This is a genomic window from Flavobacterium sp. 1 (assembly GCF_002797935.1).
GTDB lineage: Bacteria > Bacteroidota > Bacteroidia > Flavobacteriales > Flavobacteriaceae > Flavobacterium.
Map to the genome: position 1 here is coordinate 346,029 of NZ_PGER01000001.1, position 57,671 is coordinate 403,699.

General features: G+C 32.3%; 50 protein-coding genes and 1 CRISPR repeat array (2 of these 51 cut by a window edge). Of the genes, 19 read left to right on the plus strand and 31 right to left on the minus strand.

Going from position 1 to position 57,671, the window contains the following annotated elements:
- From CLU83_RS01590 to CLU83_RS01625, 7 genes are all read right to left on the minus strand, one after another.
- Positions 1-29, minus strand: the 5' end (the start) of a protein-coding gene (locus CLU83_RS01590) for a COX15/CtaA family protein (RefSeq protein WP_100429996.1). It extends 991 nt beyond the left edge of the window; the window shows 29 of its 1,020 coding nt (coding positions 1-29); the start codon lies at positions 27-29; the stop codon falls past the left edge of the window.
- A 285-nt stretch (positions 30-314) separates the two neighbouring features.
- On the minus strand, positions 315-596 hold the full coding sequence (locus tag CLU83_RS01600) for a hypothetical protein (RefSeq protein ID WP_100429998.1): 282 nt from the start codon (positions 594-596) through the stop codon (positions 315-317).
- 57 nt (positions 597-653) lie between these two features.
- Positions 654-2,069: a CCA tRNA nucleotidyltransferase gene (locus CLU83_RS01605; protein ID WP_100429999.1), complete on the minus strand. Its 1,416-nt coding sequence runs from the start codon at positions 2,067-2,069 to the stop codon at positions 654-656.
- Positions 2,070-2,134: 65 nt separating this feature from the next.
- Positions 2,135-2,701, minus strand: coding sequence for an L-threonylcarbamoyladenylate synthase (locus CLU83_RS01610; RefSeq protein ID WP_100430000.1), 567 nt, complete (start codon positions 2,699-2,701; stop codon positions 2,135-2,137).
- A 188-nt stretch (positions 2,702-2,889) separates the two neighbouring features.
- Positions 2,890-4,476, minus strand: a complete 1,587-nt coding sequence (locus CLU83_RS01615; protein WP_100430001.1) for a capsule assembly Wzi family protein — start codon at positions 4,474-4,476, stop codon at positions 2,890-2,892.
- A gap of 340 nt (positions 4,477-4,816) precedes the next feature.
- Positions 4,817-5,587, minus strand: coding sequence for a hypothetical protein (locus CLU83_RS01620; protein WP_100430002.1), 771 nt, complete (start codon positions 5,585-5,587; stop codon positions 4,817-4,819).
- Between the two features lie 247 nt (positions 5,588-5,834).
- Positions 5,835-6,746, minus strand: coding sequence for a glycosyltransferase family 2 protein (locus CLU83_RS01625; RefSeq protein ID WP_100430003.1), 912 nt, complete (start codon positions 6,744-6,746; stop codon positions 5,835-5,837).
- 50 nt (positions 6,747-6,796) lie between these two features.
- Between CLU83_RS01625 and CLU83_RS01630 the strand changes: the two genes are divergently transcribed.
- Complete coding sequence (locus tag CLU83_RS01630) at positions 6,797-7,660, plus strand: hypothetical protein (RefSeq protein WP_100430004.1); 864 nt, start codon at positions 6,797-6,799, stop codon at positions 7,658-7,660.
- 251 nt (positions 7,661-7,911) lie between these two features.
- Here the strand turns inward: CLU83_RS01630 and CLU83_RS01635 are convergent, their stop codons facing one another.
- The gene (locus CLU83_RS01635; RefSeq protein ID WP_100430005.1) at positions 7,912-8,982 is read right to left on the minus strand and encodes a glycosyltransferase family 1 protein; all 1,071 of its coding nucleotides are present in this window, start codon (positions 8,980-8,982) and stop codon (positions 7,912-7,914) included.
- Between the two features lie 86 nt (positions 8,983-9,068).
- Here CLU83_RS01635 and CLU83_RS01640 point away from each other — a divergent pair, with 86 nt between their 5' ends.
- A complete protein-coding gene (locus tag CLU83_RS01640) occupies positions 9,069-9,830 on the plus strand; it encodes a Kdo domain containing protein (RefSeq protein ID WP_100433573.1) in 762 nt (253 codons plus the stop codon).
- A 105-nt stretch (positions 9,831-9,935) separates the two neighbouring features.
- Here the strand turns inward: CLU83_RS01640 and CLU83_RS01645 are convergent, their stop codons facing one another.
- From CLU83_RS01645 to CLU83_RS01655, 3 genes are all read right to left on the minus strand, one after another.
- Entirely contained in the window at positions 9,936-10,607 is a 672-nt protein-coding gene (locus CLU83_RS01645; RefSeq protein ID WP_369828745.1) for a glycosyltransferase family 2 protein, read from the minus strand.
- Positions 10,608-10,716: 109 nt separating this feature from the next.
- Entirely contained in the window at positions 10,717-11,580 is an 864-nt protein-coding gene (locus tag CLU83_RS01650) for a glycosyltransferase family 2 protein (protein ID WP_100430006.1), read from the minus strand.
- Between the two features lie 121 nt (positions 11,581-11,701).
- Positions 11,702-12,769, minus strand: coding sequence for a glycosyltransferase family 9 protein (locus CLU83_RS01655; RefSeq protein WP_100430007.1), 1,068 nt, complete (start codon positions 12,767-12,769; stop codon positions 11,702-11,704).
- Between the two features lie 92 nt (positions 12,770-12,861).
- On the opposite strand from CLU83_RS01655, the gene CLU83_RS01660 reads away from it, so the two are divergent.
- The 3 genes from CLU83_RS01660 (at position 12,862) to CLU83_RS01670 (ending at position 15,409) form a co-directional block, all read left to right on the plus strand.
- Entirely contained in the window at positions 12,862-13,554 is a 693-nt protein-coding gene (locus CLU83_RS01660) for a polysaccharide deacetylase family protein (RefSeq protein ID WP_232726930.1), read from the plus strand.
- A gap of 9 nt (positions 13,555-13,563) precedes the next feature.
- Entirely contained in the window at positions 13,564-14,316 is a 753-nt protein-coding gene (locus tag CLU83_RS01665) for a glycosyltransferase family 2 protein (protein WP_100430009.1), read from the plus strand.
- A gap of 340 nt (positions 14,317-14,656) precedes the next feature.
- Positions 14,657-15,409: a glycosyltransferase family 2 protein gene (locus CLU83_RS01670; RefSeq protein WP_100430010.1), complete on the plus strand. Its 753-nt coding sequence runs from the start codon at positions 14,657-14,659 to the stop codon at positions 15,407-15,409.
- A gap of 116 nt (positions 15,410-15,525) precedes the next feature.
- Here the strand turns inward: CLU83_RS01670 and CLU83_RS01675 are convergent, their stop codons facing one another.
- Positions 15,526-16,341, minus strand: a complete 816-nt coding sequence (locus CLU83_RS01675) for a 2,3,4,5-tetrahydropyridine-2,6-dicarboxylate N-succinyltransferase (protein ID WP_100433574.1) — start codon at positions 16,339-16,341, stop codon at positions 15,526-15,528.
- A gap of 218 nt (positions 16,342-16,559) precedes the next feature.
- Between CLU83_RS01675 and ruvX the strand changes: the two genes are divergently transcribed.
- Positions 16,560-16,970 carry a Holliday junction resolvase RuvX gene (gene ruvX / locus CLU83_RS01680; RefSeq protein WP_100430011.1) on the plus strand — a complete coding sequence of 137 codons (411 nt, stop codon included), beginning with the start codon at positions 16,560-16,562 and terminating at the stop codon, positions 16,968-16,970.
- Positions 16,971-17,080: 110 nt separating this feature from the next.
- Complete coding sequence (locus CLU83_RS01685) at positions 17,081-18,577, plus strand: malate:quinone oxidoreductase (protein ID WP_100430012.1); 1,497 nt, start codon at positions 17,081-17,083, stop codon at positions 18,575-18,577.
- 73 nt (positions 18,578-18,650) lie between these two features.
- Here CLU83_RS01685 and CLU83_RS01690 read toward each other — a convergent pair whose 3' ends face one another.
- Entirely contained in the window at positions 18,651-20,864 is a 2,214-nt protein-coding gene (locus CLU83_RS01690) for an FUSC family membrane protein (protein ID WP_100430013.1), read from the minus strand.
- Positions 20,865-21,064: 200 nt separating this feature from the next.
- On the opposite strand from CLU83_RS01690, the gene def reads away from it, so the two are divergent.
- From def to mazG, 3 genes are all read left to right on the plus strand, one after another.
- The gene (def, locus tag CLU83_RS01695) at positions 21,065-21,652 is read left to right on the plus strand and encodes a peptide deformylase (protein ID WP_100430014.1); all 588 of its coding nucleotides are present in this window, start codon (positions 21,065-21,067) and stop codon (positions 21,650-21,652) included.
- Positions 21,653-21,724: 72 nt separating this feature from the next.
- The gene (locus tag CLU83_RS01700; protein WP_100430015.1) at positions 21,725-22,210 is read left to right on the plus strand and encodes a DUF5606 domain-containing protein; all 486 of its coding nucleotides are present in this window, start codon (positions 21,725-21,727) and stop codon (positions 22,208-22,210) included.
- Positions 22,211-22,340: 130 nt separating this feature from the next.
- Positions 22,341-23,114, plus strand: coding sequence for a nucleoside triphosphate pyrophosphohydrolase (mazG, locus tag CLU83_RS01705; RefSeq protein WP_100430016.1), 774 nt, complete (start codon positions 22,341-22,343; stop codon positions 23,112-23,114).
- A gap of 51 nt (positions 23,115-23,165) precedes the next feature.
- Here the strand turns inward: mazG and CLU83_RS01710 are convergent, their stop codons facing one another.
- Positions 23,166-23,846: a Crp/Fnr family transcriptional regulator gene (locus CLU83_RS01710; RefSeq protein WP_100430017.1), complete on the minus strand. Its 681-nt coding sequence runs from the start codon at positions 23,844-23,846 to the stop codon at positions 23,166-23,168.
- A gap of 108 nt (positions 23,847-23,954) precedes the next feature.
- On the opposite strand from CLU83_RS01710, the gene CLU83_RS01715 reads away from it, so the two are divergent.
- The 8 genes from CLU83_RS01715 (at position 23,955) to CLU83_RS01750 (ending at position 32,844) form a co-directional block, all read left to right on the plus strand.
- The gene (locus CLU83_RS01715; RefSeq protein ID WP_100430018.1) at positions 23,955-26,333 is read left to right on the plus strand and encodes a heavy metal translocating P-type ATPase metal-binding domain-containing protein; all 2,379 of its coding nucleotides are present in this window, start codon (positions 23,955-23,957) and stop codon (positions 26,331-26,333) included.
- Positions 26,334-26,464: 131 nt separating this feature from the next.
- Positions 26,465-26,644, plus strand: coding sequence for a cbb3-type cytochrome oxidase assembly protein CcoS (ccoS, locus tag CLU83_RS01720; RefSeq protein WP_100430019.1), 180 nt, complete (start codon positions 26,465-26,467; stop codon positions 26,642-26,644).
- Between the two features lie 53 nt (positions 26,645-26,697).
- Positions 26,698-28,875: a cytochrome-c oxidase, cbb3-type subunit I gene (gene ccoN / locus CLU83_RS01725; RefSeq protein WP_100430020.1), complete on the plus strand. Its 2,178-nt coding sequence runs from the start codon at positions 26,698-26,700 to the stop codon at positions 28,873-28,875.
- Between the two features lie 15 nt (positions 28,876-28,890).
- The gene (locus tag CLU83_RS01730; RefSeq protein ID WP_035640388.1) at positions 28,891-29,058 is read left to right on the plus strand and encodes a CcoQ/FixQ family Cbb3-type cytochrome c oxidase assembly chaperone; all 168 of its coding nucleotides are present in this window, start codon (positions 28,891-28,893) and stop codon (positions 29,056-29,058) included.
- 28 nt (positions 29,059-29,086) lie between these two features.
- Positions 29,087-30,016: a cbb3-type cytochrome c oxidase N-terminal domain-containing protein gene (locus CLU83_RS01735; protein WP_100430021.1), complete on the plus strand. Its 930-nt coding sequence runs from the start codon at positions 29,087-29,089 to the stop codon at positions 30,014-30,016.
- Between the two features lie 80 nt (positions 30,017-30,096).
- A complete protein-coding gene (gene ccoG, locus CLU83_RS01740; RefSeq protein ID WP_100430022.1) occupies positions 30,097-31,515 on the plus strand; it encodes a cytochrome c oxidase accessory protein CcoG in 1,419 nt (472 codons plus the stop codon).
- Between the two features lie 53 nt (positions 31,516-31,568).
- Entirely contained in the window at positions 31,569-32,024 is a 456-nt protein-coding gene (locus tag CLU83_RS01745) for a FixH family protein (RefSeq protein ID WP_100430023.1), read from the plus strand.
- A gap of 118 nt (positions 32,025-32,142) precedes the next feature.
- On the plus strand, positions 32,143-32,844 hold the full coding sequence (locus CLU83_RS01750) for a sulfite exporter TauE/SafE family protein (protein WP_100430024.1): 702 nt from the start codon (positions 32,143-32,145) through the stop codon (positions 32,842-32,844).
- A 306-nt stretch (positions 32,845-33,150) separates the two neighbouring features.
- Here the strand turns inward: CLU83_RS01750 and hemN are convergent, their stop codons facing one another.
- From hemN to CLU83_RS01805, 11 genes are all read right to left on the minus strand, one after another.
- A complete protein-coding gene (hemN, locus tag CLU83_RS01755; RefSeq protein WP_100430025.1) occupies positions 33,151-34,515 on the minus strand; it encodes an oxygen-independent coproporphyrinogen III oxidase in 1,365 nt (454 codons plus the stop codon).
- 526 nt (positions 34,516-35,041) lie between these two features.
- On the minus strand, positions 35,042-37,054 hold the full coding sequence (locus tag CLU83_RS01760; RefSeq protein WP_100430026.1) for a DUF349 domain-containing protein: 2,013 nt from the start codon (positions 37,052-37,054) through the stop codon (positions 35,042-35,044).
- 171 nt (positions 37,055-37,225) lie between these two features.
- Positions 37,226-38,332: a CRISPR direct-repeat array (repeat unit 46 nt; unit sequence GTTGTGAATTGCTTTCAAAATTGTATTTTAGCTTATAATTCCCAAC).
- 118 nt (positions 38,333-38,450) lie between these two features.
- Entirely contained in the window at positions 38,451-38,798 is a 348-nt protein-coding gene (gene cas2, locus CLU83_RS01765; RefSeq protein ID WP_100430027.1) for a CRISPR-associated endonuclease Cas2, read from the minus strand.
- Entirely contained in the window at positions 38,791-39,687 is an 897-nt protein-coding gene (gene cas1, locus CLU83_RS01770) for a type II CRISPR-associated endonuclease Cas1 (protein ID WP_100430028.1), read from the minus strand. The genes cas2 and cas1 overlap by 8 nt, the downstream gene beginning before the upstream one ends.
- 245 nt (positions 39,688-39,932) lie before the next feature.
- Complete coding sequence (tnpA, locus tag CLU83_RS01775) at positions 39,933-40,364, minus strand: IS200/IS605 family transposase (protein WP_100430029.1); 432 nt, start codon at positions 40,362-40,364, stop codon at positions 39,933-39,935.
- Between the two features lie 181 nt (positions 40,365-40,545).
- The gene (locus CLU83_RS01780; RefSeq protein WP_100430030.1) at positions 40,546-41,406 is read right to left on the minus strand and encodes an HIRAN domain-containing protein; all 861 of its coding nucleotides are present in this window, start codon (positions 41,404-41,406) and stop codon (positions 40,546-40,548) included.
- 169 nt (positions 41,407-41,575) lie between these two features.
- Positions 41,576-46,174: a type II CRISPR RNA-guided endonuclease Cas9 gene (cas9, locus tag CLU83_RS01785; protein WP_100430031.1), complete on the minus strand. Its 4,599-nt coding sequence runs from the start codon at positions 46,172-46,174 to the stop codon at positions 41,576-41,578.
- Between the two features lie 604 nt (positions 46,175-46,778).
- A complete protein-coding gene (locus CLU83_RS01790) occupies positions 46,779-47,528 on the minus strand; it encodes a shikimate dehydrogenase (protein WP_100430032.1) in 750 nt (249 codons plus the stop codon).
- Positions 47,528-48,925 (minus strand): tetratricopeptide repeat protein, encoded by a 1,398-nt coding sequence (locus CLU83_RS01795; RefSeq protein ID WP_100430033.1) that lies wholly within the window; start codon positions 48,923-48,925, stop codon positions 47,528-47,530. The genes CLU83_RS01790 and CLU83_RS01795 overlap by 1 nt, the downstream gene beginning before the upstream one ends.
- A gap of 166 nt (positions 48,926-49,091) precedes the next feature.
- Positions 49,092-50,273 (minus strand): aspartate aminotransferase family protein, encoded by a 1,182-nt coding sequence (locus CLU83_RS01800; protein WP_100430034.1) that lies wholly within the window; start codon positions 50,271-50,273, stop codon positions 49,092-49,094.
- A gap of 75 nt (positions 50,274-50,348) precedes the next feature.
- On the minus strand, positions 50,349-51,980 hold the full coding sequence (locus tag CLU83_RS01805) for an OstA-like protein (protein WP_100430035.1): 1,632 nt from the start codon (positions 51,978-51,980) through the stop codon (positions 50,349-50,351).
- Between the two features lie 287 nt (positions 51,981-52,267).
- Here CLU83_RS01805 and CLU83_RS01810 point away from each other — a divergent pair, with 287 nt between their 5' ends.
- Positions 52,268-54,136, plus strand: a complete 1,869-nt coding sequence (locus tag CLU83_RS01810; RefSeq protein WP_100430036.1) for an alpha-amylase family glycosyl hydrolase — start codon at positions 52,268-52,270, stop codon at positions 54,134-54,136.
- 58 nt (positions 54,137-54,194) lie between these two features.
- Here CLU83_RS01810 and CLU83_RS01815 read toward each other — a convergent pair whose 3' ends face one another.
- From CLU83_RS01815 to ftsH, 6 genes are all read right to left on the minus strand, one after another.
- Positions 54,195-54,899 (minus strand): superoxide dismutase, encoded by a 705-nt coding sequence (locus CLU83_RS01815; RefSeq protein WP_232726931.1) that lies wholly within the window; start codon positions 54,897-54,899, stop codon positions 54,195-54,197.
- Between the two features lie 85 nt (positions 54,900-54,984).
- The gene (locus tag CLU83_RS01820) at positions 54,985-55,251 is read right to left on the minus strand and encodes an acyl-CoA-binding protein (RefSeq protein WP_100430038.1); all 267 of its coding nucleotides are present in this window, start codon (positions 55,249-55,251) and stop codon (positions 54,985-54,987) included.
- Positions 55,251-55,904, minus strand: coding sequence for a phosphatidylserine decarboxylase family protein (locus CLU83_RS01825; protein ID WP_100430039.1), 654 nt, complete (start codon positions 55,902-55,904; stop codon positions 55,251-55,253). Before CLU83_RS01825 ends, CLU83_RS01820 begins: the two co-directional genes overlap by 1 nt.
- On the minus strand, positions 55,894-56,745 hold the full coding sequence (locus CLU83_RS01830) for a phosphatidate cytidylyltransferase (RefSeq protein ID WP_100430040.1): 852 nt from the start codon (positions 56,743-56,745) through the stop codon (positions 55,894-55,896). Before CLU83_RS01830 ends, CLU83_RS01825 begins: the two co-directional genes overlap by 11 nt.
- A 1-nt stretch (position 56,746) precedes the next feature.
- The gene (locus CLU83_RS01835) at positions 56,747-57,349 is read right to left on the minus strand and encodes an LUD domain-containing protein (RefSeq protein WP_100430041.1); all 603 of its coding nucleotides are present in this window, start codon (positions 57,347-57,349) and stop codon (positions 56,747-56,749) included.
- A 108-nt stretch (positions 57,350-57,457) separates the two neighbouring features.
- A protein-coding gene (gene ftsH, locus CLU83_RS01840) for an ATP-dependent zinc metalloprotease FtsH (protein WP_100430042.1) crosses the window boundary here: on the minus strand, positions 57,458-57,671 show its final stretch. 1,709 nt of this gene lie beyond the right edge of the window; only the last 214 of its 1,923 coding nucleotides appear in the window; its start codon lies beyond the right edge, outside the window — the gene reads right to left on this strand; its stop codon occupies positions 57,458-57,460.

A 57,671-nucleotide genomic window follows, 5' to 3' on the forward strand; every position in this document is an offset into this window, starting at 1 on the left:
CAGATAATTACGGATTTGTTATTTTTCATTTTATTTAATTGGGAAATTTTGGGGATTTTGTCTGGTGTCCCAGATGTCTAGGACAAAAATATGAGTGTCAGAAACTGAGTAAATAATTTCAAAATGACTAGAGATTTTCAGTCTTATATTTTGATTCTTGGATTTTATTGAACTTTCAGGAAACGTTATAAGTTGTTGCAATGATTCTTGGAATAAAACATTAAATTTTTCACTATAACTTTTAGATTTATTTCTTTTGTTCCAATATAAAAAAATGGAAGTTCTAGATTCTCGGGCAAAGCTTGTCCAAACTATTATTCTTGTTCTTCGAACCATTTTTCTATTTCAATTTGAGCCTCTTCATCGGAAATATATTCGCCATTTTCAACTTGTTTTAAAGCAATGTCAATTCTTTTTTGTTGCCATTCGTTAAAAACGTAAATTTTTTCAGAATCTACTTTTTCATACGTTGAAGTTGGTTCATGAACTGATGATTCGATAGAGTTTGTAATTTCTTCAATTCTATCTAAAAGAAAACGATCATCAATTGCAATAATTTGCGCTATCAATTTTAATTTTAAATCGGAAGTACTCATAAGTTTCTAATTTTAGTAAAATTAAATAAAATCTTTAAAGATAATTCTAAACGCTAGTTAAACTTTCTTCAATCCCAACTTCTCTGCTCTTTTCATCATAAACTCATAAGCAGAATCATAATCATTGGCAATTTCTCCTTCAAGTATTGCTTCTTTAATGGCTTCTTTTAGCATTCCGATTTCGCGTGAAGGCTTTAGGTCGAAAATTTCCATAATTTCTTCGCCAGAAATGGGTGGTTGGAAATTACGGACGTGGTCGCGTTCTTCGACTTCCACAATTTTCTTGCGGACAATTTCAAAATTGCTGTGGTATTTCCTGAATTTATTCGGGTTTTTGGTTGTGATATCGGCTTCACAGAGCGTCATTAAATTCTCAACATCTTCACCAGCATCAAAAACCAAACGTCGTACCGCCGAGTCGGTTACAATATCCTGTGCCAAAACAATTGGACGGGAACTCATAATAACCATTTTTTGGACAAATTTCATTTTGTGGTTCAATGGCATATGCAAGCGTTCAAATATCTTTTTTGCCATTTTTCCGCCAAGAAATTCGTGTCCGTGAAAAGTCCAGCCTTGTTTTTTGTTGAAGCGTTTCGTTGGTGCTTTTCCAATATCATGTAGTAAAGCCGACCAGCGCAGCCAAACATCGTCTGTGTTTGGGCAAATGTTATCGACAACCTCAAGAGTGTGGTAAAAGTTGTTTTTGTGGGTGTGTCCTTCTATTTCTTCAACCTGATTTAAAGCTGTTAACTCAGGAAGGATAATATCCAAAAGCCCTGTTTTAAACAATAATAAAAATCCAACGGAAGGTTTGTCTGTTGAAAGGATTTTATTCAATTCTTCGACAATACGTTCACCGGAAATGATTTTGATGCGCTCAGCATTTTTGGTTATGGAGTCCAATGAATTTTGGTCAATTTCAAACCCCAATTGAGTGGCAAACCGAATCCCCCTAAGCATACGCAATGGATCATCTGAAAAAGTGATGTCCGGATCTAGAGGCGTTTTTATGATTTTGTTTTCCAAGTCGGAAATACCATTGAATGGATCTGAAAGAACGCCGAAAGTATTTGGGTTTAGTGACAAAGCCAAGGCATTTATCGTAAAATCGCGTCTGTTTTGGTCGTCTTCCAATGTCCCATCTTCTACAATTGGATTTCTGCTGTCGAGATTATAGGATTCTTTTCGAGCACCAACAAATTCAATTTCGGTTTCCTCAAAACGCAGCATTGCGGTGCCATAGGTTTTGAAAACCTGTACTTTTGGTTTTTTAGGAAGCAAATCAGATACTTTTAATGCTAATTCGATTCCGCTCCCAACGGCGACAACATCTATATCTTTCTTGAAATCTCTTTTTAAAAGTAAATCACGCACAAAACCACCAATTACATAACTTTCGACATTAAGTTCTTGGGATGCTTCCGAAATGACTTCGAATATTTTATTATTTAAGGCTTCTTTGTAGTTCATTATTTTTGTTTAGAGTTTAAAGTTTAAAGTTATTTAACTGAAAACTGAAAACTGAATACTGCAAACTATTTGCGAATCACTTTTACCTGGGAATCATTAGTCAGTTTAATAATTGTGGACGGTTTTCCGGCAATTTTATCGCGATGCAAATTTACAACATAGTCAACGCCTTTTATAATTTCGGGACTAATTTCTTTAAAACTTTTTGGAGCAGGTTGGCCTGAAATATTTGCAGAAGTAGAGACCAATGGTTTTTTCATGCGTTCCATCAATTTAAAACAAAAAGGCTCTTTGACAAGGCGAATACCCAAAGTATTATCGGGTGCAATAATATTTGGAGCCACATTTCGAGGTTTGTCTAGAACTAATGTTGTAGGATTTTCGGAAAAATCCATAATTTGCCAAGCAACTTCTGGTATTTCCTTGAAAACATTGTAGATCATTTTTTCACCATTCATCAGGCAAATCATACTTTGAGTTTCAGCTCTTTGTTTGAGTTTGTATATTTTGGCAACAGCTTCAGGATTGGTAGCATCACAGCCAATTCCCCAAACGGTATCAGTAGGGTAGAGTATGATTCCGCCTTCTTTTATGACTTCAAATGCGTTGTGTACTTCTTGATTGATGTCCATTTTGTTTTAATTTAATTGTCTTTTTCCTCTTGTTTTATCAATAGTTTGGTTTATAGTGTTTTAAATTTTTCTTTAATGATTTTTAGCCATTATAAGTGCATAAAGCAACAGATAATTTCATATTGTTAAAGAGGCTATTGAAAAATAAACTAACTTAAAGTGGTTAAAATATCAAAGAGTTTTGTCTTTTATAATTGATATTGTAATGAAACTTGGAATTGCATGTTTATTTTATTGTCATGAAATTGATACTGAAAGTGTCTCATTTGGGCAAAGTTGAGTTTTGCTTGAACTCCTAAATTGCCAAATTTTCGATAAGCATAAGTATTTAATCTTAAATCGACCCATTTGTGGTCGTAATCTGTATAAGCATCATAATAAAAGTCCATATTATGAGCATAACGTTCTAGTTGTATTCCCCATACTTTGTCTTTTTCCCAAACACTAAAATCTAAAGTTTGTAAGTTGCTTCCAGGTCCAATTCCTGCTCCTAAAACTTGACTTTGATTGGTATATCCATGAAGTATAATACTATGTATATACCAAGCACCTGCGGGTCTTACAATGCGATCGGCGCTCTGTTCCAAATGGGTTGTTTCAAAATTTACTTTTAAATACTTGTTTTTATATTTGTTAAGCATAAATATTTTGTTGAAACCGAAAAGATTGGCTCTGGAATGCTCTGGGGAATCAAATAAGTCCCAAATATTTGAGGAATGGTCGTTCCAGCCGCTTTCACCATAAAATTCGAACTTGGATTCTTTCATTGCCCATCTAAAAAAGAGAGAAGCTACTTGATCTCTGCTTTTAGCATCTTCTCCACTTAAATTATTTTTCTGAAACGGAGTGAAAATTGGCATATAATCAGAAAAACCGCTTCCCATATCATCGCGATATACCTGTAAAGCACGGTTCAATCCTACAAAAAGCCCGGGAACCCATTTAGGGTGATAGTTTATCGAAATACCGTTGATGTAGCGCCAATCATTAGATTTTGGTATTTCATAATCTACACCATCAATTATGAACTGCGATTTTGGACTGGTTAAACCCGAACTTTCCAGTTTTCCTGAGATGATTTGACCTTCAAAGCTTCCTATTATGGTTTCTACAGGTTTTCTAGTATTCAAGGTGAAATGTAAAAACCCTGGTGCAGTATTACTCATGATTAATGAGTTCCTAACTCCAGGTCCCCACCATAAGTTCTCAGTAGATAAACCAATAGAAAATTTGTTTATGTTAACCTTAATATTACTTTGTCCCCAGTTTAATTTACTATAGTGGTTTTCTCCAAAAGGAGCTGGCAAATCAGTATAATTTAAATAATAGGCATTCAATAATCGAGTTGCATTTGATTCCGTTAAGGGGAAAATTTCATAATTAGGATTTGAAGCATATACATATTCTGGTTTTAATTGTACACTCAAGATCCCATATTGAGCATATAAACCAGTAGTTAGAAGAGTTTGATATCCTTTGGCAGGAATCATGGCACCATCATTCCAATCATAAGGAGAAAAAGTATTGTATTGTTGGATTAAAGTAATTGGAAGTGCTTTTATATTTAGCTTTTCAGTTGATTTTGTTTGCGTAGAGTCAATTAAATCTAATGCTAAAGGCCTTAAAGTAAAGGAAATTAAAGGGTTTCCATTGCCTAGTAGTTGTTCGTTTCTTCCTCTTTGTTCTATTAAATCAATAGATCCTACAGGGATGTTTTGCGAAAATAAGTTGTTGCTAATTAATAAGAAAATTAAAATTCGAAATTGTATGTTCATATATCGGTATTTGTTTACAAGGGGGGTATTCTATTGTTTAAAAACACAAAGGTAATTTTTATATTTTATTTCTTGACTAAAACTAAACAGTATACGTTTTGTGAATGTTGTAATGCCTTTAAATTCAAATTTAAAAGCGCAAGATGTTTTTTAATAAAATCACATTGAATTGAGGAGAATATTTGTATAAGTAATCCAAATTAAACCTTTTGTAAGTTTTGTGTGATTAATTGTTGCATTAAATCTAATGTTTTATTTTTAACTCATTAAGTAGGTAAAATCATCAGTCTAATATTACTAATTAAGATGAATGTGATTATACTTTTAATTTTTTTAAAGGTTAAGGGATACTAATTGGGGTATTTCCTTCAATTTCTAGAATGTATTTCAGCCAATTTGTAAAGCTATATTTGTTTTTTATAGCAGGATTTATATTGTTATAATTAGACCTAAGAAAAGTATCAATATAATTATAATCGCAATTTTCATTTAAAATAAGGATGTTTTTATCGTTATAAAAATCGTAGTTTTTAACAGTTGAATTTGTTGTAATTAGCTTTTTATTGTAGCCAAGAGCTTCAAAGGGTCTAAGTGACAATCCAGAATGTACCGTATTTTGACTAAGGTCAATAATGCATTTACAATTAGCAACCATTTCTAGGTTTTCATAATAACTAAGCCTTTTTTTTGCAAAGGTTATATAAGGATATTTTTTTAGTTCTTTTTTAGGGGAACAGCCTAAAATTATATTTAATTTATACCCTTTTGCAAAAAGTTTTTCACAAATAGAGATTAATTTCTTCATTCGGTTATCGTATGAACCAATGTAATAGATATCATATTCTGGAGATTTGTTTTGAAATAATGATTCATAACAATCAAAATAGAAATTTGTAGCTGGATAAGTTTTGTCCTTTTGATATAAATCATTTTTGTCAAAGACATAAAATTTGTCAAAAAGTGGGATTAATGGAATTGCCTCTCTAAATCTCGAAAGTCCGTCCCATTGATAGGCATAATTATTAGGAGTTAATTTGATTATTTCTTTGATTAGTATTCGGTCAAAAATATCTGGTCGAATAGTAAGACTGTAATCAGCATTAGTTAGCACTGATGTTTTTTTTGAAAGAGTATCAAAATTAAATTTCCTATGAAGTTCTTTCTTATATTGTTTGTCTTTGATTATATTTTTTCTAAATAAGTTTATAATGAGGTCTTTTATATTTTTATATTTGAATTTTTCAGTTAAAGTTATAATTTGAGTAAAAAAGCCAAGGTGTTTTAAATTGTCTTCAATGCAAGAATATATTTTAACATCTGGAGTTATTGCTAAAATAATTTTTTGTTTTGAAATGGTTTCATATTTTTTGTTTATGGCGCATAGAAAGTGCTAGACTTTCCTGCATTTTTAAAAGTTTTAAGAATATAGATCTATTTTTCTTTTTAAAAGGAGCTTTCAGCATATACGAAAGAATTAAAAAATATTTGATAACTATATATTTTAAAAAGCCAAAATTTTTTCTTGTAACATATAAATATGAAATAAGATGCTCAATTTTTAGGTTTATGTTAAAAGAAGAACTTTTCCCTTCTAAATGAATGTACTTTAAATTAGGTAAGAAATAGGTTTTGTATCCTTTTTTTAGTAATCTATAACAAACATCAGTTTCTTCGTAATACAAAAAAGTATTGGGATCAAAGCCTCCTATTGAATGAAATGCTTCTGCTCTAAAAAACATAAAACTCCCTATAATGAAATCAACAACAATGGGAGCATTGTATTTTTTCAACATTGAAGGTTTTTTTGGCTGGGTAAAAGCAAGGAATTTTTTTCCAAATAATTTATAACGAATTCCTTCGAAAGGCCTAAATGAAGTAGTTTCTTTTCCTTGTTCGTTTATTATTTGAAGTCCACAGACTCCCGCATTTTGATTTTCTTCCATAAAAGAAATTAGGGATTCAAATACAGCTTCAACAAACAAAACATCACTATTTATGAAAGCATAATAGTCACCTTTAGCATATTGGAACCCCAACATATTACCTGCGGCAAAACCTAGATTAATTTTACTTTGAATGAAAGTTACATTGTCAATGTTTTTTAAATTATTAATGAGATGTTCTACTTCTTCTTCTTTTGAAGCATTGTCAACAACAATAATTTCTGTACTTTTACTCTCTTCAAAAGCATTAATTGATGAAATGCAATTAAGAGTTAGAGAAGAAGTATTGTAATTTATTATAATTATCGAAATATGTTTTTTTTTCATAGCTGTAAAATTACATTTTTTTAAAGAGGTATTATAAATTAAACTTAAAAATGAAAAAGATACAAGTAGGTTTTTTATTGTCTTATGATTATCTGAAACTTAAAAAGTCTATTCCTCCGGTTTATAAGGGAGCAGATGAAATTTTTATTGCAATAGACAAAGAATATCGTACATGGTCTGGACAAAATTTTGAAGTTGATGAAACTTTTTTTGAATGGATTAAAGAAATTGATGTGGATAATAAAATTAGATTATATAGAGACGATTTCTATATTTCCGAATTATCCGCAATTGAAAATGATACTCGTGAACGCCATCTTCTATCACTTAAAATGGGTATTGGTAATTGGTTAATCCAAGTTGATGCGGATGAGATTTTCATTGATTTTGAAAAATTCATCAAGGAATTGAGGAAGAGAGATAATTATCTTAAAAATCCTGAAAAAACTCCAATTCAAATAGCTGGTTTTCTAGTTCATTTGTATAAATATACTGAAAATGGTATTTTATATGTGAATGCTCCTCATAAATTTATGTTAGCTACTAATTATCCTAATTATAAATGCGCGAGACAAACGAAACAACGAGTTATTTATACTAATACAATATTACTTCACGAAACCCTTTGTAGAACAGAAGATGAATTACGATTTAAAATCGAAAATTGGGGGCATAATGTAGAGGTAAATAGCACCTTTTTAGAAAAATGGATTTCAGTTAATGAAGATAATTATAAGGAATATGAGAATTTTTATTATATAGAACCTGAAAGATGGAAAAAACTAGGTTTTTTAAAATTTAAAGAAGATAAAGAATTGTTGCAAATGGTTGAGAGTAATAAAGACCTTAATATTTCAAGGTCTTATCTTTTTTTTAAGAATTTTGGACAATGGATTAATTCTTTTTTTAAATGATTATCATTGATTAATATGTTTTAGGCTACTGACTTTTGGTATTCTGACATTGTATTTTTTGTAAGGCATTTTTTTGTACTGATTTGAAATATGCAATGATAGAAATCAAATATGAATCTTTTAAAATCTATCTTTCATTATCTCATTATTATATGCATAATTAGAGTTGTTGAAATACCAATATTGGGTCAATGAACTCAAACTTTATTTTTTTTAAGGACTGTGAATATTTTAGGCGAAGAACCTATTTTTTAATAAATACACTTATTATATACATCTAAATATTCTCCGGCCGCTTTTTTCCAATCAAAAAACAAGGCTCTTTCAATTAATTTTTGCTCATAAATTAGCTTGTTGTTTTCATGATTATTTAAACCTTCAAAAACAATTTCTTTCATATAATCAGGATCAAAATTTTTCCAATAATTTGCAACTTCTCCACCAATTTCTGGCAATGATGTTTTATCTGATAAAAAAACGGGTTTCCCAAAACGCATCGCTTCAATTGGGGGTAACCCAAATCCTTCTCTAATTGATGGGAAAAGAAATGCTTCACAGTTTTTTATATAAAATTGTTTACCTTCATTGCTTACCTTTCCAGTTAAAAATACTTGATTTTCTAAGCCATTGTCTCTGATTAATTTTTTTATGACCTGTCCGTATTCTTTATCATTATTACCTGACATAATTAAATTATAATCTTTAATTAATTTCATCATTTCAATAATTGAAGTGTAATTTTTTCTTTCAATGAAGTCTCCAATAGTATAGAAAAAAGGCTTGTTGATTGGGGTATTGGAGATGTAAGATGAAGTATTTAATAAATTAGAAATTGGATTTCCGTTATAAATAATGTGCTCAGGTACATTTGGCACTTGGAAATAATTATGAGTTTGTTTTTTTGCAAATTCTGAAATGTAAGTTATTGCTGTAGCTCTTTTAAGTTTTTCAATAAAATTTTGATTTCGGATATGATTCATGTTGGAAGAGATTTCTTCAAAAAAATTGACATCATGAATAGTTAAAAGATATTTAGTGTCAAATCGTGGTTCTATTTTTGAATTTTGATTGACAGAATGCCATAAGTCAAATTTATTAAAAGGCCTGAGGTTTTTATATCTATGAAACCCAAAATATTTGTGATACTCGAATTTTTCGCCAAATTCAGATTTTAAAAGACTTGGTTTGTTTGAATTAAGATGAAGCTCTAAATTGTCAAACGAGTGTTGGTGCAAGCCTTTAATCAATTCATAATTAAATGTTCCTAATCCAGAAGCTCTATTTTGAATATTATGGGTTTCGAGGAATATTGTTTTTTTCATATAATTGCTACAAATTTGAGTAAATGTATAGCTTAAATTGGAAAGACAAAAAGCAATACGTACTTTTGTTAAAAAATATTCTATTGATGAACCTACATATTAATTCCCAATTTGAGAACTTTCAATCGAATTTGTCAAACTTTATTGTGAATTTCAAATCAACCGGCACACTCTTTGGTGATGGCAAAAGAAATGTCATCAAATTATTTGAATTAAATGATAAAACAATAAATATCAAATCCTTCAAGATTCCCAATTTGATTAATAAGATAGTCTATAAGTATTTTAGAAAATCGAAAGCCAGACGATCGTTTGAGTATGCAACCCTTTTATTGGAAAAAGGGATCGGAACGCCAGAACCTATTGCTTATCTCGAAAATTACAATTGGATTGGTTTGAAAGATAGTTATTATGCCAGTGAGCATCTTCAATGTGATTTGACTTATAGAGAGCTGGTTGAAATACCAGATTATCGAGATCATGAGAATATCTTAAGACAATTTACCCAATTTTCATACCTCCTGCATCAAAAAGGAATTGAATTCAAGGATCATTCTCCAGGGAACACATTAATTAAAAAAAGGAACCAAGTGCAATATGATTTCTTTTTGGTTGATTTGAATAGAATGGAATTCCACAAAGCAATGCCTTTTGAATTGCGAATGAAGAACCTTTGCCGATTGACACCCGTAAAGGAAATGGTAGTGGTAATGAGTAATGAATATGCCAAATTATCTGGAGAATCGGAGGGACTGATATTCGAAACGCTTTGGAAATACACTTCAGATTTTCAAGAGAAATATTGGAGAAAGAAAAGGTTGAAAAAGAAACTTAAGTTTTGGAAGTAAGATTTTGGTTTTGCCTCCAAAGTTTTTTTAATTCTCGGTATCTCACAGTAATGCAATAGGCATTGAGATAGCAAATAATGATACCTTTTTTGCCGTCAAGAAAACCTAATCGGATGATGTAATTATAAAAAAGTTATAGGAAGGATGAAAAAGTTGATGTAAAAAGGTGGTTTTTGTTTTTTTAATAAACTTTTCTTCGGCTTTAAATTTGGCATAAAAAATAATTTTTTCTTTATATTCATTATAACTAGAGAACGAATAATGAATGAGCTTGTTTTTTAAAAAACCGATTTCACCATTTACTATTAGCTTTTCATGAACGAGCCTTCTTTTGTCATATCTAGCAAATTTTTTATCGAAAAGGCGGAATATTTTATCGGTTTGATTACCGCTATATTTTAAAATCGAATTCTCGAACATAAAGGTCCTTTCAAAAAAATAGGCAGAATAGTGTGGGGTATTTTGCAATGTATCGATGATTTCTTGCTTTAATTCAGGAGTTAATCGTTCATCTGCATCAAGAAATAATACCCAATCATTTTTTGCCTGTTCAATAGCAAAATTTCGTTGTGTCGAGAAGTTTTCAAATTTGTTTTGAAGGAACTTTACTTTAGAGAATGATTTTGAAATATCCTCAGTTCTATCAGTACTTAAAGAATCTACAATTACTATTTCATCAGCAAAATCAAGATCCGGTAAAAGGGCATTGATGTGCTCTTCCTCGTTTAAAGTAATGATTAATACAGATAATTTTTTAACGGGACTATTTGCTGTCATTTTACTTTTGGATAGTTTATGGATCTTGGACTTAACCAAGTTTGTTTTTTTATGGCGCTAAAATAATAGAAACAAAGATTTTTAAGGATGTATCTATTTGTTTTTAGTTTTAAATTAAAAACAAAAATAAGCTTAAAAACGACAAAATGATTTTTTCAGTAAGGATACCAATTATTAGAAAAGAATGTGAAATATTTCTATTAAAACCATTAAAATGATTACTTATATATACGTGATTGGAGATTATAACTTCAGTTTTGGTAATACATTCAGTTTTGAAATTAATTCTTGATGCTCCCCCATGTTCATGAAAAATTGTTGCATTTCGGGTTACTGCAATTTTACCTTTCTTTTGTGATATTCTTTTGCAAATGTCAACATCTTCAAAGTATAGCCAATAATCTTCATTCCACCCATTTACTTTTTCAAACCAATCTCTGCTTATAAAGATAGAAGTACCAGTAACCCAATCAGGGTAAAATAAGTCGTCTTTGGTGTTGAATTTTTTATTTAATTTTTCCGAAAATAATTTTCTGTAAAAAAAACGAGCAATTCCAAAAAGCCTAATAAACGAAGGGAAAAGTTTTTTTTGATTGAAAAATCGATTTTTTTTGTCGATTTGCAAACACGATAAAATCCCTATTTCTGTGTGTGTTTTGTAAGTTTCGTGTAAGGTATTTACGGTCTCAAGAGAAATGGTTGTGTCAGCATTCAGAAAGAGCATGTAATTCCCTTTAGCGTTTTTTGCGCCTAAGTTACAACCATTAGAAAAACCAGTATTGGCCTCATTTTTGATAAAAATAAAGTTTTGATATTTATTTTTGAAAATTTCAAATTCTCCATCATCCGAAAAATTATCAACTATTATAACTTCAAATGTCAATTTTTGGGCAACTATTTTAGAAATAGAATCCAAACAAACTCTCAATGATTTCCAACTACGGTAATTAACTATGATTATTGAAACATCCATTAAAAAGATAAAATTATTTTGTTAGATTTGAGATTAAGAAGTAATACAAAAAAATAAAAAAAAACGTAACTATTTGATTTAAATTGTTTTAAAAATAAAATTCAATTTAATTTCATTTGTTTTAAATGTTTTTTGTCATAAAGAACTTAATCTTGTCTTTAAATAATTCTGGAGTAAATTCTCGGTATAAAGAAGAGTAGTTTTTCTTTATTTCATCATGGTGTAGATTCGCAATTAATTCAGGTTTAAAATCGTTAATATGGACAGATATGTTTCTTAATCCGTCCTCAAAAGTAGCCCAAATTTTCTTTTCTACAAAAGGAGAGAAAATTGTAAAGGAAGGTTTATTTAATGCTTTTGCCATGTTAATTGCTCCTCCATCATTTCCTATAATTACATCACATCGATTCATTATGGCAATGAATGATCTTAAATCGCTGCCTAATAAATCAAAATGTATTTTTTCTTGAGTGTTTTTTGAGCAGGAATTGTATATTTTCTTGGCATCTTCAATTTGATTTTCAAAATAATTGAAAAGTATCGTTACATTTTCATGAGCCGCAACGTATTCAACTACTTTCGCCATATATTCTAGGGGATATGTTTTGTTTTGCTCACTTCCCAATAAGCTAATCATAATGACTTTTTCGTTTTTGTCTATTTTATGTTGTTCAAAAAGAATGATTGTATCCTCATTTTCTTTGGAGTTTACAAATAATTTTGGAAACGGATCTAGCGTGCTTTTATCTAGGTTTAGTGGTTCCAATAATAAAAGTCGATTCTCAATTGCAAGACCATAATTGGTGTCTTTTGTATTGTCAAAACGTTTTAAATTATGGGTATAAAATATACTGGAGTACCATTTATGATACGCTATTTTTGTATTGGCTCCACTAAATAAGGTAATTAGATTTGTTTCTAATTTGTTGTAAACATCAATTACAACATCGTATTTTTTTGCTCTAATTTCAAAAATAAATTTAAATAATGAAAAATAGGATTTTCTAATTTTATGAGGTAAAACAATTATATTATCAATGTTTGGGTTTCCAATTAGTACATCAACACTATTCGTATAACACATGAAATCTATTGTAGCATTAGGGTGTTTTTTTTTTAAGTTGTTGCAGATAATTGTACTAATCAATACGTCTCCAACTCTTTTTTGTTGAATTACTAAAAACTTCATTATAGATAGGGTTAATTACTGAAAAAAAATTACTTTTGAGGATTCAACAAAACTACAAAAAAAATACCTAAATGTCTAAGTTGCCCATTTTAATGTACCATAATGTTGTTGAAGATGAAGCAAAGTCTTTAGATTTAAGTATTTCCATATCTAAGTTAGAATCACATTTTAAATTCTTGCACGAGAATAATTATACAACATTTCATTTTAAGGATTTAGAAAATTTAAAAGGAGTGCCCAAAAAAAGTGTCATTCTTACTTTTGATGATGTTACCGAATGTCAGCTCCTATATGCAGTGCCTTTACTTGAAAAATACCAATTAAAGGCTTCATTTTTCATACCTTTTTCTTTTGTTGGAAATTTTGACTATTGGATTGAAGGAAAAGAAAAGATAATGAGTGTAGAACAATTAAAGAAATTAGATAGTAATCTTATAGAATTAGGATATCATTCGTTTGAGCATAGAAGATATGGGTCATTGTCTAAAGAGGAACTGGAAGTTGATTTTGTAAAGTGCAATGCTTTTATTAAAGAGAATCAATTAGATATAGAGCCAATTTTAGCGTATCCCTTTGGAAATTATCCAAAATCGAATAATGAGTTTGCTGTTTTTGAAAAAATAATGCAAGAAAATGATATAAAATATGGTTTGCGAATAGGGAATAGAGTGAATAATTTTCCGTTTAAAAATGATTATTTAGTAAAACGAATAGACATAAAAGGAGAAGACAATTTATTTAGGTTTAGATTAAAATTGAAAATAGGAAAGCTTAAATTATTTTAAAATATATTTATGAAAATTAGTGGATTAGTAATAACCTATAACGAAGAAAAGCATATAGAAAAATGCATAGATGCTCTTTTTAGAGTGTGCGATGAAGTAATCGTTATCGATTCACTAAGTTCTGATAATACAATAAAAATTGCCGAAGAAAAAGGTGTTAAAGTTATTTCGCAGCCTTTTTTGGGAGATGGTCCCCAGCGGATTTTTGGACTTCCTTATTGTAAAAATGATTGGATTTTAAATCTTGATGCCGATGAGATTTTAGCTCCTGATGCTGAAGAATTTATTTTGTCTGGTAAATACAAAAATCAAGATTTTGATGCATATGCTTTTAGCTTATATAATTATATGGGTGATAAATTAATTGATTTTTCGGGCTGGTATCCTGACAGAACAGTTCGTTTTTTTAATAAAAAAACCGCTTCACCTTCAAAAGATAGGGTTCATCAAAAAGTGACAGGACTCAAGAAAACGAATGTAAATGTTCATATCAATCATTACGCTTGGGAGAATTTGGATCAATTAATTCTTAAAAAAAATTTATATACTACTTGGCATTCTCAACAACTTTTTAACCAAGGGAAAAGAGTAAGTAGTTTTAAACCATTTATTAATGGTTTGGTTAGTTTTATAAGATGCTATTTTTTTAAAAAAGGGATTTTGAATGGGATTGATGGAATTACAATAGCATCTATTCAAAGTTTTTTCACATATATGAAATATTCCAAACTAATTAAAATTCAGAAACAAAATAAGAAATAAGTTTTATTGGTCACGATTTTAATAAGGAATTTTAAATATAAAATCCAAATCTCAATTGTTTAAGATTTGGATTTTTTTATTTTGGTGACGATAGTAATGTCATGTTATTTCAACTAGGTTGTTAAAATTTTACTAAATCAAACATGCAGCATTAAACTAAAAAAGAGAACTGGAGTCTAAATAGTATGATTTTTATTTTAGTACTTAGCTAGAGATGTCAAGTCGAAGATGAGTTGTTACTGCTCAGGAGTATTAATTAGCAGTAATTTTGATTGTGTGAAATAGAAAGATAGTTTTTCAGTTTTAAAATATATATTAACAATAGAAAATAAACAGTATAATGGCAATAAGCGGTTTAATTATTACTTTTAATGAGGAAAAAATGATAGGGAAGTGTATTGATGCGCTTTTTAGAGTTTGTGATGAAGTAATTATAGTAGATTCTTTGAGTAAAGATAGAACAGTTGAGATAGCTAAAGCGAAAGGAGCAATTGTAATTGAACAACCTTTTTTAGGCGATGGTCCCCAACGTACTCATGGTTTGCCTTTTTGTAAAAACGACTGGATTCTTAATTTGGATGCGGATGAGTTTTTGGATGCTGATGCAGAGGATTTTATTGTAAAAGAGAAATTTTTAAAAGGAGATTATGATGCTTTTAGTTTTAGAGTAAAAAATTTTTTGGGTGATAAATTAATTGATTTTGCAGGTTGGTATCCAGATCATAAAGTACGTTTTTTTAATAAAAAGTCAGCAAACCCATCTGGTTCAAAAGTACATCAAACTATAATTGCCACCAATGAAAAGAAAATTGCCGTTCATATACTTCATTATGGCTGGGACTCGTTGGAACAAATTATTTCCAAAAAAAATCAATATTCAAGTTGGCATGCGCAACAACTTTTTGATCAAGGCGTAAGGATATCAGGGTATAAGCCAATTCTAAATGGAACGGTTGCATTTGTGCGTTGTTATTTTTTCAAAAAAGGTTTCTTGAATGGACTGGACGGATTGACTATTTCGATGATTCAAGGTTTCTTCTCTTATATGAAGTATGCCAAATTACTTAAAATTCAAAATCAAAATAAGAAATAGGTCTTCAGTTTTTATAGGTTTATATATAAAAGAGTTTTAAATAAAAATTCCAAACTCCAATCGGTTCTCCAATTGGAGTTTGGAATTTTTTATTTTTTTTGAATTTAATATAGGAATTAAACCGCTACATCATACTCGCGTAAAGCATTATTTAATGACGTTTTCAAATCAGTTGATGGTTTACGTGTTCCAATAATCAAGGCGCAAGGAACTTGGAATTCACCAGCTGCAAACTTTTTAGTATAGCTTCCAGGAATTACTACTGAACGAGCAGGAACAAAACCTTTCATCTCCACAGGAGTTTCTCCAGTAACATCAATAATTTTAGTAGAAGCAGTCAAACACACATTAGCTCCAAGAACAGCTTCTTTACCAACGTGAACGCCTTCAACTACAATACATCTTGATCCAACAAATACACCGTCTTCAATAATTACTGGTGCAGCCTGAAGAGGTTCTAAAACACCACCAATTCCAACTCCACCGCTTAAGTGTACGTCTTTACCAATTTGAGCACAACTGCCAACAGTTGCCCATGTGTCAACCATTGTTCCTGCATCAACATAAGCACCAATGTTTACATAACTTGGCATCATGATAACACCGCTGGAAATATATGCGCCATAACGAGCAGATGCTCCTGGAACTACACGAACTCCTTTTGCTGCATAATCTCTTTTTAGCAGCATTTTGTCATTGTACTCGAAGATTCCAGCTTCTAATGTTTCCATTTTTTGAATTGGGAAATACATTACAACAGCTTTCTTAACCCATTCGTTTACTTGCCATCCGTCACCTTTTGGTTCGGCAACGCGTAATTTTCCTGAATCAAGTAATTCTATAACTTCTCTGATTGCATCAGTAGTTTTTGTTTCTTGCAACAAAGCTCTGTTTTCCCAAGCTTGTTCTATAATTGATTGTAATTCGTTCATTTTTGTAGAATTTTTTGGCAAAGATAAATGGTTATTTTTTTGAAAACAACCTAGTTTATACAAACTAACATATTTGCTTCTTTTGTTCAATAAATGTTTTTAATTTTTAGGGTATTTTTAATCTTTTTGATAAAAACAAAATTTCCAAAGATGCCAACATTTTTTAAGGTTATCAATTGTTTTTTTCTTGCGTATATTTGTGAAATAATCGAAAATAAATGCCAAGAATACTCTCCATAGATTACGGACAAAAACGAACAGGAATAGCTGTTACCGATGAACTGCAGATTATTGCATCAGGCTTGACTACCATTCCTTCTGCAACTGCAATAGATTTTTTAGCAGCTTATTTTGCGAAAGAAAAAGTGGAGGCAGTGCTTATTGGCGAACCCAAACAGATGAATGGCGAACCTTCCGAGAGCGCTTCAATAATCAAAGGATTTGTAACGCATTTTACCAATCATTTTCCAGATATGAAAGTCATTCGGGTTGATGAGCGTTTTACTTCCAAAATGGCTTTTCAAACCATGATTGACAGCGGACTCAATAAAAGACAGCGCCAAAATAAAGCACTTATCGATGAAATTTCGGCAACGATTATGCTTCAGGATTATTTGAATCGGAAGTAGTATGATTAATTTAACAAACCGTTATGTTTTTTGAACGTTATGTAACTGAAAAATAATTTTTTTTTGTGATTTTTAGAGCTAATTTTGCAACTTCTTAAAAAAACACAAAAATGTCCGATACAACAATACGATCCAATTCAGATGTAGTTTTAATTGGTGCAGGAATTATGAGTGCTACTCTAGGTTTAATTTTAAAAGAATTACAACCTGATTTAAAGATTGATATTTACGAAAGATTAGATGTTGCTGCCGCAGAAAGTTCAGATGCTTGGAATAATGCAGGAACTGGACATTCGGCTTTTTGTGAACTTAATTATACTCCCGAAAGTGCTGACGGAACAATAAATCCAAATAAAGCAATTAGTATTGCCGAACAATTTGAAGTTTCCAGACAATTTTGGGCTTATTTAGTTAAAGATGGAAAACTTATTTCTCCAGAGGATTTTATAAAAAGTATTCCTCACATAAGCTTTGTTTGGGGGGATAAAAATGTTGACTTTCTAAAAAATAGATTTAAAGCATTGCAGTCAAATCCTCTTTTTGCCGAAATGATTTTTAGCACTGATGTTTCCGAACTGCAAAAATGGATGCCCTTAGTGATGGAAGGCAGAAATCCAGACGAAAAAGTAGCAGCAACTTCAATGAAAATTGGTACCGATGTGAATTTTGGAACATTGACCAGAAATATGCTGGGGTATTTGACAAAGCTGGATAATGTGACTATACACTACAGCCATGAAGTTAAAAAATTAAAACAGAGAGAAGATAAATCATGGAGGATAAAAATCATTGATTTAGCTTCAAATCAAAAGAAAAAAGTATATACCAAATTTGTATTTATTGGTGCTGGCGGAGGTTCATTACCATTATTAGAAAAAGCAAATGTGCCCGAAGGGAAAGGATATGGAGGCTTCCCTGTTAGCGGTCAATGGTTAAAATGTACAAATCCCGAAGTAATAGCAAAACATCAAGCTAAAGTATATGGAAAAGCTAGTGTAGGCGCACCGCCAATGTCTGTTCCTCATGTGGATTCCCGAATGATTGACGGCGAAAAAGCATTGCTTTTTGGACCATTTGCAGGATTTTCTACCCGATTCTTAAAAAACGGCTCATATTCAGATTTGCCATTGTCTATAAAGCCAGATAATGTAATTCCGATGATTGTTGCAGGATATAAAAATATTCCGCTTACTAAATATTTAATTGAGCAAGTGCGTCAGTCTCCAATAGACAGAATCAATGCTTTACGCGAATACGTTCCTAATGCCAGAACCAAAGATTGGAAACTGGAAAGAGCAGGACAGCGAGTTCAGGTAATTAAAAAAGACGAAGAGCTAATCGGAAAATTAGAGTTTGGTACAGAAATCATCAATACAAACGATGGAACTTTGGCTGTTTTGCTAGGAGCTTCTCCTGGAGCGTCAACCGCGGTTTCTATTATGGTTGAGCTGGTAAGTAAATGTTTTCCAGAGGAGTTTAATTCTACAGAATGGCAGGAAAAAGTGAAAGCTATGATTCCTTCTTTTGGTCAGGCTTTAAATGAAAATCCAGAGTTATTGGCGACTATTAGAAATAATACTGCTGAAATTTTAAAACTGGAAAAATAGTTTTTGTCACTGTATTATCAGTTGCAGTTTTCAGTTACTATCTGAAAACTGCGACTGAATATTGAAAACTTTTTCACTCCTCCATTAGTTTTTTTGTGTTTTTTAAAATCCCTTCAGACAAATTGGTCAGCCAGATTAATTGTTCTATGACTAATTGAGCTTCCTGCATTTTTAAAGCAAAAGCTTCTTCGTCTATTTCATTTCTTTCTTTTAATTCGTTTTGGCGAATGTTTTTCAATTCGATAAATCGATTAGCGAGTTCTTCATTAGTGATTTCATTAGAATAAGGAATGATTTCTCTTTTTAAAAGTGCAATTGACTGTTCCAAGTTTTTAAGGACTTTTTCGACCACAATTGTAAGCGCTCTTGAGGAAGGAGTAGTTTTGTGCGATTGAGTATAAGTCCCTAATGAAGCGGTTGATGAAAGTAAAGAATGGTTGAGTTCTGTTAATTTGTAAAGCAATACGATATTTTTTTGTTTTGATTTTGGTTCCTGTGACATTCTTTGGAACGAAGCCATAAGATTTCCAATTTCAATAAAAGCATTTTTTCTGGCCAATCGGTATGAGGTAGTAACTTCACCTTTTTTTGTGTAATAAGTAAAAATTTCTTTTAAATAATTTCTGTTCGCAATAATCGATTTTTCTAAATATTCAGGTGCTTTGATATATTCCCAAGATGGCCATAAAAAATGATTGGCAAAATAAGCTAATGAAGCTCCCGTTAATGTGTCAACTATTCTAAATTGGATAACATCCAGATAATCAGGAGTCAATATGCCGTATATAAATACGATATACATGGTTACAAAAGTAGCACTCACCGTATAATTGGTTTGTGCAAACGAAAAACCAAGCAGCATGGAAAGGATTGCCAGAATACTTAATATTAAATGGTTTGGTATTAAGGATAAAATGCTGAATGCAATTATACCGCCAATAACAGTTCCAATGACACGCTGTATGGATCGTTGTTTGGTCAGTCCATAGCCCGGTCTCATGATGATGATGATTGTCATCAGAATCCAATATACATTTTGAAAAGGAAGAAATTTACCGGCTAATCCTCCTAAAATAATAGCAACAGTCAATCGTAACGAATGCCTGAATATTGTTGATGAAAAACTGATATTTTCAATAAAAGTGCTTATAGGGTAATATTGAGGAGTTAAAAATTTCTCTAAATCTTTGTCTTTTCCTTTAAAATCATAATTGTTGGCTACTGATCTAAAAGCACGCTCTATAATTTTGATTTTCTCTATTTGCTTTTCAGCATATTCAAGCATGGTTTTTAGCATCAAAACACCTTCTGAAGCATCAGTTTTTCCTAATTCATTTTCGTATGTATCGATGGCAAGTTCCAGCGTTTGAAGATCTTTAAATAAAAAATGTTTCGGAACATATTTTGTTCTTTTCTCAATATTTTTGGATAATTGCTTTAAAGTAGAGGCAAGGTTATAGGCAAGGTTTTGATAAGTAGCTAAAACCTTGGGGTGTTTTTCGAATTTTTGATGTAATTTATTATGATCGAATGAAGTAGATAAGGCCAATTCCAATATTTCTACCAAAGAAACAAATACAATAAGCATTTTTCGGTTTTGATTGGAAGAAACAGAATTAATCTGTTTTCCAATAAGTACTCTTCGAATATTATGATGGATGTCATTGAGTTCGACCTGCAGATGCAATTGTTTTTCAAGTATCACTTTTCTGTCGGCGATGCTATTCCATAAATCCCCTCTTAATTTTAGGTATTTAGATGTTAATTTAATGCATTCTGCAACTTGTAATTCGGCATAGCGGTATGGTCTTATGTAATGAAAAAGCAATGAGATAAATAAGTAAAATAATCCTCCCGCAAGTATTAAGCCGGAATATTGAATCATTTCCAATCCAGTATGCATGTGTGCAAATGATAATGATGCAGATAATAATGCCGAAAATGATGTAAATGTGGCTCTTTGCCCATATACGGACAGCATTGCTAAAATGAATATCAATATGGGAAAAAAAAGATAAAAAATAAAAGGGAAAGGATAGATAAGATTGATTAATAAATTGACTCCTGCTACCAAAAAAGCAGTAACAATAATTCCGTTTATTTTATGTTTTAAACTGCTTGGAATATCAGATGGATACGTCAAAAAGGTTCCGAGAGCAATAGTAAAACCTATTTCAAAATGATCAAAATAAGTACAGATTAATACAGGAATCACCGCAGATATTGTTGCTTTTAGTGCGTTTGTAAAATAGGTGCTGTCGGTGAATTTTTCTATTTTGTTAATCATGTAATTTAATTTAATACAAAGGTACGTTATAAACTTCTTTGTGCATTTTTATTTAATCTATCCTAGTGTAATATTACAAAAAAAGCTAATTATTATAAAGAGATAAATTGTTCTCTATTTTTTTTTTCACTACTTTTGTCACCCTAAATTAGGTGTATTTTTTCCTATATTTATGCAAAATATTAATAAAAAATGATCAAATGATATTACCAATTATAGGATATGGTGACCCTGTTTTAAGAAAAGTAGGGGAGGAACTGACTCCAGATTATCCAAATTTGAAAGAAATTATTGCAAACATGTATGAGACCATGTATATTGCAAGTGGAGTAGGTTTAGCAGCAGAACAAGTGGGATTGGCAATACGTTTATTTATTATCGATACAACTCCATTTGGTGAAGACGATGATTTAGAAGCTAATGAACAAAAAAAACTGAAAGGCTTTAAAAAGACTTTTATCAATGCCAAAATAATAAAAGAAGAAGGCGATGAATGGGCTTTTAATGAAGGCTGTTTAAGTATTCCGGATGTACGTGAAGATGTATACAGAAAACCGACAGTTACGATTGAATATTGTGAAGAAGACTTTGTAATGAAAACAGAAGTTTTTGACGGTTTGATTGCCAGAGTTATTCAGCACGAATATGATCATATCGAGGGGATTTTATTTACAGATAAAATATCATCTTTGAAGAAGCGTTTAATCCAGAATAAATTAAAAAATATTACCGAAGGAAAAACGTTCCAAGATTATAGAATGAAGTTTTTTGCCAAAAAAGGGAGATAAATTTTAAGTAATCAGTAGACAGCAGTATTAAAGATCTTTAAAGAAAAATAAAAAATAAGTAATAAAAACAAAATGAGTTTAGAGAAAATATTATCCATTTCAGGAAAACCAGGTTTATATGTTTTAAAAGTACAGACACGTACAGGTTTTGTTGCTGAATCGTTATTGGATGGAAAAAAAGTAACGGTAAGTTTGAAAAGCAATGTAAGTCTATTGTCTGAAATTTCGATTTATACGTATGAAGGCGAAAAACCTTTGACTGAAATTATGCAGAATATTGCCAAAAAAGAAAATAAAGGGCAAACTATTTCACACAAAGAAGATAATGCAGTGCTGTTGGATTACTTTAGAGAAGTATTGCCTGAATATGATGAAGAAAGAGTGTACGCATCTGATGTGAAAAAGATAGTAAATTGGTATAACACGCTTCAAGCAAAAGGAATGTTAGCAGATGAAGTTCCAGCTGTTGCTGAAGAAGAAGCAGCTCCAGCGAAAGAAGCAGTTGTTGCTGAAAAAGTAAAAGCACCTGCCAAAAAAGCAAAAGCAACTAAAGAGTAATTAGGTTCTAGTGAATAGTGATTAGCCAAAAGCTATTTACCTAATCACTTTTTTACTAATTCACTAAAAAAAATCCTGTCACGATGTTTTCCTGACAGGATTTCATATTTTTACAAAAAAGCAAAATACCATGAATCCAAAACAAAATCAACTCCAAGCCTTCGAACGATTATTGAATATCATGGATGATTTGCGCGAAAAATGCCCTTGGGATAAAAAGCAAACGATACAAACGCTACGTCATCTTACTATTGAAGAAACCTACGAATTGGGAGACGCAATATTAGACAATGATTTAAACGAAGTAAAAAAGGAATTAGGGGATTTACTGCTGCATATCGTTTTTTATGCCAAAATAGGCAGTGAAACGAATGATTTTGATATGGCAGACGTGTGTAATGACATTTGCGAAAAACTCATTCACAGACATCCTCATATTTATGGAGATGTTGTTGTTAAAGACGAAGAAGAAGTAAAACAGAATTGGGAAAAATTAAAACTAAAAGAAGGAAAAAAATCTGTTTTAGAAGGAGTTCCTCGAAGTTTGCCGGCACTTGTTAAAGCCAGCAGAATACTGGATAAAGTAAAAGGAGTTGGATTTGATTGGGAAGAGCCACATCAAGTTTGGGATAAAGTGCAGGAGGAATTGCAGGAACTGCAAGTTGAAGTTGCAATTGGTGATCAAGATAAAATGGAATCCGAATTTGGAGATGTTTTATTCTCAATGATTAATTACGCCCGATTTTTGAACATTAATCCCGAAGATGCATTAGAACGAACTAATAAAAAATTTATTAAGCGTTTTCAATATCTGGAAAGCAAAGCTGATCAGCTAGGAAAACCCTTGATGGATATGACTCTTGCCGAGATGGATGTTTTCTGGAATGAAGCGAAGAAGCTTTAGTTTTCAGATGGCAGTAATCAGAAAGAAGTATTCATCAGAAATCTTCAAACGTTAATCTGCAATTTTTTTCAGCTTATTGATATCTTTTAGAACTATTTTTTTACCCACCAATTCAATCAGTCCCAATTTATTAAAATCAGATAATAATCGGATACAGCTTTCGGTTGCGGTTCCAATCATACTGGCCAATTCTTCTCTTGATAATTGAATTTTTAAAGTTTTGTCGTTATTTGTGCCGAAAGTTTCATGCAGATAAATCAAGGTTTCAGCTAATCGTTCTTTTACTGATTTTTGTGCCATGTTAACCATGTGGTCATCTGCTAATCTTAAATCACCGCAGATCGTTTTCATGACATTCATAGAAAACTGATTGTTTTTGTCGAAAAATCCGAGTATTTCATTTTTTGGTATAAAACAAACCTGCATATCTTCTAGTGCAATGGCGCTTAAGTTGGCCGGTTCGTCGCTTATCATCGAGCGTTGACCCAATAATTCTCCTTTGGTAACCAATTTTACAATATGGTCTTTGCCGTTTGGACTCAGTTTAGTCAATTTGCAGACACCGTCTTTGATGCAAAATATGCCATTCACATTTTCTCCTTCCTCAAAAATACTTTCGCCCTTTTTGATAGTTTTAGAGGTTTTGCATTCAGAAATTCTTATAAGTTCATCTTTATTTAGCGCTTTTAAAGAACTAAATTCTCTAACGATACATTGTTCACATTTGCTCATAACGAAATTGGATTTTCGACTACAAAGTTATACATTTATATGATAAATATCATTGTTTTTAGCACAATCAATTTGTGAAATTTGCACTCGAAAAATTAGGCTTTATTTATGAAGAAAAATAACTGTTTTCATTGTGGTTTAGATATAATAAAAGAAGAAGAAATACTCTTTGACGAAAAAGAATTTTGCTGCAACGGATGCAAAACTGTTTATGAAATCTTCAGCCTGAATGATTTAACCTGTTATTATGATTTTGAAAAATCACCAGGTGCAACTCCACAAGATATTAATGGAAAATATGATTTTTTAGACAATGAAAGTATTGTTTCAAAGCTGTTGGAATTTCAAGAAGATTCAACCGCTATTATTTCACTTAGCATTCCTCATATTCATTGTAGTTCGTGTATTTGGATTTTGGAAAATTTACAGCGTCTTCAAAAAGGGATCAACACGTCTCAGGTTAATTTTCCCGAAAAGAGAGTCCGAATCAATTACAATCCCGAGGCCGTTTCTCTAAAAAGCATCATCTATTTATTGAGTTCCATAGGTTATGAACCCTACATTAGTTTGGAAAATTATGAAACTGGAAAAAATAATGTTGACCGAAGCTTAACCTACAAACTGGGTGTTGCATTCTTTTGTTTTGGAAATATCATGTTGCTTTCCTTTCCAGAGTATTTTGAAGTGAAGGAGTTTTGGCTGGACAATTACCGCCCTTTTTTCAGAGGATTGATTTTTGCATTGTCTTTGCCTTCTTTTTTATATTCGGCAAGCGGGTATTATGTTTCGGCGATTAAAAGTATAAAATCCAAAATGCTCAACATTGATATTCCTATTGCATTGGGAATTGTTGTGATGTTTGTAAGAAGCACGTTTGACATTGTGATGGATTACGGTTCTGGTTTTTTTGACAGTTTAACGGGACTGATTTTCTTTATGTTATTGGGTAAAATGTTCCAAATCAAAACCTACAGTTTTCTTAGTTTCGAAAGAGATTTTAAATCCTATTTTCCAATAGCCATTACCAAAATAAATACAGACTCTACTGAGGAAAGTATTCCGGTTTATGAAATTGAAAAAGGTGACCGATTATTGATTCGTAACCAAGAGCTGATTCCTGTGGACGGAATTTTAATATCCGATAAGGCCGAAATTGATTATAGTTTCGTTACCGGGGAAGCCGTTCCGATTACTAAAAAATCTGGGGATAAAGTTTTTGCAGGAGGAAAGCAAATAGGGAAAGTTATTGAAATGGAGGTTTTGCATTCGGTTTCCCAAAGTTATTTAACCCAATTATGGAGTAATGATGTGTTTCAGAAAAAAGTGGAGCAAAAACACAAAACCATTACCGACAGCATCAGCCGTTATTTTACGCCAATTCTTTTGTTGATAGCATTTGCCGGATTTGGATATTGGATATTTTTTGATGCCAATACAGCTTTCAATGTTTTTACAGCGGTATTAATAGTTGCCTGTCCCTGTGCATTAGCATTGACTGCTCCTTTCACGATGGGGAATATGTTGCGGATTTTTGGCAGCAAACATTTTTATCTCAAAAATGCTTTGGTGATTGAGCAATTAGCCAAAGTTGACACCATTGTTTTTGATAAAACAGGGACTATAACTACAAATGCAAAAACGAATATTTCCTATGAAGGAGAAATCCTTGAAGAGAATAATTTGGCGATATTAAAAAGTGTGCTTCGTGCCTCTAATCATCCGTTGAGCAGGATGCTGTATGATTTTTTGCCAGAAACAAAAAGATTAAAGTTAGATGCTTTCGAAGAAATTACAGGAAAAGGAATCAAGGCAGAAATTGACGGCGTTTCTATAGAATTAGGTTCTGCGGAATTTGTCGATGCAAAAGCTAAAGATGAGGTTCAGCAAACGGCAGTACATATAAAAATCGACAGCGTATATTTTGGAAAGTATGTTTTTAATAATCAATACCGAGAAGGCTTATCCGATTTGTTTACAAAGCTTAGCTCTCAATATCAACTGAAAGTTTTATCGGGTGACAATGAAGGGGAACGAAGCCAGCTGGAATCAATTCTGCCCAACGGAACTGAAATGATTTTTAATCAAAAACCGGAACAAAAACTTGAGTTTATAAAAGCTTTGCAGGAACAAGGCAAAAACGTGATGATGGTAGGCGATGGGCTTAATGATGCCGGAGCTTTGGCACAAAGCAACGTTGGTATTTCCATATCCGAAAACGTAAATGTTTTTTCTCCCGCCTGCGATGCTATTTTGGATGCAAAGGAATTTAAAAAACTGCATTATTTTTTAAAATTATCCCAAAAATCTATTTTGACCATCAAAATGAGCTTCACTTTATCACTTTTATATAATGTAGTAGGATTATCGTTTGCCATTACCGGGAATCTCTTGCCACTGGTTGCTGCTATTATTATGCCTCTGAGTACCATTACGATAGTGAGTTTTGTAACGTTGATGAGTAATTATTATTCTCGAAAAATAAATTAGTTTAACAGGGAATTGTTTTCTTTTTTTTCATATTTTTAACATATTCGATTAAATATGATAATTGTCATTTTTTGTAAAAAGTGATACCTATAATTTTGTTAACCTAAAATTAAGATTATAAAATTAAGATTATGAGTGTTATCTATTTATTAATTGCCATAAGTATTTTCGTTGCCATTGGTTTTTTTATTGCTTTTGTTTTTGCGGTAAAATCCGGTCAGTATGATGATGATTATACACCATCAGTCAGAATGCTGTTTGACGATGAATTAATTAAATCTTCACAAAAGAAATCAGAAATTAAGAGTTAAACTACTCTTTAATCTTTTACCAATTTTAAACAACCTTAAAAATAATTATAAATATGGAAATGGAACAATTTTATTATGACAACAAAATTGTAAAGAAATTCATTTATGCTACCATACTGTTTGGAGTAGTGGGAATGCTGGTAGGTCTTATTTTGGCTACTATGTTCCTTTTTCCAAACATGACCGAAGGAATTTCGTGGTTAAGTTTTGGCAGATTGAGACCTTTACATACCAATGCAGTTATTTTTGCCTTTGTTGGTAATGCTATGTTTGCTGGTGTTTATTATTCGCTTCAGCGATTGTTAAAAGCCAGAATGTATAGTGATTTCTTGAGTAATCTGAATTTTTGGGGTTGGCAGTTAATTATTGTTGCCGCAGCAGTTTCTCTTCCGTTAGGATATACTTCTTCAAAAGAATATGCCGAATTGGAATGGCCTATTGATATAGCTATTGCTTTAATATGGGTGGCTTTCGGAATCAATATGATTGGTACGATGCTAAAAAGAAGAGAACGCCATTTGTATGTTGCCATTTGGTTTTATTTAGCCACATTTATTACAGTGGCTGTTTTACATATTTTTAATAGTTTAGAGTTGCCTATTTCTGCAATGAAGAGTTACTCTGTTTATGCAGGAGTTCAAGATGCATTAGTACAATGGTGGTATGGTCATAATGCTGTTGCTTTTTTCTTGACGACTCCATTTTTGGGTTTAATGTATTATTTTGTGCCGAAAGTGGCCAATCGACCTGTGTATTCTTATAGACTTTCAATAATACACTTTTGGTCATTAATATTTTTATATATCTGGGCAGGTCCTCACCATTTGTTGTATTCTGCTTTGCCTACATGGGCGCAAAATTTAGGAGTTGTATTTTCTGTGATGCTGATTGCTCCATCTTGGGGAGGAATGATTAATGGACTATTGACTTTAAGAGGAGTTTGGGATAAAGTCCGTGAAGAACCAGTATTGAAGTTTTTTGTTGTTGCTATGACAGGTTATGGTATGGCTACTTTTGAAGGTCCAATGCTTTCTCTTAAAAATGTAAACGCAATAGCGCACTATACAGATTGGATTATTGCTCACGTTCACGTAGGTGCACTGGCATGGAATGGTTTTATGGCTTTCGGTATCATTTATTGGCTGATTCCAAGAATGACAAAAACAACTTTATATTCCACTAAATTGGCCAACTTCCATTTTTGGGTTGGAACACTAGGAATTATATTATATGCATTGCCAATGTATTTGGCAGGTTTCCTTCAGGCTTCTATGTGGAAACAATTTAATCCAGACGGAACCTTAACCTACGGTAACTTTCTTGAAACCGTTACTCAAATCATGCCAATGTATTGGATGAGAGCCATTGGAGGAACGATGTATTTGGTTGGAATGTTAACGTTGGTTTATAATATTATTCAAACAGTGAGAGCTGGCGAGGAAGTAGAAGATGAATTGGCAGAAGCTCCAGCATTGCAAACCATTAGTGAAGGAAGATTAAAAGGAGAGAAATACCACTCTTGGTTGGAAAGAAAACCAATAAAAATGGCTGTATTTGCTACAATCGCTATACTAATTGGCGGAATCATACAAATTGTTCCAACGATTATGGTGAAATCAAATATTCCAACAATTTCGAGTGTTAAGCCGTATTCGCCTTTGGAACTAGAAGGGCGTGATTTATACATCCGCGAAGGTTGTGTGGGATGTCATTCTCAATCTGTTCGTCCTTTTAGAAGTGAAGTAGAGCGTTATGGACCACAATCCAAAGCAGGAGAGTTTGTGTATGATCATCCATTTTTGTGGGGATCAAAACGTACAGGTCCCGATTTGTTGAGAGTTGGAGGGAAATACAATGACAATTGGCATTTTAACCACTTCTGGAGTCCTCAAAGTATATCGGCAGGTTCTATTATGCCAAGCTACAAATGGCTTTTTGATAATAAACCGATGGATATTTCTATGACCGAAAAGAAAATGAAAGCAATGCGAACTCTTGGTGTTCCTTATGATGATGCTCAAATTGCAAGCGGACTGAAAGATTTGAGAACACAAGCTATTGCCATCGAGGAAAGTCTTAAAAATGATCCTGACTTTGTAAAAAGTTATGAAGACAGCAAGAAAAAAGCATTGGCGAGAGGGGAGAAATTCGTTCCAATGAATGAAAGGGAAATTGTGGCTTTGATTGCTTATATACAAAGATTGGGCACTGATATTAAAGTGAAAGAATAATAAAAGGGAAACGTTATGTTCGAACAAATAAAACACAATATGGAGACCATTGCCGGTGTTGCCATATTTCCAATACTGTCGTTACTGATTTTCTTTTTCTTTTTTCTGGGGTTAGGACTTTGGGTCTATTCGTATAAAAAGGAGACGATTGATGAGATAAGCCAAATCCCATTAGAAGATTAAATTGTACAATTTCAAAAAAACATAAATGATGAAAAAATTAATTCCATCTTATATAAGAGTCCTTTTCATATTTTTCGCAGCTGTTGGGCTGTTGGAATATTTAATTGATTCTGGCGATCGTCCTGCATTTATAAAATACCCAATGGTTGCAGTCTTTTTGTTCGTGTTGCTTTTCCTTTTGATTGCAATCGAAGTTACTTTGAGTGCTGTTAATATCATTACGTACAGATTGCTGACAGAGGAAGAGAAAGCAAAATTAGCTCATGAGGACAGTTTAAGCCTGAAAGATAAAAGCTGGTACAAAAACCTTATGCAGCGCTTGACGAGAACCGTGCCGATTGAAGATGAAAAACAATTATTAATGGATCACGATTATGACGGAATTAAAGAATTGGATAATAATTTACCGCCATGGTGGGTTTATTTATTTTATGCCTGTATTATTTTCTCTGCAATATATTTGGTTCGTTATGAAATCATGGGAGCCCCAGACCAAGAAACCGAATTGAAAAATGAATTGGCTCAAGCCAAAGTTGAAGTGGCTGAATATATGAAAACAGCTCCTGACTTGATGGATGAAAAAACAGTAACTTTGTTAACGGAGCCTGCTGATTTAGATGCCGGAAAAGCAATTTTTACAACTAATTGCGTAGCTTGTCACAGAGCGGATGCCGGAGGTCAAATCGGACCTAACTTGACGGATGACCATTGGATATTGGGTGGCGGAATTAAGAATTTATTTCACACTATTACTAATGGAGGACGTGATGGCAAAGGGATGATTGCCTGGAAAGGAACTTTGAAACCAAAAGAAATTCAAGCGGTTGCAAGTTATGTTATCTCTCTGAGAGGAAGTAATCCAAAAGACCCGAAAGCACCTGATGGTGAAATATGGGTAGAAGACGGAGCGCCAGCTGCAGCAACAGCTCCTGCTGCTGACAGTACTCAAGTAAAATAATAATTATAATAAAAAATGAAGGGCTTTGTCAAAATTCAATACTTTGAGAAAGCTCTTTTTTTGTATTTAAAAATAAAAAAATGTCAAACAATCTAGACGAATCTTTTAGAGATACCATTGGAACTATTGATAAAGAAGGTCATAGAAAATATATTTACCCCAAAAAACCTTCCGGTAAGTTTTATGATTATAGAAAATGGGTCAGCTATTTTTTATTAATAATTCTTATTGTCAATCCTTTTATAAAAATAAACGGGAACCAGTTCATGATGTTCAATGTGCTGGAACGTCGTTTTAATATTTTTAGTTTTCCTTTTTGGCCACAGGACTTTTACATTTTTGTATTGTTTATGGTGATTGGGGTCGTATTTGTTATTTTGTTTACGGTTATTTTTGGAAGGATCTTTTGTGGCTGGATTTGCCCGCAGACTATTTTTATGGAAATGGTTTTCCGTCGGATAGAATATTGGATAGAAGGCGATAGGGGAGCACAAATCCGTTTGGAAAAACAAGAATGGAATGGTGAAAAAATAAGAAAGAAAACTTTAAAATGGTTTGCGTTTCTTGTGATTTCGTTTCTAATTGCCAATGTATTTTTAGCCTATTTGATTGGTAGTGATGAATTATTCCGTTTGATTGAGGACGGACCTTTGGCTCATTCCAGCAGTTTTGTATCATTGTTGATTTTCACTGGCGTTTTTTATTTTGTTTTTGCTTGGTTTAGGGAACAAGTCTGTATTATAGCTTGCCCTTACGGAAGGCTCCAAGGTGTTTTATTGGACAAAAAATCAATAAACGTGGCTTATGATTTTGTTCGTGGAGAGAAAGAAGTAGGAAGAGCCAAATTTAATAAGCAGGAAGACCGCGAGGCTTCAGGAAAAGGAGATTGCATCGATTGTAAACAATGTGTGAATGTATGTCCGACAGGAATTGATATTCGAAATGGAGTGCAGTTGGAATGTGTGAATTGTACAGCCTGTATCGATGAATGCGATACGATAATGAAAAGTGTTGGATTGCCGTTAGGACTTATTCGATACGCATCTGAAGATGAAATTGAAACTAAGGCCAAGTTTAAATTTACTGCCAGGATGAAAGGTTACACGGCAATATTAGTTATATTAGTCGGGATACTTACAGGCTTGCTGTTTTTAAGAACAGAAGTTGAAGCTACCATTCTGAGGTTGCCAGGACAATTATTCCAGCACAAAGGGGAGAATATCAGTAATATTTATACTTTTAAAATCATTAATAAAACGAATCATGATATCAATGATCTGCACTTTAAATTGGTTGGAATTAAAGGTACGTTAAAGGTAGTTGGTGTTCAGGAATTAAAAGTGCCTAAACACGAAATGTCCAGCGGAACTATGTTTATAGAAATTAATAGATTTTTGTTGGAAAGTGACCGAACTAAATTAGAAATAGACCTTTATGAAGGAAATAAAAAAATTGAGACAACCAATACTAATTTTTTAAGCCCGCGAAGTTTTGACTAATTTTGTTGTTTCATAAAGTTTCAATAGTCGGATAATAACATAAAAAAGATAAAATGAAAATTAATTGGGGAACTTATATCGTGATTGCTTTTGCTTTATTCATAAGCTTTATTATGTATTTTGTTGTAAAAGTACAATCGGACAGTAAGTATGATAATGATTTGGTAGTTGAAGAGTATTACAAACATGATGTGCATTTTCAGGACGAAATGGCTCGTATTCAAAACGCTCATGATTTAAAAACCAAGCCGGTAATCACAGTTGACGCTACTAATGGTATTACTATTGTTTTTCCTGCTGATTTTACTCCTTCAGCTATCAAAGGGACTGTTGCGTTTTATAGAGCTTCTAATAAAAAATTTGATTTCCAAGTGCCACTTTCGTTTACTGATTCGGCTTCATTGGTTATACCAAAAAATAAGTTTATTGGAGGCGAATGGAATATCAATATGGAATGGAAATATGAAGGTAAATCCTATTTGACTAAAGAAGAGATTTATATTAAATAGAAAGAAAATAGAGTAGAGTTAATAGAATAAAGAAAATAGGGAAAAGTAAAATTAGTTTTAAATAATTTCACTCTAAAATCTGCAATCTAAAGTCTAAAATCAGCAATCTAAAATCCGCATGCTTTACACTGCTTTTTTGTTTGGATTAATCAGTAGTTTTCACTGCATAGGAATGTGCGGTCCCATTGCTATGATGCTGCCTGTAGAGCGAAATAATCCTACCAAAAAGGTAATCCAAATTTGTACTTATCATTTAGGACGCTTAATGGCGTATGGAAGCATAGGGCTGCTATTTGGCCTGTTGGGAAAAGGCTTATTTTTGGCAGGGATTCAGCAACAATTGTCCATATTTATTGGTATTGCCATGATTTTAGTGATTCTGACTCCTGAAAAGATTTTGGCTCAATATAATTTTTCTAAACCGGTTTATAAATGGATTTCAAAAATTAAGCAAAATCTAGGCAGTCATTTTAAAAACAAAAGTTTCAAATCGCTTTTTATTATTGGTTTGCTCAACGGTTTTTTGCCCTGCGGAATGGTTTATGTTGCTTTATTTGGAGCAATTGCTATGCAGAGTGCGGGCTTTGGACTGCTGTACATGCTGCTTTTTGGTTTGGGAACCGTGCCTTTGATGAGTTTGGTGGTATACATCAATTCATTTCTGACCGTTCGAATCCGAAACAAGATTCAAAAAGTGATTCCGTATGTTGGCGTTATTATAGGCGTATTGTTTATTCTGAGGGGTTTAGGACTTGGAATTCCCTATGTCTCTCCATCTAATATGAGTTTGTTTATACAAGAAAAAGCCAATTGCCATTAATTGGCTTTTTTTTCCTCCCCCCAACCCTCTCCAAAGGACAGGGAGTTAGAAGCGGATTATTTTATATTTCTAAAATGGTATTACATTAATTGTTCTCTGTTTTTGCGTGAGTGATGGCAGTGGAACTCTTTTTTCTTTCAATTGCCACGGCTTTAAACCCGTGGCAATTGAAAGAAAAAAAGCGGGAACGTACAGCACGACCCGTAGTTTTTACGGAGGGACACGCCCAAAGAGCTTTAAAAAACAGATGAATTAATAAATTAAGAAGTCATTATTTTAAAGGATTGGTATTATCCTTCGCTTCTTTTAAATTGTCATTGAAAACAATGTCGTTTCAGGCGTTTTTCTTTTTAGTCTTAAGTCAAATGCCATACAGATGTTGCGCACATACGGTTTTCCTTTTTCGGTGACAATAATTTTGCTGTCGTTTATAATTAGTAAACCGTCTTTTTCCATTTCTTCTAGCTGAAGTAAAATTTCAGGAATCTCTGGAACATAATTATCGGAATCATCCCAACTGGTTTCAAATTGGCACATTAGATTCAAAATATGTCTTCTGATAATCAGATCTTCAGCGGATAATAAATGACCTCTATACACTGGTAATTTATCTGATTCTAATATTTTGTAATATTCTTCCAGAGTTTTGACATTTTGAGCAAAGCTGTACCAGCTGTCACTTATCGCTGAAACACCCAAGCCAATCATTAATTGAGTTTTTGATGAGCTATAGCCCATGAAGTTCCGGTGCAGTTTTTTGTCTTCAAACGAATGGTATAAACTGTCTGATTTTAATGCAAAATGATCCATGCCAATTTCATAATATTCATTTTCAAAGAGTAATTCTTTCCCAATTTCGTATAGTTTTCTTTTGGCATCGTCTTTAGGGATATCCTCATCATGAAAACCGCGCTGTCCGTTTCCTTTTATCCACGGTACATGGGCATAACTGTAAAACGCTAATCTGTCGGGCTGTAGAGAGTTTGTTTTTTCGATGGTATCAATCACATCTTCTACTTCCTGAAAAGGCAGACCAAATATAATATCGTGTCCGATGGAAGTGTAGCCTATTCTTTTTGCCCAAAAAGTAACTTTGGCAACATTGTGAAAAGGCTGTATTCTATGGATGGCTTTTTGTACTTTTTCAGAATAATCCTGAACACCAAAACTCACTCTTCTGAAACCCAAATCATATAATTTTTGCAAATGGGCAAGAGTTGTGTTATTGGGATGGCCTTCAAAACTGAATTCATAACCCTCAGCTTTTTCGGCTAGTGAAAATATTCCGTTTATTAATTTTTCAAGGCTTTCTATGGAGAAAAATGTTGGTGTTCCTCCGCCCAAATGGATTTCTTTAATTTTGGGTTTTTTGCCTAAGATATCGCGGTAAAGCGTCCATTCTTTTAGAACAGCCTCAATATATGGATTTTCGACATTGTGATTTTTGGTGATGCGCTTGTTGCAGCCGCAAAAGGTGCATAAGCTTTCGCAAAAAGGCAGATGGATATATAGACTAATACCTTCTTTGTCATTGCTTTCCAGAAATGATTTTTTAAGGGTTTGAAGCCATATTTCATTGGTAAATCCCGACTCATCCCAATAAGGAACTGTAGGGTAGCTTGTATAACGAGGACCAGGTACATTGTATTTTTGAATTAGTGAAGTTTTCATAATTTCGCATTTAATGTAAATGACAAAATTAGGCTGACTTTTTATGGATTAAAATGATAATTGTCATATTTTTTTGTAGCTATATACTGAAAAACAGGCTCTTTTGAGCCTATTCGTAGATTTGTTATATACTTTCATTGATTAAAACAACCCATTTTTTTGCCAGTTTATGATCTTCAAATAAACAATTAAAGTCTAAAAAATGATTATCAATATTGTAAATTGGAATCATTTTTTTTTCATAGTGTCTTTATGAATCAGCTCTATTTCAACTTTTGAAATTGTACCTAATCTGCTTTAAGTTGTTTCCAATAAGCTGCACAGAAGAATGTTTGATAAATCCACAAAATAAACGTCTTCTTTTTTATATGAAATAAAAAAAGCCTCAAACGGATTAAGGTTTGAGGCTGGTTTTTTTAGATTATAATTAGCTGGATAATAAGTTACTAAGAGTTTAAATGACAATTAAGTTAACTTTAAAGGATTAAAAAATTAGACATTAAGTCATTTTGAATTTTATTAGGATCTATTCTTGACCTAAATTTCTCAATTGTTTTAGTTTTTCTTTCCAAACATCAAGGCTTTCTTTGTGAATAGCAATGTTTTTTCGAACTTCCAATACGATTGAATTTTCTTTTTTCGCATTTTTTGTATTGGTGAAAAACTGAATGTTATTTTCCAGTTGGAAAATTTCGTTTTGAACCTCTTCAATTTTGCGCATTAGGAAAATTTTCTCGTTGTCCAGTTTTCTAGTGTCATTGCTTTCAGAAAGATTTTCCATTCTGTTGGAGAAACGCATCATTTCGGTATCTTTTTTGCTCAGGCTTAATTTTTCAAATAAAGCATCCAGAATTTTGTTGAATTTTCCTTCGATATGTCTTCTTGGGAACGGAACTTTACCAAAATTTTTCCAAGTTTCAATATGTAGTTTGATGGCATCCAAATCAGTTTTGTGATCTCCTGTTAATTGGAATTCTCTCAACGTTTCCAAGTAGGCTTTCTTTTTATCAAAAGCTTCTACTTCGTCAACATTTTCAACACTTTTGTGTTCTTTTAATTTGTCGAAATAATGGTTGCACGCTTCTCTAAATTCGTTCCAGATTTTGTCTGAATATTTTCTTGGAACGTGGCCTATTTTTTTCCAATCTTCCTGAATCTGCTTCATGATAGGAGTAGTACTGGCAAAATCAACACTTTCCTGTAATTCTTTGGCTTTCTTTACTAAAGCGATTTTTTTGTTCAGGTTATCGTTTTGATCTTTTTTGATGTCTTTGTAAAAAGAATTTTTAAAGCTGTTGAAGTTTCTAACGGCTGTTTTGAAAGCGGCCCAAGTGGCTTCATTTACATCCGAAGGTACTTTTCCAGCAGAGAAAAATTCTGAACGTAAGGCTTCCACTTTTTCGATTTGGGCTAGCCATTGAGAGTGGGCATTCACTTTTTCGGTTGCCAATACTTCGATTTTGGCAATAATTTCTTTTTTCTTTTCTAGATTTTCAAGTTCGGTTCCTCTTAAGTTCTCAAACAAAACTTCACGTTTATCGTGCATTTTTTTTGTCAGTTCGCTGAATTGATTCCAGATTTCATCACGATATTCTCTGGAAACGGGACCAATATCCTCTTTCCAGATGCGGTGTAAATCCTGAAGCTCTCTAAAAGCTTTATTGATATCAGCTTCTTTAAGCAGTTCTTCAACACGGGCAACGATTTTTTGTTTTTGCTCCAGATTGTATTTGAAATCAATATCCCTTGCTTCTCTGTCTAAGTGCAGGTAATCGTAAAAATTCTCAACATGGAAATGGTAATTATTCCAAACGTGATTGTATTTGTCTTTTGGAATAGAGCCAGCATTTTTCCATCGCTCTCTTAATTCATTAAAATGATTTAAAGTGTCCTTGATGTTCGCTTGCGGATTGATTAATTCTTTTAGTTCTTCTACGATGGCTAATCTAACTTCTAAATTAGTTTTTAGATTTGACTGCAGACTTTTAAAATGAACATTTTTATTGTCTTTGAAGATGGTGTAATATTGGTCGAACTTAGATTTTAAAGGAGAATGATATTGAAATTCTTCGTTAGGATCTTGATTTTCCTGGTTGAATTCTTCTCTTTTCTCTTCGATAAGGTGATTGTATTTGGCTAAAAAAGCTTTTCGGATTTCCTCAACATGTTCTTTAATAGACATTACTTTTTCATTGGTAACCAAATTCTTCAGTTCGCTTACAAGCGTATCCATTGGTAATGCTTCATAATCAAGCATCGGAATATCATGGCGTTCTTTTAACGTTTCATCTTCACTTTCTTCAGCATTTGTCTCTGCTATGGCATCAATTGCATTTTGCTTTTCGTCTGTTTCGCTTTCATTCGAAATAACTGTTTCAGAAACAGGATCTACTGTGTTTTCCTCTGCTACAGCATCACTGATTACATTTTCTGCTGCTACAGACGCGTCTGATTGAACTGTTTCCTGCAATTCATTAGTTGTGTTTCCATCTGTCAAATTTTCTTGAATTGACAGGTTATCGTTCTTTTCTTCTAACATTTTATAAATGTATAAGGTTTTTATTTTTCGAATGCGAAAGATACTAAAGGTGCGTCAGAATACAAAATAAAAGTTTTATTTATAGTCTAGTTATGCGGAAAATTCTTTCTTTTAAGGCGTTATTTGATTTGATTCTAGTTTATGGATTAGCTTTTTGAAGTTTTGATGCAAGTTGTGAATTGCTTTCAAAATTGTATTTTAGCTTATAATTCCCAACAATGCCTAAATCGGCTTTGATACAATTAAAGTTGTGAATTGCTTTCAAAATTGTATTTTAGCTTATAATTCCCAACTAACCGCTAAATCGTTATAAGCCTGAGTCAGTTGTGAATTGCTTTCAAAATTGTATTTTAGCTTATAATTCCCAACAAGAGCAATTATTTAAAGCTTTTAGAGAGTGTTGTGAATTGCTTTCAAAATTGTATTTTAGCTTATAATTCCCAACTTTTATTCAGTCAAATTTCACCAACTTCTAGTTGTGAATTGCTTTCAAAATTGTATTTTAGCTTATAATTCCCAACTAATACTCGGCAACTGTTAAGTCATTGTAGGTTGTGAATTGCTTTCAAAATTGTATTTTAGCTTATAATTCCCAACTTTTAAAATTTCCACATAATAGAGTATGAGTTGTGAATTGCTTTCAAAATTGTATTTTAGCTTATAATTCCCAACGAAGAACTTCCTAGCCATTTACCGCTTTCAGTTGTGAATTGCTTTCAAAATTGTATTTTAGCTTATAATTCCCAACAAATTACGGTAAAGATGGGCGTTCGGGCGGTTGTGAATTGCTTTCAAAATTGTATTTTAGCTTATAATTCCCAACCCATCCTGCAACGCTGTAGCAGGACTCATTGTTGTGAATTGCTTTCAAAATTGTATTTTAGCTTATAATTCCCAACTGACATTGTTTAATACATAAACCTCCACTAGTTGTGAATTGCTTTCAAAATTGTATTTTAGCTTATAATTCCCAACAGATGCGTTGTTAACTAGATCTATGCCGTTGTTGTGAATTGCTTTCAAAATTGTATTTTAGCTTATAATTCCCAACTCGTCTTTAGCCGTGAGCAGTAACGCAACTGTTGTGAATTGCTTTCAAAATTGTATTTTAGCTTATAATTCCCAACATCTGCATTGCAGAACCTCCCGCCAAAGCAGTTGTGAATTGCTTTCAAAATTGTATTTTAGCTTATAATTCCCAACCTCCTGATTTTTTAGTCCATTGATATTCCGTTGTGAATTGCTTTCAAAATTGTATTTTAGCTTATAATTCCCAACATACCGCGATTTAATCGTTTGATATGTTGGTAGTTATGAGTTTGTTTTGAAATTGAAATGAAGCGGTGTTTCTTTGTTGTAGTACAGCTAGTTAGTCTTTTTTCTAATCCTGTTGCTGTTAAAATAATTCCAATTGTTGTGAAGGTTTATCAGTTTCTACCGGTTTTTTGCCATAAAAAAGCTCCATCATTCCAAATTGTTTATCGGTTATTTGCATCACACCAATTTTGCCGTGTTCGGGGAGGTTGTTTTTAATTCTTTTGGTGTGAACCTCGGCATTTTCTCTACTGGCACAAAAACGCATATAGATGGAAAATTGAAACATAGAATAACCATCGTCTAATAATTTCTTGCGAAATGTACTGGCAATTTTACGCTCTTTGCGTGTTTCGGTGGGCAGATCAAAAAAGACTAATATCCACAAACTTCTATATTGGTTTAAACGGGTATAATGTTCGTCATACATAAACAGGGTATAAAATTTTCCTTGCTGTTCCTTCAAAACATTCATGTAAGGAATGTGTGGTTCTGCTCATTGCGACCATCAATGGACTGTTTTTCCCGTCTATAAACACATCAATAGTGGCAATACTTAACAATTGTTTTTTGATTTCGATAGTTAATTCGTCATAACTATCTTCGGTTTCCATAATGTGACAAACAATCAAATCGACATAAGGTCTATAAGGCTCCATAATATCATCGGCAAGGCAATAGGCATTGTATTTGTTGCGATGAAAGATGCCTAAAGTGGGTAACATTCCAGAACTGACAATAGCTCTTGCCGTAATGGCTCGTAAAATGGCATAGCCATAATTCAATAAATTATTAGGAGGAATTCCTTTTTGTCCTCTGGTGAAATTTTCTATAGGGATGAGGTTCTGCCAATAAAAAACTGCCGCTCTGGATTCATGATTGAGTGAATCTCCCGATGTAACTTCTTTTGCCCAAAGTTCCATTTTTCGGCATGGGATTCCTTTTTCTTTGAGCAGTCCTGCTTGATTTATAATTTTGGCACTAATGGTTTGTTGCCACAAGTTTTTTTTGAGTGGAACAGAAGCATTAATTTGGTTTTTAAATCGCTCCGTTTGTTCCGTATGCCCGTTCAGTGGCATTAATAATCCAATAGGCAAATGATATTGGTCACAATTGATCAATGCCACATTATTATTAGTCAGTTTTTCGAGTAAACCACTGGTAATTGTAATTTGTTGGTTTTCCAGAACGATAACGCCAATATCTTCAATAGCAACGGTTTTAGTCTCTTGTTCCTTGTCAGGGTAAGAGATTACGATTTGTTCATTTTTGGTGCTCAAATAAGCGGGGTTGCCGAAGAAAAGAGTTCGTTTTATCATTTTTTAGATTTAAAAAAACATTGAATTGCCTCTAGGTTTTGAATTGCCTTCAGCTTTAGCTGGAGGGATAATATTTTGGCTAAAGCCCATCTCGATTATTTTATATTTTGTTGAATGGGCTAAAGCCCAATCCTATTTGATTTTTTGAATTCATTCCAATTTTATAATCGTTACATCTTTAGAATTCCCTCCAGCTTTAGCTGGAGGGATGATAATTGATTTTTAAAAATGGTTTTAGCCAAATTCTATTCTTTTTGAAATTGATATTTAGCCATAAATTCATCATATTCTTCTTGAAAGGTTTGTTTGCTATGGTGCTCTTCTTGGTTTTTAATGTAATTTCTAACTTTATTAACCATAGATTCCGAGACAGAAACCGCAAAATATTCATCTTGCCATTTAAATTTATCTAAACACAATTTGTTTTTGTTAATCCAAAATGAAGACTCTCCTTTAATCAGTTGTATTGTCTTTTGAATGGTTTGATCGGCACCCAAAGAAACCAGACAATGACAATGATCAGAATATCCATTAACAAAATCTACAAAAATTCCTTTCTCTTTGGCGTTTTCTTTGATATGATGCCAAACTTTTTGTCTTAATTCTTTATTGTCCAAAAAAGGAATTCTGTTTTTTGTGCTCCAAACAAAATGGATGTAGGTTTTGATAAAAGGCATAATAGGTTATTTAAATTGCATATTATTTTTCAATTGCTCATTTTTGAATTGCCTCCAGCTTTAGCTGGAGGAATATAATAATTGATTTTTAAATAGGCTTTAGCCGAGATATTTTGGCTAAAGCTTATTTGGATTGTTTTACATTGTTGAATGGGCTAAAGCCCAATCCTATTGAACTCACCTAATTTTTGAAAATAATTTCGTAAAATAATTTTCCATGTTTGTTCATTAATTTTTCAAAAATTTGTATTCGGTCTGGGATTGTTGCCACTTTATTGACATTGGCAATGATATAGCCATCGTCGTCAAAAACATTTTCTATTTTTAGTATTTTATCATTTAATGTAGCTTCCAGATCTGAAACTTCAATGTCTTTTGGAATGGAATTCTTTTGGATTACCATTCTGGATTCGTTTATTACCGTTTCCATTTCTTGACCGTTGTCAAAGGAATAATGGATTAAATCATAAACGATATCGGTAGAACTATTATTAACTAAAGTTTCATAAAACTGTTCGCCGTTTAAAATTTCATTTTCGTCATCAAGATATATTCTTGTGTAGGTGTTGTGATTTGATTTTAGCGTATAGTATTTGGGAGTTTCCAGTAGGGTGTAAGGTTCAATATTTTCTTGAGTTTGATTGTCTTTAATTTCGGTCATTGCATAAATAGCAACATATATGCTTTCCCAATCCGAAGCATTAGGTTCTATATGAGTTATTTCGGCTTGTAAATCCAATAATTTGGTATCGAGTAAAACACTCAACACTTCATTGCTCTCCATTGGAATAAATCCAATTTTTTGATTGTTGAAATGCAATGCTATCGCACAAGGATCGTATTCATTATCGGGTTCATGAACCATTTCGAGCAAACCACTACTGTTGATTTGATTAACTATTTTTGGTCCTTCATAATATTGAAACCCTCTTACAAAACATTGTAAAAGATAAACTTTTTGGTATTGCTTGACCATTTCCAGTGGAAGGGAAGCAATGCCATAAAAGCCAATTAAATTTCTTAGGAAGTTGCCTCTTGTCATTTGATTATTTTTATTTTTTCTGAATTGCCTCCATTTTCAAATGGAGAGATTTTAAATTGGTCTCTAATTAGGCTTTAGCCGAAATGTTTTGGCTAAAGCCTATTTGGATTGTTTTACATTGTTGAATGGGTTAAAACCCATTCCTATTGATTCTTGCAATAATAATTTATCATCGAATGATTCTTTTAATTTTTCCAAGTCTATCAACTTCTAGTTTTAGACATAAAGATTTTATCATTAATCCTTCAATAGATTTTTCCATTTTATTTAAGGCTGAAAATTCCATTTTATCTACAATTGATGAAGCTATAGTGTTTGAAACAAAAAAGGCTTGATTTCCAGTAAAACTTACCATTTTAAATACCCTTTGCGATTGCTCTTTTGATAGTTTATTGAAATTTAGGAGCGTTAAATTATCCTTTTCATCTTCTGTTGGTATATAAACTAAATCATTTGGAGACAAAGTAAATAAAAGACGATTTCCGTTTTCATCTATTTCTAGAGCAGAACTTAATCCTTGTTTTTGTCTTTCGATTACTTCGTTGAAGGGAATGGTTTTATAGTTCCGTTTTCCGTTTTCATCCTGATAAATTGCGAAAAATAAGTTTGTTCCTTTGGCCGCTTCAACATATTTACTTGCTTTGTTTCCTGTTTGTCCGAGACTAAATTTGCCACCCTCTTCAAAAACTCTAACTTTTTTTATGGGTTGATGTTTTTTACCATTATTTAAAGCCGTGATATTTTTATTTAACTCATCTAAACCATTTTCGGAAAAAGCAACTTCGTATGCTGGGTTTTTTTTACCATTTTCATCAATTGCATTTTGATAAATTTCTTGTTGAAGATGATTTAATAGAATTTTTTGAATACCAGTATCAGTTATTTTCTCGATTCTTTTTTCATCAAAAGTAATATCAAGTGCTTTTCTTGTCGCAGTTGCTCCATTTTCACCTCCAATAGTTTCATAAATTTGTACTTTATCTATAGCTTTTCCATCAATTATTATAGGGAAAGCTTTAAGGTATTTTTTCAAACCTTCTTTATTGTTTGGATATTTTTCAGTTTTTTCCTTCAATTGTTTTTTAACTTCCTTATCGACAATCAACTCTATTTGCTCAATAGCATTGGTAATAGTAATAAGACTTTGTTTAATTCGTTTTAGGAATACTTTTCCACTTACGGTTTCTGCGTGCATTGGTTTTCTAATCGCCCAGTTATCTCCTCTTACTTGTCTGGTTGTGATTTTTTTCATTGCACCGTCTTCTTCTTTCCAAACTTGATACTTGTTTATCGTTTTATTGATAACTCTAGTGTTTTGTTTGAAACTGATAATGGTTTGATTCAACTCGTCTTCTACTTTTTTTGTAAAATTCTCCCAAGGTTTGTGAAATTCTTTTGCTACTTTTTGTGTTTTTCCATTAATCTGAATTTCTTCAATTAGGCGTAGTTTAGAGACCAATGAATAATTTGTTCTTTCTGAATTGATAGAATTTAAATAATTGACATGTTCTTTTGTCACACAAGCAATTACCAAAGCATCTAAAGCGTGATGGCGATGGTCAATTCTTTTTTTAGAAAAACCTTTTGCAATTGCATCTGGTACTGTGGTTTGAAAAACTTGTTTTCCAGTGTTTCCAAATTCGTCTTTTTTGAGTTCTAATTTACCAAAATCACTTGAATTAGTAATCGCATTCAAACGTTCAAAACGAGGTGTAATTATGTTATTCCAGACATCATTCAAACCCCAATCTTGTTTCATTCTTGAAGTGATTGACCCATTCAAAGAAACGATATGTTTTGAGGTTACTTCCCGTTCATCTTCTTCTCGAACTATTTTGCTTAAAAGATTCTTTACTATTTTACTTATGTATTTAGTGTCATTTAATTGTCTTTCGATAAACTTTTCTGGAATTTCCTCGCTTAATAATCGTTTTTGCTTGTTTTTATTTTTGCTGTAATAACTAGTGATATGTTGGTTGTAGGCTTCTTTAGTAAAAATTTTAACTGTTTTTCCGCCGGTTAAGGTTACGATTCTATTTTCGTTTTTTTGAATGAATTCTAGAGCAGTCATATTGCTTTTAAGTTCATTAACTTCAGATTCGCAGATAACTTTATTGGATAAGGAATCATCAAATAATCTTGATTGTGGAATAATATGCTCGATTTGATATTTTGTTGTAAATAAATCACTCAACGGTATTAGTTTTCCTGTATATGGCGAAATATAACCTTGTTCCATCCAAAGTTTATATTTGATAATTTCAGAAGGTGTTGGTTTTGCATTTTTTCTGATTTTATCAACTTCCTCTAATTTTTCTTTTCTGATTTCACTGCTATAAACTCCTTCTTCGTAAATTTTTAAAATCTCTTGTTGGCTTGGAGAATAGGGGCGAACATCATTTATACCGTCATTTTTCAATTCCGTTAAAATGGCTTTGATTCGTAAGTTTGTATTTTCGTTTTGATTTATATTATCAGTAATTCTTTTTCTATCTGCAGAATTGTTTTTCATTTCACGCCCCAATTCAATATGGATTTCATTAAAGAAATTTTCTTTTCCCCCTCCATAATGTTGCCAAATATCTTTTACCACTCGTAAAGTTTCTGTAATGACTTGCTCTACAATTGGATTACGGAGTGAATGTTGCTTGAAATCATACTTTAAAAAGTGTTCAATATCTGCAGGAGTTTTCCATTTTGAAACATCACTATCTTCACTATGTCTATCATATATTAAATAGGATGCTTGATAGGTATTTAAACCTTTATTGAATTCAATACAATTTATAAAACTTTTTAAGACTTGTTTCGGAATATCACTGTCAGATACTTTTTCAAGTATCGATGTGTCATAATTTATAGATTCCAATCTTTCTTTAATGGCACTTATTTTGGTTGTAACTTTATCAGAAATTGCATCTTGACTCCAAGTTTCATCTCTTCTCATTAAAGTCAATAATTTCTTTATCGCTTTTTCAGAATAAGAACCATAATCTTTTTTATACGGCTTTATTTTTGAAAAATTCAATACGAATTCATTTGGCAAATTATGTCGTTTAGCAAAAGTTGTAATTGCTTTTGTAATTTCAATTTTATCAGTAACAGAATATAAAATGTGCCATAAATCTTGGGTGTTTTTGGCGTCAAAAAAAGTTTTATCAACATCAATTTTTGCAATGATATTCAAAAATTGATTTCTTGTTTCGTTACAAGGGTATATTTTGTCTTCAACAAAATTCCATCTAAATTTATCTTCTTTTAGTTTGAATTTTGGATACGCTAAAAATTGTTTTTGATTGATTTCAGCTTTGTCATTTAACCAATTGAATAATTCTACTAAATCATCTTCCGCTTTTAAATAATCAATTGTTACATCAATATCATTAGCGATTTCTTTTTTGAAAATTTTAAGGTTTTTTACAAATTGTAATAGTCTAAATTCTTGAAAAATTGGATTTGATTTAGCAATACATTTCAAAGGTTTTAAAATTTGCTTTCCATTGCTATCTTTTACCAAAACACCTTTTTTATCTTTAATTGGACTGAATTCTAAACTACAATCACTGATTAATGAAGTTTTACTTTTAAGCGGACGTTGATAAAAGATAATGTCATCCAAAAACAAATAGTCAAAACCTCTGTCTTTAATATTATTTTTATGAGAATCATTATGTTTATACAATTCATCAATACATTTTTTATAGAGATTTCTATCCTTTAAAGTAGTTGAATGAAATTCAATTTGAGTTTTAAGAATTTTAGATAGTTCCTCTTTATAAAACTTTCTTTCAATTGTTCTAACTAATTCTCCTTTTATTTTTTGATTTGGGTTTTTAAGTAAATTATCATAAATGAAAGTACCAACTGATTTTTTACTTTGATTTATTGTTTGTTCTGTTCTAATTTTCTCTAATCCCCAATCGTCTTCTTTTGGAGACCTGAAACTTCTCTTTTCCTCATTGTCTTTGTTGAGTTTAATAGTTCCATTATCATTTAATTCGGTAGTAACAATAAAATTCTTTTGTCTACCAACCCAGTCAAACAATGCTATTTTGCTTTCTCGTTTGTAAATCCAACCATTTTCAAGAATTACGTTATACCATATACCTGATTTTCCTTTTTCTCTTTCAATTACATCAACAACCACAAGAGTATGAAATTCCTCGAGTTTATTTTTGTTTTCTTCCTGTTCTTCACCACGCAATTGATAATAGCCTCTTTTTTGATTGAAATTCAATACTATCCAAGCTAGTTCTTCTTTGGATATTTTTTCGGTTAAAGCTTTTTTTCTTAAATAATAAATTGTCCAATCATAGGGAACTTGTTTTAAATCAGGATTTGTTAATTGAAATTCCGAAAGCATTTCTTGGTGACTTTCTAAAAATAAAAATTGGTTCTTACCATTTTCATTTTTATAAAAAGATAATTTTTCTTCTCTTTCAGGTTTAAATTGCCCAAATTTTTTATCAAAATCGATTGCTTCAGAATAATGTTTGGGTAGAAAATCAAGGATATTTAAAACTCGATGCAGTCGCTCTCTTCTCAATAAAAAACGTTGGACTAATCTTCTTGTTCCTCTATATTTAGTTCTTTCAGCAGTTTGGGATATAGAAACACCACTATCAAATTTACCAAGTACATCTTGGCTCATAGGGATTATTCTACTGCCTAATCCTTCAATGTTTCCAAGTTTATTGTCGAAGTCATTATTGGTTAACGCCCACCCAATACTATTTGTACCTAAATCTAATCCTAATATTTTTTTCATATTCTTGTCTGTTTTGTCCCTTTATAATTAACAAATTTAATAAATATTTATTTCTTATCTATTGTAAATATAAAATTAGTTTCTATATTTGCATTGAAGTTCGAGATTTGATGATCAGAAATTGTGAGATAATAGGTCCAAACTATTGTCTGGCTTATTTTAAGTCGACTTCTTTAATTCATTCTATTTAAAGTTTTAAATTACAATAGATAGTTGTGAATTGCTTTTAAAATTGTGAGCAAGGGTTGAAAACCCTTGCTTTTTTATTTTTCACCACCTCATCCTAATATTTTCTTCATTTTTAAACTATATTTTATAATGATTTTTCTCGTTATCTAAATTAATCTTTAAATTTAATTAAAAGGAAATTAATTACTTTACGGAAAACCTCATTCAAATAATAATTTTTTTGTTGTATTATTGCAGTACAATTTTGAAGCAATTCACAATAAGGATTATTCCGTTGTGAAAACATTCAAAGCGGTGTAGTTATTCATAACTACATCGCTTTTTTTTATGCAGAAAGCCCTCAAAATGGAACTCCATTTTGAGGGCTTTTGTATTTTATAAATCTATTTTTAAAATAGTATTACGAGACTGCTTTCTATTTATTCCAAATCTTCCAGGCTTTTTCTGCCTGAAAAATAAGCATATCCAAACCATTTTTAATTTGAGCGCCCTGAGCTTTGGCTTTGCTTAAAAATTGGGTTTCTGCTGGATTGTATATTAAGTCGTAAGCAATGTGTTTCTCAGTAAAGAATTCATACGGTATAAGCGGAAATAAATCGACATTTGGGCTTGTTCCCACAGGTGTGCAGTTAATGATAATTTGATAATTATCAAAAGTTGTAGCGTTTATAAGGCTGTAATCAATACAGTTTTCTTTGGCTTCGCGTGACACAAAAGTATAAGTAATATCCAATTGGTCTAAAGCAAAGGCAACTCCTTTGGAAGCACCGCCAGTGCCGAGAATCAGGGCTTTTTTATGATGAGGTTGCAATAAAGGTTCAAGGGATTTCTTAAAACCGTAATAATCGGTATTGTAGCCTTTTAGTTTTCCTTTTTTTGTGAATTTAATGGTGTTTACAGCTCCAATTTGGGTGGCATTTTTAGATAGTTTGTCTAAAAAAGGAATCACGGCCTCCTTGTAAGGAATAGTAACGTTCAGCCCATTAAGATCAGGATTGTTTTTTACTAATTCAGTAAAATTATTGATTTCCTGAATATCGAAATTTTCATAAGTACAGCCTTCAAAATGTTCTTTGCTGAATTTTTCTGTAAAATATCCTTTTGAAAAGGAATAACTAATATTACGACCCAATAAACCAAAACGTCTTCTTAAAACTTCAATCATTATTGTTTTTTATGTTTGTCAATATAATTTCGTACCATTTTTTTCTCCCAAACCACAGGGAATAAATCTTCCAGCAGAATGTAATTGTCATAATTCAAACGCAAAGCATTGCTCAAGTGAAATTTAGCTTTGATATTATCTGAAATCATAAAATACAATCCCGCCAAACGGTATTCGACTTCATTTTCTTCAGGAAAATATTCAGAAGCCTGCAGTAATGTTTGTATTGCGCTTTCAAACTCTCCCAAAAACTGCAAAATATCAACCCAAAATAACCAAGTATCAAGTTGGTAATCGCCAAATTCTACTGCTTTTCTATATCCAAATTCAGCTTCTTCAAAAAAGTTCATCTGCTTGTTAATAGCAGCAAATCGTTTCCAGTATAATTTATTTTGATTATCAATCGCTAATGCTTTATTGACAAAAAACAATGCTTTTTGAAAGTTTTTTTGACGTACATAAAAATCGGTAATCGCAATCCAGCCTTTGTCTAGCAATGGGTCTTCATGAACCGTTTTGTTGAAATATTTAAGAGCCAAAACTTTATTGCCTAATTTTTCATAGCATTTTCCTATTCGGAGCAGTGCGTATGAAGTAGCGTCGTCCAGTTCCAATGTTCTGTTGTAGCTTTCAATGGCCAGGGCGTATTTTTTTAAGCGTTCCAATGCCTTTGCTTTTTCCATAAAAGCACCAAGGAATTCTTCATCAATCAGTGTCGCATATTCGAATGCATGAATAGCACTTTCATATTCTTTTACGCCATAGAACAAGCGCCCCAGCTGATGCCATGCAATCTCGCTGTAAGGATTCTTGTTGATGTATTTATTAAGATAGGTAATTGCTTCCTGATTTTGGTCTAAAAATTCAAAGCAATAAACCACATTATACAAAGCAGACTGGTCTTCTAAATCTTCTTCGAGACACTTAATAAAGCTTTCTTTGGCTAATTCTAGATTGTCCATAAAAAGATACTCCATACCAATTAAATTGTAAACATCGGCATAGTCATCTGTGTATTGTAATGCTATTTTAAGCATTTCAACAGCTTTTTCGTGCTGATCCCTTTTGGAGCAAATATTGGCTTTCTGAATGTATATTTCTTCGTTTGTGGGTTCGATAGCATACAGCTCATTCAATAGCTTTTCAGCTATTTCGAGTTTGTCATCATAAATCAGCATTTCTACTTGAACTAATTTAAGGCCGCTGGATCTTGGATGTTGTTCTAAAGCTAATTTTAATGCTTTTTTGGCCAATGCAGACTTGCCCATGTCGAGATAATGAAGAATAATTTCTTCAAATTCTTCGGAGTCAAAAAAGAGTACTTTGTTGGTTTTCAACATGGACTCAAATTTGGATAGGGATAAGTTATAATCTTCTTCTTCGTTGCTTAATTGCATACTGTGTGTTTTTAAATTATCCTAAATTAAAATTAAGGAAACGTATTGTTGAAAAGAGGAAGAATTCTATTTGTTGTGAACAATTTAATTAACAGGTTTTTCAATATCAATTACAATGCTTTTCTTTATTCTAAAATCTGTATTCTATTTTCTAAAAATCAAAATCTTAAATCATCATTTCGTCCATCACTTCAAGAATTATAGCGCAGCCTTCTCGAATTTCTTCTTCAGAAATAGTCAAAGGAGGCGTAATTCGGATGGCGCAGCCTTCAAACAGCAGCCAGAACAGAATTAAGCCCCGATCTTGGCATTTTAGAATCACTTCATTCGTTATGTCTGCACTTGCAGTCATAGCTGCAAGCATTAATCCTCTTCCTCTTATTTCTTGTATCAAAGGATGTACCAAAAGCGATCTAAAGAGCTTTTCTTTTTCTAAAGTAGCTGCAATGATATTGGTTTCAGTTAATTCTCTCAAAGTTGCCAAGCATGCTGACGCAATGACAGGATGCCCTCCAAAAGTGGTAATATGTCCTAATTTTGGATTTATAGTTAACAAATCCATCATTGCAGAGGATGCGGTGAAGGCACCTACAGGCATTCCGCCTCCCATTCCTTTTCCCATGACAACAATATCAGGCACAACATCATAGTTTTGAAATCCAAAAAGAGCACCTGTTCTTCCAAATCCTGGCTGAATTTCGTCTAATATCATCAAAGCACCCACTTCGGTGCATCTGGCTTTTACTTTCTTTAAAAAATCATTGTGAGGTTCAATAAAACCAGCTCCGCCTTGAATGGTTTCGAGTAAGATTCCTGCTGTTTTGGTCGTTATTTTTTGTAAATCGGCTTCGTTATTGAAAGTTATAAAATCAATATCTGGAAGCAAAGGACGGAAAGCCTGTTTGCGTTCTTCAAATCCCATTACGCTCATTGATCCCATAGTATTGCCATGATAGGCATTGTGGCAGGAAATGAGCTGGCTTCTTCCTGTAACTCTTTTGGCAAGTTTTAATGCGCCTTCTATTGCTTCAGTGCCTGAATTGACCAAATAGGTTTTGTCTAACGGAGCGGGCAGGAGAGAGGCCATTAATTTGCAGTATTCAACTGATGGGCTTTGTGAATATTCACCATAAACCATAACATGCGAATATTTATCCAATTGATTTTTTATCGCGTCATTCACCCTTTTATTTTGATGTCCAAGCGTACAAGCCGAAACTCCTGCTACAAAGTCTAAATATTTTTTGTTAGTAGTGTCAAAAATATAAGAGCCAATTGCATGCGAGACTTCCATGCCCAATGGGTAAGGCGAAGTTTGTGCTTGGTATTTTATGAAATCAGGATTCACTTTTGTAAAGGTTTAAAATTGTTTTAACCGAAAAGTTTAATTTGTCTAAGATAAGGACTGAAAACTGCAATCTGATTACTTCTTCGAGTTCTTCTTGTCGTAATTCAGAGTTTCTTTTCGCACTTTCATTGGGACACTTTCTTTTGCTTTGTCTTTTTTAGTGTCTTCAATGACTTTGAGTTCCTCGTCATTCTCTTCTTTGCTAAAAACATCGTCTTTGGATTTTATCCTTTCATCACCCCGCCATTTAAGTCCCCTGAGGGTTCTTGCATTTTCTGGCAATTCGGATTCGGGATAAAGTATGCCATCTATTTGCTTGAAACGCGTTATGGTTTCTATGGCGTTTTTATCAAAAAGAATATTGATTTTACTGCTTACGCTTTTGTCGATTCCGATGAGTTCTTTGGCTTCATTGCGCGAGTAATAAATCACCTCAGCATTTTTTATAATATCAACTTCATGAAGTTTTCCGTCTATGAATTTTCCAAATAAGTTTAGCCCCTTTACTTGATTATAGCCAGTCCCGAGGGTATCCTTCGAGACCAGAAAAGTATTGTTGAGGACTTTGAGAGAGTCTAGTTTTTGTGTTTTTTTATCTCCAATGAGATGCATCACATCACCGGTAATCTGACTTTCTGCATTCCAAAGTATTGGGTTTCCTATCAATTTTGTCAATCCAATTTTAGAACTGGAATGGATAGAATCGCATTTGCCGCTCATATCGGTTTTATAAAAACGGACGTTGTTGAAAGCCCGAATGATTCTGTCTCCTTCTTTACCAGTAACCATCAGTTTTTTTCCATGAATATACACTGAATCATTGTCTACAAAATTGACTGCCAAGGCTCTTTTAGTTACAAACATAGAATCTTTCTTTTTGTATAATTCAGCATAATGACCCCGAATTACTCCACGATTAATCGAATCGGTTATTTTTACATTTCGGGTTGCCGATGCAAATTCTTTATTCCGGTCATAATACAAGCTATCTCCTTTTATGACTCGATCATCATACTTGATATAGGATTTGTCTAAGAAATGTGCCAGATTTTTTTTGGTATCATAAAATCCTTTCTCGGTATAAATGTAATTGGTTTTACTAGTGATTGTAGATGGGCCAAAAAGATAAGAATGCCCTGAATTGCTGTAATAATCCAAGTGGTTGGATTTGATTTCGTATGTTTTATTGGTAAGTGTTACTGCTGTTAAAAATTGAAATTTCTTCTGGGTTACATAATACCTTCCGGACTTACTTTTCAGTGTATTGTCTTTATTGATGATGGTTCCGTTTGTATTGTAAAAAACTTCTTGCACGTTTCTGTCAAAATTAATGGTATCAGTTGCCAGCGTAGCATCTGGAGAACTCATAACAGCATTACCGGTTGCAAAAGCTTTTTTTAATTCACCGCTGTATTCAGCATAATTACTATTCAGATACAAAGTGTCTCCTTGTACTAATTGTACATTTCCAAAAGCTTTTAAATAATTTTCTTTTTGAAAAAAATAAGCTTTATTGCAGGTAAGAATCACACCATCATGGCTTACTTTTACATTTCCTGTGAGTAAAAGAGCACCTGGATACTTATCCTTATCCATATCTGCAAAGTCAGATTGTTCAACATGAATTTTTTTGGGAGCTTGTGCCAAAATAAGATTTGCACTAAGTAATACTAAACTATAGATAATGAAATATAAAGATTTCTTCAATGGTTTTATTTTTTTTGTAAATTTATGAAAAATGAGGTAAACCCTTTATATATTAGGATTTATTTATAATAATTTGCCATTAGAATTATAAAGGCCTTTTTCGAAAGATTTATTTATAAACAAAAGAATTAGCTATTACGTTGTAGTAATTTTTTAATCCGTAAGTTAACCCGAAGCGGCAGGTTTTTGGCGGTTATTTTTTGAAAAAAACATTAAATTTATAGATTGATTGCGAATATAAATATAGTATCAATTGTATGTTTTTTAATTTTTTATAGTTTAAAAAAATGATCACAAAAAAAATAGTAATAGCAGGAATAAGTGTTTTGCTTATGGCAGCTGCATGTAAAACTAAAGATGTAAAAATGAGTGTACAAAAAAAAGAAACCGTTTCTGAAAATAAAGCTGTAGTTTACCAAGTTTTTACCCGATTGTTTGGTAACAAAAATACAACCAACAAACCATGGGGTACTATTGAAGAAAATGGAGTTGGGAAATTCAATGATTTTACAGATAAAGCGCTTCATGAAATTAAAGATTTGGGAGTCACGCATATTTGGTATACTGGCGTTCCGCATCATGCAGTTATAAGGGGTTATACAGCAATAGGAGTTTCAAATGATGATCCTGAGGTGGTAAAAGGCAGGGCAGGTTCACCTTATGCAGTTAAAGATTATTATAATGTTAATCCAGATTTGGCTGTAAATCCAGAAAAACGTTTAGAAGAATTTGAAGCATTGATAAAAAGAACCCACAAGGCAAACCTTAAGGTAATTATTGATATTGTTCCCAATCATATTGCCCGTAAATATGAAGGGAAAAGCAATCCAAAAGGCGTAAAAGATTTTGGAGCTGATGATGATGTTGCTGCGGAATACAAAAGAGATAATAATTTTTATTATATCCCGAATACGTCTTTCCAATTACCTGACGGAGACAAACCTTTGAACGGAGAAAATAATCCGCTTATTGATGGCAAATTTGAAGAAAATCCAGCCAAATGGACAGGAAATGGTTCCCGATTAGCAAAACCTGATAAAAATGACTGGTATGAAACCGTTAAAGTAAATTATGGTGTTCGTCCCGATGGTTCAAAAGATTTTCCTGAATTACCGGCTGGCTATGATAAGCTATCGTATAAAGAACATTTTGATTTTTGGAAAGATAAAAGCGTGCCTAGTTCATGGATTAAGTTCAGAGATATTGCTTTGTATTGGACAGCTAAAGGTGTTGATGGTTTTAGATACGATATGGCCGAAATGGTTCCTTACGAATTTTGGAGTTATATGAACTCGGCCATAAAAAATGTAAATCCCGATGCTTTCTTAATGGCCGAAGTGTACAATCCGAAAGAATACCGCAATTATATTCATTTGGGCAAAATGGATTATTTATATGATAAAGTAGAGACTTATGACAAGCTTAAAGATATCATTCAAGGAAAAACACCTCCGGATGGATTGTCATACATCCAAAGCGGGTTAGCTGATATTGATATTCACATGTTGAAATTTTTGGATAATCATGATGAACAGCGATTAGCAAGTCCGGAATTTGCCGGTTCTCCTGAAAAAGGAAAACCAATGATGGTAGTTTCTGCCATGATTACTGCAGCTCCTATTATGATTTATTTTGGTCAGGAAGTAGGGGAGCCTGGAAATGAAAATGGAGGATTTGGCTCTCATTCCAGAACATCAATTTTTGATTATGTAGGTGTTCCAAATCATCAGCGCTGGATGAATGACGGTGCATTTGATGGTGGAAAATTATCGCAAAGCGAAAAAGAGTTACGTGATTTTTATAAAAGACTGTTGAATTTCTCTGCGAAAAGTTCGGCAGTGATGGGGCAGTTTCAAGATCTTCAAGAGATAAACCGTCATGCAGGTCAAGGATACGATCCTAACCATTTATATTCCTTTGTTCGCTGGTCGGATAATGAAAAATTGATAGTTGTCACTAATTTTTCTTCAGAAGCCACTAATAGTTTTGATTTGAAAATTCCAGTAGATATAATCAGTAAATGGAATTTGAAAGACGAAAGTTATACTATAAAAGACCAATTGTATGGAAAAAGTGCAGTTCTGCAGGTTGTAAATGGTGAAGGTAAAGCTTCAGTTACTGTTAAACCATTAGAATCATTTATTTTTCAGTTATAATAGCGGTTAATGGATAATAAAAAAGCTGATATTTTTAAGATATCAGCTTTTTTATTCCTTACTTTTTAAAAGTAGTTTTGTAATTTTCGTTTACCTTTTCCCAATCTACAATATTGAAAAAATGATCGATATAATTTTTCTTTTTGTATTGATAGTCTAAGAAATAAGCATGTTCCCAAAGATCAATCCCTAAAATAGGTGTTCCGTGAAATCCAATAACAGGTGCATAGGTCATTAATGGATTGTCTTGGTTTTGAGTAGTTGATAACTGCAGAACTCCTGTTTTATCAACTACCAGCCAAACCCAGCCTGATCCAAATTGTTTAGTTGCGGTCTCTTTAAATACAGTTTTAAAATTGGAAAAAGAACCAAAATCTTTAGTAATCTTTGAAGCCAATGTGTCTTTTGGTTCGCCACCTGCTTTTGGGCCTATGGATTTAAAGTATAGGCTATGGTTGTAATAACCGCCTGCATTATTCCGTATTTCGGGATCGTTAATGTCTAATTTTGCAAGAATATCTTCTATGCTTAGATTTTCTTTGTCTGTTCCGGCTATAGTTTTGTTTAGACTGTTCGTGTAATATAAATAATTTTTGTAATGAGATTCTAATGTCAAGGCCGATAAGTCTGGCACTAATGCATCATAGCCAAAAGAAATTTTTCCCAATTGAAATGAGCCTTCATTTGCTTTTAAATCATTTGGATTGCCTATTTTAATTTTTTCTTGCACTGTTGGTAACGGAACTTCTACAACCTCAGTCATTTTTTTTTCATTACAAGAAACTAAGACCGAAATAAAGAGCAGGTTTGCTAGGATAAAAGTGTTTTTTTTCATGAAAATAATACGATTACTTTATTAAGGAATGAATTAATTTAATATATTTTTTCTTTGCTTGAGCTTGTGTAAGATGACTGATCTGAATCCAAGCATTCGTTTTAAAAGCATTTCTTAAATCAGAATTGTCAGTAACTGTAAAATTGCTTTTGTCAAATGTAGCCTGTTTGTAAAAGGCATAAAGACGCAGTTGCACATCTTGAGGTAAAGACGCTTGTGTCATAAAAGAAGCTATTTCTACAGCTTCTTGAAATTTTTTTTCTAAATCTTCTTCAATCATTAAGCTTTAATTGCAATTATAGTCTTTCCTCCAATTGCTTTTTGATTTAGTGCCACATTAATTGGAGTGCCTAAAGGGAGAAAAATATCTACTCTTGAGCCAAATTTAATAAAACCGGCATCTGTACCTTGCACTACCTGCATACCCTCTTGTGCATAATTCACAATACGTTTTGCTAATGCACCAGCAATCTGACGGTACAAAATAGCTCCAAAAGTTTTATTTTCAACAACAATAGTTGTTCTTTCATTTTCTTCACTGGCTTTTGGATGCCAAGCCACAAGAAATTTACCAGGATGGTATTTGCTAAACTTTACCAGGCCACTTATGGCGTAGCGGGTAACGTGAACATTTATGGGGGACATAAATATTGAAACCTGAATTCTTTTGTCCTTAAAATATTCGCTTTCAAAAACTTCTTCAATTACAACTACTTTTCCATCTACAGGAGCTATAATGTGATTTTCATTGATTTCTACAGTTCTTTTTGGATTTCTGAAAAATTGTAAAATGATAATCAGTAACAATAAAGTTACAATTTCAATAGTCATTTTAATCCATTCTGTTTGGATAAAATGGTCTGATGCTAAAAAAACAATAGCAGTAACAATAGTGCCTAATAAAATACTTTGAGTTCCTTCTTTATGAAACATAATTTAAAATTTGATAAAATAAAAATATAATTGGTGCTACAAAGATAACACTATCTAACCGATCTAAAATGCCTCCATGTCCAGGCATGATGTTTCCACTGTCTTTTTTTTCTGAAATCCGTTTAAATTTGGATTCGACTAAATCTCCAATAGTTCCAAAAATACCAACAATTACAGCTATTATAAGCCAAATGTAGGTGTTCTTTTCTGGAAGCATTAAAAAATATTTTGAAATAAAATAACTTGCAATTAATGCAAATCCAATGCCGCCGAGAAATCCTTCAATGGTCTTTTTGGGAGAAATCCTTTCAAATAATTTGTGTTTGCCAATTGATTTTCCAACTAGATAAGCAAACGTATCATTGGTCCATATTAAGATAAAAATACTGATTAGGATGTTTGGGTTGTAACCCTTAATTCCAAAAGGTATTTTTGTAATTATTATAAAAGGAAGAATAATGTATCCAATCAAATAGGCAAATTTTGAAAAGGAATCTACTTTTAGATTTTTGTTATCGAATAAAAAGACGATACATTTCAAAGAAACTATAAGTGATGAGAATAGTACTGCTAAATCAAAATTTCGATTATACCTCAGTATGTATAAAATACCATCGCCTTTTTCGGCTATAGCAATTTTATAAAAAAAGAAATAGAATAAACCGGCTATTATAAATGGGACAATTTTATTTAAATGCACTAAGTTGCAAAATTCAGTTACTGCAATTAATAAAAAAACTCCAAATAGAATAAAAAAAGTTTCTATAGAGTATTGTATTGAAGCTATTAGTAATAAAATATAAATAGCTCCAGATATTGATCTTTTTACTGTTTCATTCATTTTAAAGATCTTCTAAAAGCAACAGGTATAAATTTTTTGCAGAGCTTCCATACTGAGTAAAATCTTCTTCTTTTGCTTTTTCAAAATATTTGATGGTTGTAATATTGGTGGGGTATTCTGTTAAATATTTTTTTCGGATAGCACTAAGACCATCACTTTTGCCTTCAACAATCTGGCTTGTTTTTGCCAAAATCACAATATTGGCGGGTAAGTCATTTGGTTTTTTTTGCTTAATCTGATTGGAGGAAAATAAAATAGATCCTTCTTCAGTTATCAGATTTTCACAACCAGACAATAAAAATTTAGGATTTATATTTTGTCCGTAAGTAAGTTTGTTTTCATCTAATAAAAAAAATAATTTAGGCTCATAGCATAAGGCTTCACATTCAAACCAATCATTTTCTTCAAGTATGTTTTCAAATTGTTCTTTTACTTCATTTAAATTTTCACAGTATAAAAATTTACCGCCATTTTTTTTAAAATTGTAGATGAATTGTTCATCCAGAGGGGAGTTAATATCTGGATTTGGCTTATTTGAATTATCATCTCTGTCTTCATTAGAAGAAGAGTCGTTAGAACCAAATAATTTTTTAAAAAGATTCATAATTTGTTACTAATCGTTTTGTGTTACTTGAAAACGTTCAAAGATAAAAAAATCTTAATTCAAAACTAGGTTTTGAATTAAGATTTTAAATATTTGTTAATTTTCAAATTATGAAACTACTTCACCTAAGTTTTTGTCGAAAGTTCTTTTTCCAAATATAGTTTCTAAATCATCTTTAAAGATTACTTCTTTTTCAATTAAAATATCGGCAAGCTGATTTAATTTGTCTTTGTTTTTTTCTAAAATTTGAATAGCTCTAAGGTATTGTCCTTCAATTAATTCTGAAATTTCAGCGTCAATTATTTTAGCAGTATCATCAGAA

Excerpts from the sequence above, each read along its gene's own strand:
- CLU83_RS01600 (WP_100429998.1), bottom strand. The coding sequence starts at position 596 with ATGAGTACTTCCGATTTAAAATTAAAATTGATAGCGCAAATTATTGCA.
- CLU83_RS01605 (WP_100429999.1), bottom strand. The coding sequence starts at position 2,069 with ATGAACTACAAAGAAGCCTTAAATAATAAAATATTCGAAGTCATTTCG.
- CLU83_RS01610 (WP_100430000.1), bottom strand. The coding sequence starts at position 2,701 with ATGGACATCAATCAAGAAGTACACAACGCATTTGAAGTCATAAAAGAA.
- CLU83_RS01615 (WP_100430001.1), bottom strand. The coding sequence starts at position 4,476 with ATGAACATACAATTTCGAATTTTAATTTTCTTATTAATTAGCAACAAC.
- CLU83_RS01625 (WP_100430003.1), bottom strand. The coding sequence starts at position 6,746 with ATGAAAAAAAAACATATTTCGATAATTATAATAAATTACAATACTTCT.
- CLU83_RS01630 (WP_100430004.1), top strand. The coding sequence starts at position 6,797 with ATGAAAAAGATACAAGTAGGTTTTTTATTGTCTTATGATTATCTGAAA.
- CLU83_RS01635 (WP_100430005.1), bottom strand. The coding sequence starts at position 8,982 with ATGAAAAAAACAATATTCCTCGAAACCCATAATATTCAAAATAGAGCT.
- CLU83_RS01640 (WP_100433573.1), top strand. The coding sequence starts at position 9,069 with ATGAACCTACATATTAATTCCCAATTTGAGAACTTTCAATCGAATTTG.
- CLU83_RS01645 (WP_369828745.1), bottom strand. The coding sequence starts at position 10,607 with ATGACAGCAAATAGTCCCGTTAAAAAATTATCTGTATTAATCATTACT.
- CLU83_RS01650 (WP_100430006.1), bottom strand. The coding sequence starts at position 11,580 with ATGGATGTTTCAATAATCATAGTTAATTACCGTAGTTGGAAATCATTG.
- CLU83_RS01655 (WP_100430007.1), bottom strand. The coding sequence starts at position 12,769 with ATGAAGTTTTTAGTAATTCAACAAAAAAGAGTTGGAGACGTATTGATT.
- CLU83_RS01660 (WP_232726930.1), top strand. The coding sequence starts at position 12,862 with ATGTACCATAATGTTGTTGAAGATGAAGCAAAGTCTTTAGATTTAAGT.
- CLU83_RS01665 (WP_100430009.1), top strand. The coding sequence starts at position 13,564 with ATGAAAATTAGTGGATTAGTAATAACCTATAACGAAGAAAAGCATATA.
- CLU83_RS01670 (WP_100430010.1), top strand. The coding sequence starts at position 14,657 with ATGGCAATAAGCGGTTTAATTATTACTTTTAATGAGGAAAAAATGATA.
- CLU83_RS01675 (WP_100433574.1), bottom strand. The coding sequence starts at position 16,341 with ATGAACGAATTACAATCAATTATAGAACAAGCTTGGGAAAACAGAGCT.
- ruvX (WP_100430011.1), top strand. The coding sequence starts at position 16,560 with ATGCCAAGAATACTCTCCATAGATTACGGACAAAAACGAACAGGAATA.
- CLU83_RS01685 (WP_100430012.1), top strand. The coding sequence starts at position 17,081 with ATGTCCGATACAACAATACGATCCAATTCAGATGTAGTTTTAATTGGT.
- CLU83_RS01690 (WP_100430013.1), bottom strand. The coding sequence starts at position 20,864 with ATGATTAACAAAATAGAAAAATTCACCGACAGCACCTATTTTACAAAC.
- def (WP_100430014.1), top strand. The coding sequence starts at position 21,065 with ATGATATTACCAATTATAGGATATGGTGACCCTGTTTTAAGAAAAGTA.
- CLU83_RS01700 (WP_100430015.1), top strand. The coding sequence starts at position 21,725 with ATGAGTTTAGAGAAAATATTATCCATTTCAGGAAAACCAGGTTTATAT.
- mazG (WP_100430016.1), top strand. The coding sequence starts at position 22,341 with ATGAATCCAAAACAAAATCAACTCCAAGCCTTCGAACGATTATTGAAT.
- CLU83_RS01710 (WP_100430017.1), bottom strand. The coding sequence starts at position 23,846 with ATGAGCAAATGTGAACAATGTATCGTTAGAGAATTTAGTTCTTTAAAA.
- CLU83_RS01715 (WP_100430018.1), top strand. The coding sequence starts at position 23,955 with ATGAAGAAAAATAACTGTTTTCATTGTGGTTTAGATATAATAAAAGAA.
- ccoS (WP_100430019.1), top strand. The coding sequence starts at position 26,465 with ATGAGTGTTATCTATTTATTAATTGCCATAAGTATTTTCGTTGCCATT.
- ccoN (WP_100430020.1), top strand. The coding sequence starts at position 26,698 with ATGGAAATGGAACAATTTTATTATGACAACAAAATTGTAAAGAAATTC.
- CLU83_RS01730 (WP_035640388.1), top strand. The coding sequence starts at position 28,891 with ATGTTCGAACAAATAAAACACAATATGGAGACCATTGCCGGTGTTGCC.
- CLU83_RS01735 (WP_100430021.1), top strand. The coding sequence starts at position 29,087 with ATGAAAAAATTAATTCCATCTTATATAAGAGTCCTTTTCATATTTTTC.
- ccoG (WP_100430022.1), top strand. The coding sequence starts at position 30,097 with ATGTCAAACAATCTAGACGAATCTTTTAGAGATACCATTGGAACTATT.
- CLU83_RS01745 (WP_100430023.1), top strand. The coding sequence starts at position 31,569 with ATGAAAATTAATTGGGGAACTTATATCGTGATTGCTTTTGCTTTATTC.
- CLU83_RS01750 (WP_100430024.1), top strand. The coding sequence starts at position 32,143 with ATGCTTTACACTGCTTTTTTGTTTGGATTAATCAGTAGTTTTCACTGC.
- hemN (WP_100430025.1), bottom strand. The coding sequence starts at position 34,515 with ATGAAAACTTCACTAATTCAAAAATACAATGTACCTGGTCCTCGTTAT.
- CLU83_RS01760 (WP_100430026.1), bottom strand. The coding sequence starts at position 37,054 with ATGTTAGAAGAAAAGAACGATAACCTGTCAATTCAAGAAAATTTGACA.
- cas2 (WP_100430027.1), bottom strand. The coding sequence starts at position 38,798 with ATGTATGACGAACATTATACCCGTTTAAACCAATATAGAAGTTTGTGG.
- cas1 (WP_100430028.1), bottom strand. The coding sequence starts at position 39,687 with ATGATAAAACGAACTCTTTTCTTCGGCAACCCCGCTTATTTGAGCACC.
- tnpA (WP_100430029.1), bottom strand. The coding sequence starts at position 40,364 with ATGCCTTTTATCAAAACCTACATCCATTTTGTTTGGAGCACAAAAAAC.
- CLU83_RS01780 (WP_100430030.1), bottom strand. The coding sequence starts at position 41,406 with ATGACAAGAGGCAACTTCCTAAGAAATTTAATTGGCTTTTATGGCATT.
- cas9 (WP_100430031.1), bottom strand. The coding sequence starts at position 46,174 with ATGAAAAAAATATTAGGATTAGATTTAGGTACAAATAGTATTGGGTGG.
- CLU83_RS01790 (WP_100430032.1), bottom strand. The coding sequence starts at position 47,528 with ATGATTGAAGTTTTAAGAAGACGTTTTGGTTTATTGGGTCGTAATATT.
- CLU83_RS01795 (WP_100430033.1), bottom strand. The coding sequence starts at position 48,925 with ATGCAATTAAGCAACGAAGAAGAAGATTATAACTTATCCCTATCCAAA.
- CLU83_RS01810 (WP_100430036.1), top strand. The coding sequence starts at position 52,268 with ATGATCACAAAAAAAATAGTAATAGCAGGAATAAGTGTTTTGCTTATG.
- CLU83_RS01815 (WP_232726931.1), bottom strand. The coding sequence starts at position 54,899 with ATGACTGAGGTTGTAGAAGTTCCGTTACCAACAGTGCAAGAAAAAATT.
- CLU83_RS01820 (WP_100430038.1), bottom strand. The coding sequence starts at position 55,251 with ATGATTGAAGAAGATTTAGAAAAAAAATTTCAAGAAGCTGTAGAAATA.
- CLU83_RS01825 (WP_100430039.1), bottom strand. The coding sequence starts at position 55,904 with ATGTTTCATAAAGAAGGAACTCAAAGTATTTTATTAGGCACTATTGTT.
- CLU83_RS01830 (WP_100430040.1), bottom strand. The coding sequence starts at position 56,745 with ATGAATGAAACAGTAAAAAGATCAATATCTGGAGCTATTTATATTTTA.
- CLU83_RS01835 (WP_100430041.1), bottom strand. The coding sequence starts at position 57,349 with ATGAATCTTTTTAAAAAATTATTTGGTTCTAACGACTCTTCTTCTAAT.